Source organism: Rickettsiales bacterium (genome assembly GCA_029252805.1).
GTDB lineage: Bacteria > Pseudomonadota > Alphaproteobacteria > Rickettsiales > JALZUV01 > JALZUV01.
On sequence record JAQXAR010000024.1, the window covers coordinates 1 to 56,123 of the forward strand.

Below are 56,123 nucleotides of genomic sequence, written 5' to 3' on the forward strand. Positions count from 1 at the left end.
GCATTTTAATCTGTTCTTGAAAGAATGTGAGTGGAGGTTTAATATGGGCACACCAAGTGACTTACTGGCAGACCTGAAAAAGTTGCTCAAAGAATATTATTAGGTGTCAGCCCCTATTTTTTTAGTGATCTCACACAAATCCGTGTCGGGACACTCTATAATTTTTTAAAAAAAATACCAAAAAATGAAACGATTTATTGCGTTTTTCATCATGGTGCTATGCGCCAACACCATTTTTTCTCAAATTGATATTATCGAAAACAAATTCGATAAAACCCGTCTTGTAGGGTTCTCATGCCAAGAAAATGGCAAGGAAGTTTTTACGGTAAATTTTGATTTTCTTCAACTTGTGAAAGGCGACAACTATGTTGGATTTTCGGGTGAAGAGAAGTTTAAAGTAGTATTTTCGAGTGATAAAAAAAGGACTGTTGCTACTATTAGTAGAGATACAGGGGTTCTTTTTTCCAACTTCTTAAACATTCCAGTTAAATTCTCTTTACCAAAAGAAGGCTCAAAAAAGGCAGATACTCTAATAGGTAACTGGATGCCCAACACGTTTGGTGCAGATACTGTCTTTATTACTGTTCTTCAAGATTCTTCTGCCACTACCAAAAGCAAAAAACTTGCTAATGCAGCAGGAAATAAAGCGAAGAATTTAGGAAATGAGGCGAAAGACAAATTCAATAAAGGCAAAAAAGCTTTCGGTGATGGTCTAAAATCCATCGGAATTACAGGAGTTATCTCCTACAAATCTATGCTCAAAATTGATTCTGTCGAAATTGGAGGTGAGATGGCTCACAACGTTTCCATCATGGAGAAGTCCAAGAAAAAGCGAAATTACGTTTTTATGGGACCTTCAAATGAAGGCGGACCTAATGTCTTTTACACCATTCACATGCCAAAAAGTGGCGTGGCGACGGTATCTTTTAAGGAGGGCACAGATGAATACTTATACAAAGCAACATTCTCAGGATTTAATGAGAATGGAGTGGCAGTAGGTAACATCAGCGCAGCATCCCATAAAGATGGCAATGGGAAGGTTACAAACCTTCCTGTGGGTAAAAAGATTAGGCTTGTGAAATAATTGGTTTTTTAATTAGCAAAGCCGTCGGACCGTTTGTTCGTCGTGCTTTGCATTAAGTTAGGTGAAGGTCAGGCAACATATTATGTTGGCTGACCTTTGCTATGTTTGGGGTATGCATTTTCTCTGTTTAAACTTACAATTTGCGGCGCGCGGCGGAATTTGCTAAAAGGGCTGCTGATAAAACAACGTGATGAGATCCATGCCTCAAGAAGCGATTATTACCGAATTGGAAAAACGCCGCGAATCTGCCCGTAATGGTGGTGGTGAAGTGCGTATTGATAAACAACATGAAAAAGGCAAGCTAACCGCGCGTGAGCGGATAGAAGTGCTGCTGGACCCAGACTCGTTTGAAGAGTTCGATATGTTCGTCGAGCATCGCTGCGAGCATTTCGGCATGGAAGATAATCGCATTGCCGGTGACGGCTGTGTGACGGGGCAGGGAACCATTAATGGCCGCCTCGTGTTTATTTACAGCCAAGATTTTACGGTTTTAGGCGGCTCGCTGTCTGAAACGAATGGTCAGAAGATCTGCAAATTGATGGATATGGCGATGAAAGTCGGCGCTCCGGTGATTGGAATGAATGATTCCGGCGGTGCGCGTATTCAGGAGGGAGTGGATTCACTCTCGGGCTATGCCGAAATTTTCCAACGTAATGTGTTGGCCTCCGGCGTCGTGCCGCAAATCTCATTGATTATGGGCCCTTGTGCGGGGGGCGCGGTGTATTCGCCGGCGCTGACCGATTTTACCTTTATGGTCAGTGGTAGCTCATATATGTTTGTGACTGGCCCTGATGTGGTCAAAACGGTAACGCATGAGGTGGTCAGCCAAGAGACTCTCGGCGGCGCGGAAGTGCACACTAAGAAGAGTGGTGTGGCCGATCGCGCGTTTAACCATGATATTGACGCGCTGTTACAGACGCGTCGCCTCTATAACTTTTTGCCGCTTTCTAATGTAAGTGGTGTGCCGAGCCGCCCAACCTCTGATCCGGTGGATCGGATTGAGATGTCGCTTAATACCCTCGTGCCGGAAAATCCGAATAAAGCTTATGATATGAAAGAGCTTATCTTCCGCGTGGTGGATGAGGGCGATTTCTTTGAGATTCAACCGGAATGGGCGAAGAATATCGTCGTTGGTTTTGGCCGCATGGATGGTTATACGGTCGGCTTTGTGGCGAATAATCCGATGCATTTAGCCGGGTGTTTAGATATTGATGCCAGCCGTAAAGCGGCGCGTTTTGTGCGTTTTTGTGATGCGTTCAGTATTCCATTGGTCAATTTTGTCGATGTTCCAGGCTTCTTGCCGGGCACGGCGCAGGAGCATAATGGGATTATTAAACATGGTGCGAAGCTGCTTTACGCTTATGCGGAAGCGACGGTGCCGAAAGTGACGATCATTACGCGTAAGGCCTATGGTGGCGCTTATATTGTGATGAGCTCGAAGCATTTGCGCGGTGATGTGAATTACGCATGGCCAACGGCTGAGGTCGCCGTGATGGGGCCTAAAGGCGCGGTGGAGATTATTTTCCGTGGCAGCTTAAAGAACAGTGCCGAAGCCGATAAGAAGGTGGAAGAGTATCGTGAGAAATTTGCCAGCCCGTTTGTGGCAGCGTCTCGTGGTTACATTGATGATATTATTCGCCCGCAAAATACGCGTGCGCGTATTTGCCGTAGTTTGGGAATCTTGAGACATAAAAAACTCGAGAATCCGTGGAAAAAACACGATAACCTACCACTCTAGGAGAGAATCATGGCTAAAATTGAAGTATATTCGACGAATTATTGCCCTTACTGCGTGCGCGCAAAGGATTTGCTGAAGCGTAAAGGGCAGGAGTTTGACGAAATCGATGTGACCGATGACATGGCTTTGCGTGAGAAGTTGGTCGAAAAAGCGGGGGGCCGACGTACTGTTCCGCAGATTTTTATCGATGATCAGCTTATTGGAGGGTTTGATGACCTTGATAAACTCAATAAATCCGGTCGATTAGACGACTTATTGTAGTCACCTAAACACCACAGAATTTGCGGCTTTTATAGCACAGGGTTGTGGATAACAGTCGCAAGTGACTGATAAATTCAGTCTTAGTGAGTGTTTCTATTTGACAGCGAACCCAAAATACCTAATTTGTGGTTCAAATACGCCCAGTACAAATTACTTAAAACATACAGGAGTTTTCTATGTTTAACCGTATCAAAGCAACTGCACTTGTGGCAACGACTGCTGCTATGCTTGCTACCCCTTTTGCCGCTAGCGCATTCTGCGACAGTGAGCATAACGTTCTTGTTGACGAACGTGGCAACATTGTTCGCGATGCTCGCGGCAATTGTGTCTCTGTTGACTGGATGAATAATGGCTATAATTGCGATGGTGTTTACTTCACCACTGATGAACGTAACATCTATTTCCCATTCGATAGCGCGCGTTTGACAACAAAAGCGAAAGCTAAATTGGATTACATCGCTAACAACATCCTTTCTAAAGGCAACGTAACTAAAGCAACTTTGGTTGGTTATGCTGATCCAATTGGTAACCCAGCATACAACAAAGCGCTTTCTAAGCGTCGTGCGATTGCTACGAAGCGTTACCTTGCAGCTAAAGGTTATTTGAACACAACGGCAACGACTCTGACCGGTAAAGGTGAGACGTCTAAATTTGCTGAAGGCTGTGGCGGAGATATTTCTTGCCAACAACCTAACCGTCGCGTTGAAATTAAGTTCCAAAAAAAGAACTAAATCAATCGACTAGTTGAAAATTAAAGGGGTCCGAAAGGGCCCCTTTTTTTGATTGTTCTCGGCGCGCCCTATTGGCGTTTCGATGAAACGCCGCGTGAGCTAAGTTGATGATTCTGCTCGCCTACTATATTGCTCCTTTTTGAGTGTCTTCGCGTTAGGCCTACTGGTCTGCGCGATAGGTGATATTTTGCTTGCGGGAGCTTGCTCCGTATTCATTACGGGTGCCGATTCGATTTTTAGGGTTTTTGAGGCAAGATGTGAATCTTGTCTATCTATATGAATAATAGGTGTTTTATTAAGTTTAGGTTAAGCAAAAGACTAAGGAATCTTCATGCAACTGTAACACTCCTTCGGTCGTGATTTCTCTATACTAAACAGTGGAGAAATATGAATTAATGAACCAAACGACCGAACATAACGCTTACGATCCACACGATGTGGACCACGGAAGCCCCTACTACAAAATGGGGTGGAGTGCCTATAAGGGGCACACTCGTGGTATCATTCGTGGACTCGTCGTGGGCTGTGTTATCGGTGCGGTGATCGGTGCTGGTCTCTTTGGATTGGGTGCGATTGGTTTAGTGGGCGTAACGGCGAGTTTAAGCGTTTTGATGGCTGGGTTCTCGGCTTTCGCAGGATTAATGGCTGCTGGCCTTATGGGGCGCTTAGGTAATGCGGCCGGTAATGCGGCATCGCAATTAGCGGAATTAGAGCTACGGGAGCGTTATCCTGAGCTTCCAGAGATTACGCCAGATTCGCCGGCGCCGGGGTATGGGCACCATTACGAGGTTCCAGCGGACCGCGATAAGGGAAAGCTCTTTCATGGACGTGTAGGGCTTACCGGTGGCCTATTAGGTGCCACTTTAGGTGGCCTAGCAGGGCATGCAGGGCTTGCGGGCTTAATGACATTGCATATTGGAGGGCTGGCTGCTGCTGCGCCCATTGCCGCGCCCATCATCTTAGGGGTGATCATGGGGAGCTCCTTTGGTATTAATCGTAGTTATTTTAAGAGCGTCTTTAACGTGACAGACCGTTTGTTGCAGGGGAAGCTATCCTCTCCATCAGAGGCAGAATTAGCGAAAGACAGAGAGCGCTACCGTGTGGCAGGTGAAGATGGACCTGCGCCGGTGATTACAAGCTTACAGCGCCAGGAAGAGTTTTACCGCCTAGAGAATGGCTATTATCAAAAAGCATTTGAAGCGGGTTTTGCAGGCAATGCACGCGGACTGGTTGGCGGTATTGTTTCAGGTGGCTTATTAGGGGCAGTGCTGGGGGGTGTCGCTGTATTTGCCTTATCGGCAACCGGCATTGGTGCAGTGGCAATTTTCGCCGGCGTTATGGCATTCTCAATGCATCATTCCAGTGATTTCTTTAGTGAAGCGTTCTCAGAAGCGGGCGGCCACGGCCATGTGCATGAGCTTTTCCACGAGCGGATGCGCGGGATGCGTAAAGGCGTTGAATTGAGCTTTGATGAAGCAGAACATAATATTGTGACACGCCGTCAGGCCGATCCTGAGTTAACTCCACCAGATGCGCAAGAGAGGGCTGTATTTAAGCCACGTGTTGCGCTGATTATGGGAGCCTTAGGCGCGGTGGCAGGGCTTGCATTGGCACCGCTTGCAGGCGGAGTGGCAGGCTTGTTATCACTCGGTGCGGCGCATCACCTCACGCTTGGTTTGGGTGCCGCGACTTTTGGTCTCGTGGGAGCAAGCTTTGGTATTGGCCCTAAATCTACAGAGGTATTACATCAATTTGGTGATGGAATTTATCACGGTGCTTTCTCACCAGGAAGCAACCATCCTGAGATTAAAACACAAGGCAATATCCCACTCATGTCACCTCGTTCAGACTTGGCGAAGCATTACTTAGAGCATGCAGGGGCGGAGCCATCGCAAGACGGCCCAGTGCATGATGAGCATTTTGCACAAGAGCAGTCCCAATCAACGTATGAATATTTGCCAAACCATACCCACCTTCCAGATAGCGAGTTGACGGCGCGTGAGCGACCTGTGCAGGAGTTGCCACCTCAGGGGCAACAGGCGCCACAAGAGCAAGGTACACGTCCAGAAGAAGCCGCGCATTGCGAAATAGTACCGCAGGAACAAGCGCAGCAAGAGCGGGTGGAGCAGCAGCCTATAGCGGCACGCGAGTCTACGGAATGTGAAGTGCCAAAAGAAGAAACTGCTTGTTCTGTTGATCATATTTTGGGTCGCGGTTCCCGTAGTCTAAAACAACAAATTACTGACCAAGAAGAAGTGACGGCAGCGCAAGGGAATCATAGGCAGTAATGTATGGCTAATCCCCCCACCTCATTTTTATCGGGAGCCTTCCGCGGCGCTTGGAAAGGTGCGTTGATAGGGGGAACAATTCTAGGAACGCTAGGCCTGATTGCGGCGACAGGCGGTTTTGGTTTAGCGGCAGCCCCGGCTTTTGCCGGAGCAACCAATGTCATTACGGTAGGACTTATCAGTCTTGTAAATTTCTTTGCTCCAATTTTCACAGGGGTTGGGGCATTAGTGGTTGGTGGTTCTGCCTTGATCGGAGGAGTCCATCAGGGCGTGAGGGGTTCGGTTGAGCAAACCCATATACAAAATGAGAAAGCTGACATGATCGAGTTGGCACAAACGGCTCGCCAACTTGAGAAGCAAAAAACTCCTCAGAGATCACAGGATCGCGCAGATTATGTGCCACAAAAAGTCCCGAATGTAGCCAAAGGGGAGATGCCTAAGAGTTGGGAAAAAACGGTCACCGAGGGTCGAGAAAGATCGAAACAACAAGCCCCTGTGAAATCGCAGGATCACGCAGATTATGTGCCACAGAAAGCTCCGAATGCAGCCAAAGGGGAGATGTCTGAAAGCTGGGGAGAGGCAGTCACTGAGGGTCGAGAAAGATCGAAACAACAAGCTCCTGCAGGCCATTCACACTAATTACCGCTTACAATGTTTTCAGCGAATATTTGATAGCGCGTTGCAAAGAGTGCTGTCTCTAGTGGTTTAAGGTAACCGCCTTAGTTCAGGAGTTTTTATTCTGTCAAAGGTGAGTTTTTTGGTCGAGTTGCAAGATGTCAATGATAGCAAATAGCTCTTCCATTTCTGTGAGGATCGTTTGCGATTCTTCGTGGAAGGTCATCGGAGTGAAGATAGAGGAAACCTCGAAGCGGTTTTTATTGGCAAAAATCATTAGCAGAAGTTTATTTTCATAAAATGCAGCCTGTACTCTGCCTGCCGCCAGTAGCGTGAATCGCCGTAAACCTCCCGTCGCTTTATCTTTGCGTTATCATGCGCTTTTGCCGCGCCACTGCTTCCGCTGGCAAATGTCGAGAGCGGCGGGTTTAATTTTCGTGGCAGTAGCAGTATGGGTAAATCTACGGCCTTAGAGCTTGCCGCTAGTGTTTGGGGAAGTCGTGACTATGTGCAACAATGGCGCGCTACTGGCAACGCGTTAGAGGCGGTATGTGAAGGGCACAACCATGCACTCTTATGTTTAGACGAACTAGGGCAAGCCGATAGTCGAGAGGCGGGCGAAACGGCCTATATGATTGCTAATGGTGCCGGTAAGAACCGATCCAAAGCAAGAGGTGGTTTGCGTCGCAAATATCAATGGCAGCTACTCTTTCTCTCTACGGGTGAAATCTCACTGGCCGATAAGCTGAGTGAGTCAGGTAAGAAGCCCCGCGCCGGTATGCTCACCCGTTTAGCAGATATTCCAGCCGATGCAGGTAAAGGCTATCGTATGTTTGATGCGCTTGGCAGCTTTGATGATGGTCACAAAATGGCGCAACATTTAAAGCAAGCTACTGCAAACTATTATGGCGTCGCAATTAGAAGTTTCCTACATGGCGTTGCCTCGAATTACGAAGCATTGCCAGCGATATTGCAGACGATTCAGAATGACTTTATCGCAAAGTATGTGCCGGTTGATGCTGACGGACAGGTCAAACGTGTAGCTTCTCGTTTTGCGTTGGTAGCCGCTGGTGGAGAGCTAGCTATTAGCAGCAAGATACTGCCTTACAATTCAGGCGAAGCGATGGAGGCCGTTGCAACCTGCTTTCAGGCATGGATTGAAGAAAGAGGCGGTTCACAGGCGCTTGAGACAGAACAAGCCATTTCACAGGTGCGTGGCTTTATTGAAGCACATCATGCGAGCCGCTTTATCACGATAACGGATAGCGGTGGTCAGGTTGACAGAGTGCAAAATGTTGCCGGTTATAAGCGTGAATCTGTCACCGGTGGTTATGAGTTCTTTGTGTTAGGCGATCCCTTCCGTAAAGAGATGTGCAAAGGATTAGATCATAAGCAAGTGTGCGAAGCGCTGATAGGTGAAGGGCATTTACTCCAAACCGAAGCGACTAAGTTTGTTTCAAAACACACCCTCCCTATCGGACGAAAACGAGTCTATCATCTCGCCCCGTCTATTTTGTTAGGGGGTGAATAATGCAGGATTACTTTACCAACCTATCATTTTCGACAGGGGCAGCAGGGGCACGGTGGGCACTACCGTCAAAACCCACAGTGACAGCCGATGATAACAAAGCACTACGGTGCCCACCCACTAAAAAACCGCAGGGGCAGCGGTGGGCAGCAACCAAGAGTGCCCACCAGTGCCCACCATCAAAAACGCAAGGTGGGCAACGGCATGATAAGTCAAAACCCTTGCTCACAAAGGATTTCAGCGCCAGTGCCCCTGCTGCCCACCCTGCCCACCGTGTTTTGGAGGGTAATGCAACGCATTGGCATGAGCAGTACGAAGAGCGCATTGCTATTAGGCAACATGATGGTGAGTTGCCAATAGAGGAAGCGATCTATTTATCTCGCTGGGCGACCCTGCATCAGTTCGTGGTACTTCATCATCCCAGCGTCATGGCTGAATTTGAAACCGCAATCAATCAACCGGTGAGGCACTAATGACTGATAATACAGAATCAGAACAGTCTGAGGAAAAACCTTGGCAATTTAGCGCCGGTCAATCTGGCAATCCATCTGGCCGCCCTAAAGGGTCACGCAATCGCGCCACATTAGCCGTACAGGCATTGCTAGAGGGTGAAGGTGAGGCAATCACTCGCAAAGCCATTGAGAGCGCTAAAGAAGGCGATATGACAGCCATTCGTTTGGTATTGGAGCGACTGCTTCCACCTCGTAAAGATGCGCCGGTATCGTTTGAACTTCCGCCGCTTAAAACGGCTGAGGATTTGCCAGTCGCTATTGCTGCACTTATCGAGGCGGTATCTATTGGCGAGTTAACACCGATAGAAGCACAAAGCGTGGCGAACCTATTAGAGCTCCACCACCGTTCATTAGAAGCCTGTGAGTTGGAGCAACGTATTACCGCACTAGAGGGGAAGCAGATATGAGCAAGTTACTATCGAAGCGATTAGAGCAGTTGGAGCGAGATACCCACTCTGATGATGAGATGCGATAGGTGCTGGCTTATCTAGGTGATACCACCGCTGATAATATTACCGTCACAGCGGCTTCATACCGCACGCATGAGCAATGGCTAGATGAATTACAATAGGAGTAAGTAGGATGAGTAAACCACTAGAGAAACGTATTGGTAAGTTGGAGAAATCCATCACGCCGGATGAGAGGCCATTTCGGTTTTTATTTTGTGAGGTTGGTGAAACCAGTGAAGAGGCACGCGTACGCTATAACGCTGACAAGCCCGATGATCTGCTATGTGATGATGATAATATTATGATTATCAGGTGGTGCAAGCCATGAATCGATTGAACAACCGATTAGATAAGCTGGAGAACCTTAATAGGGCTGCGAGCTTACAATCCATTCCTGCAGATGAAACAGCTGCGCAGCGTTATTTACGTTTACTTGATATGGTGCCTAGGCAAAGAGCATCTAACCACAGTAATCAATATACCCCAGAGGAAGCCCATCGAGTGCTGAAAGGGGAACTCTAACAGCACAAATAGGTAGGGTGGGTCAAATGTTCAGCGCTTGCCTTTTAGGGGCGGTGCGGGAGTCACATTTTTACCGCCACAATAAATACATCATGAAAGGTTAATGCGAATCTTAGTGGCTTCCTATTATGAAGATTGTGTGAAGTTATTTACTTCGTCACGAAGCTGTAACGATTTTCTATTACCTTCCGTGGGCGTTTTTATCTCTTTTAGATTTCAGGTTTCTTACCCTCACCATCATTTGCTCCATTCTCTTCTACAAGAAGAATCTGAGCATACGGAAAATTCAAAGTATTTTACTTATGAAATTCCCAAAACAGACAAACTCGCACGGCAATATTGCCAATTGCATGATAAAAAATAAAACATCATGACAAAATTCTTATTAGTGGCAATGCTGACGCTTTGCGCAGTAACCACAACTAATGCTCAGGACACTTGGAGCTTGGGCAGCTCTGCGAACTTCACTACGTTGAATGTGGATGGAAACACTACCGATATTTTTGCGGTAGGTATTTCTATTCAAACTCCAACTTACACCGGGGTTACAGTTCGAATTGGTGGGTCCGACCTTGTTAACCCTTTCAATGGTAATGAGGAGAAAGTTTTAGTATTAGCTGTCTCACAAGGGGTGGCATTATTAAAATTAACTGAATGGCTGAATGTTCCTGTCGCTGTATTGATAGAGCACATTTCAGCACAAGGTGGTTTTAGTAAAACCTTCGCCTTTTCCTTAGGTGCAGGTACAGGACTTTGGTTCAAAGTTAATGATAAATTGACCTTAAAAGCTAATGCTACTTATAGTCACAGATGGTCTAAATTGTTCGGATTCGAACAACCACCTTTGTGGACTATCGGAGGCGGGCCAGGCTTTGCTTTGAAGGTGGTAGATCAATTAACCTTCAGTGCGGATTACAATTTTCGTGACACTGGCTCAACAACGCTGGTGGTAAGGGGGATCTACTCCTTCTAATTTTTTAACAAGAGTCAGGCAGTTTCTCAACCGCTTGTTTCTATTTTTTTCTGTCTCTATGAGACACCCATGAAGGGGAGATTGCCGCATTGCGCCGCATCTCCCCTTAATTTTTGTCTAAATTTAGCCCCACTGCATCACGCTATTCACATGACACGGCGGGGTTTGAGTGGTTAGGCTGCCTGTCTCTTCTCAATAGCTGGTTGCTGTGCTATAGCATTTAGCAAACCTACAATCTCTGGGTATCTATCATGTAGTGGTGACTCACTTTGATGACAAAAAAGCATATAAGCGGCGGCGGCTTGGGCATCATCTAATGATTCAATCGAACTGATAGCACCTAACTTCTCATCCATCTCTTTTTCTAATGTTATCAACCCCTGTTCTATTGTCTCTACGTTTTCAGCGGCTTTGTCGCTTTCATCTTGAGCCGCTCTCCACTTGTGGTACTGCGCTTTATGAACACTATAAGCCTGTGCGAAGGTTCTCTTGTTATTCATCTTACGCTCCCTAGTTTGATTCAGCTAAAAGCGTAGCGCTTTGCTTGAGCGCATATTCGATTGCACAGCTAAAAGGCTGTTTCCCTAAATGGGTATCAACATACTCGTCATGTAATAGTTCAGGCGTCTAGTTTGGAGCGGATAGAAAGAGCCCTGCTAGATGGCGGCACGGTTAGCTTTATCAATGAAGGTAAAAACTACGGCGTTATGCTTAATGGTGAGGTTGTTAGGGAGTAATTCTTGCTGTTCGCTTTTATCGCTTGAGCGACCTATTTGCGACCTAGAAGAAAATGGTGATTTTTCAAAAACCACCCAACCTATTGAAAAACATGGTGCCGCCTACAAGATTCGAACTTGTGGCCTCGTCATTACCAATTATTCCTTTGCGTCTACGCCGTAGCCCTATCCATTACCCTGCATTGCGCTGTGACATTGCCTTTTGAGGATCGATATTGCGAATCGATTACTCTGTTTTACCCTGTAGTTTGCTGAAACCGCCTTCTTAAATCCTTCTTAATCACAAAATCATCACCTAAAACGAATGAAGAGGTTCTCAATTTCTTGAAAACCTCTTACCATTCTGAGGAGAGCATTAATCTTTCTCCTCATCTTTGCTGCGACTGCCCAGTATTACTGAAGGCGCAAATCCGATGCCTGAGATATAAGATTTTCTCATGTTCTCCAGATTTTGCTTATCAGCCTTCGACTGTAAGTCTGCCATTCGTTGAAACTCTCGTAAACCTTGTTCAGATCTCCTTTTACGTTCCTCTGCATCCTTCTTGTTTTCTCGTTCCTCCCATTCCGCATTTTCTCTACGAATACGATCTCGATTTTTTTCGAGTTCATTTTCCCAGAACTTGCGGTCAGAACGATTTAAGATTGAAGAGAGTCCCCAAAAGAAAACCAACACTCCTGCTACCATTAAAGCAATGTGATACCATTCCATGATAAAGATTTTTGATTAAAAAATGATCGAGCCATCGCGGTTTTTGCGTCGTTAAGAATCGCTCGTTCAAATACTGTAACGAGTGGTAACAACCACCAAAGTATGAATTGAATAAATCAAAATACTCACACAAAAACCAGCCTCTATATTACCAAAAATTAAGACTCATAACAACCTATGTCATCAAATCTTAATAAATCGCTGCATGACTCTTTCACAACCCAAGTATTTCCACGTTAATCTTCGATCTGTTCCAACATATCACTGATCCTCACGTCCAGAGCAGAAGCTAGCCTCAGCATCGTTGCCAGTGTAGGATTACTATTACCTGCTTCGATTTTCGAGATCGCCTGACGCGTCACACCCGATCTATCTGCCAATTTATCATGACTATAACCTAACGACTTCCTGCGTTTCTTAATGTCCGCAGCGTAGTTATTGATAAACTGTTCAACTTCTTTTCTTTTCACCTCATCAAACTAGCAGATTGACGCGAGAGCGTTACGCAACTACAGTTGCGTAACTATAATTACGTGAGGTTAAAATGAATCATTCCCTAAAAACACTAACAGCGGCAGCAATCATCGCTGCTTCACTCTTCCCTGTCACAGTAACTGCCGATCCTGCCATTGATAATTACTGTTTCAGTACCACTACCAAACTATCCTATCGTATCCATCTTCAACGTAACAGTGGTTATCCTTACTGATCGCAAGTTGTGGTTCACAGAGGAATCTAGAACCTCATTGTTGAAAGAGGATCAGATTTATCCGTGGATGCAACATCTTCAATCTTACCCTAACGATGTCATGTACGATTCTATCCTGCTCATGCTCCTCAGTGGAGTCCGTAAAAACGAAGCATTCAAACTGAAGTGGTCTGATGTTGATTTTGAGGATCGTTCATTCATCCTACGTAACACAAAAAATCGAACCGATCATGAATTACCCATTACGACTCAAATTGAAACAGTCCTTAAACGCCGTTTAACCTCCCGTATGAACGATTATGTCTTTCCAAGCAATCGAAGCAACAGCGGACACTTAATCAACATCAGTAAAGCAGTGAATCATACGAATGAGCAATCCAACCTATCCATCACTGTTCATGATCTCCGTAGAACATTTTCCATGATCGCCTCAAGACTTGACTTCAACGATTACACTATCAAACGCCTCATCAATCACAGTACTAAATCAGATGTTACTTCCATCTACCTACCTATTGATACTGATGATCTTCGTAAACCTCTTCAAACCATCAATGATAAACTCAATAAGATACTCATAAACATTTAACCTAATTACAATTATCCCAATCATCATATCCACCCATAGCAGTACCAATGCATCGCTACTAAACGTCACAGAGTTTGAGGATGTAGATGATCGTCAGAAGCGCTGAGTGGTGCACACAGTTACTGATCAATCACGAATGTTAACGAGTGAAGATGAACTCGTTTGAAATCAAGAAGTTTTCGTAATTTTTCTCACGAGCGGTTTGCTTCGTAATGTACTCAGCAATTCGTCCTAAATCTCCGTTATTCAGAGGCTGTAATGTTGATTTGATTGCAGACTCATTATCAACCGCAACATAAACCTCACCCGAAGGAACAATCTCCTCCCATGCCTTTTCAGCATGATGCAAAAAGTTGCAGTCATTTACCCGAAGCAGTGAATGATAGTGGATGTTCGTCTCACAATTTTCGAGAACCCTACAGTAACACTTGGGCATTACACTCAGGCTGTCCGTGGCGGCGAAGAAGCGATGGAAATGCTTTCAGGGTATTAGCGTTGGCTGCTTAATCAACTTAACCTTAAGGCCTGCAAGTTTTAGTAGTTCTGGGTCTTCTTATCTCTTTCTCGTATAATAGATTTCAACTCTTCACCTGCCGCTACACCCGTGGCGGCGATTGCATCTGCAACATTAAGCCATTGATCTAGATTCGAATCGTTAAGTGACTTTTTGGCAAGGACGCAAACGCGGAAACCAATTCCTAGTTCGTTCCAAAATTGATGATCACCTAAAGTTTCCCAGCTTGTAGCTGCCGCTAAAATAGAAGGTTCGGAAAGCTCAGCTTTTACCAGTTCGATTGTATCAAGAAATAAACGCGCAATGGTTGGGCATGCATTCGATATTACAGTTATCTCTGTTAGAATTGGAAAAAAGGGCAATAGCTGATCATCTGTCAGTCCCTTCGTATATGCAGTAGCACTACCAAAGCCCTCACTTGTTTTTAAAAAGAAGGCTAATATGAGCTCTTTAAGATGTATCTCCATACCTTTTTGTGGAGATTGTATACGCATCTGATTATTACTGCGCCCCGCCGTAGTAAGTAGCTCTAAAAAAGATTCGGCAGTTGTGGTGTGTCTTGCAAGTTCTAAGGATTCTTGAACGCCGTTTTCGATAGCTCCTGTAGTGCGTTCTATGGCTGCTGCGTAGTATCGTGAAGGAGCTATAGTCCTGCTTTTAACAATATTAGCAACGATAGTGGCAAAGTTTTGATTATTCTCTGTAAAGGCTATGGATCGTTTCGCTTGTATCTCTAGGCACTTTTCCTCGCCAGACTTCGTTATTCCTTTTACAATAACGTCATCAAGTGGATACCCTTGTTGATGCCGCTGGAACTCAATTCTTTTAACTTCCACATTCGGCATCCCAAATGCTTCAGTTCCAACAAGCATGGCCAACGCATAGTGCGTTCCTACTTTTACTTCAAACTGTGCTCCTGCTGGTCCAGTCGCTCTTGGGCTAGAATCTTTCATTTGAGAAATGTATACATTCGGTCCATTTTTCGCAAACTTTCAGAAAGTATTTTACGGTTCTCTAATTTGAATTTCTTGACTGAGGTCTATACTCGCCTAACATATTGAGAAGCATGGTGCCGCCTACAAGATTCGAACTTGTGGCCTCGTCATTACCAATGACGCGCTCTACCCCTGAGCTAAGGCGGCATTTGCCTTGATGCATTCACGAAATCTAGCGGCAAACACAACGCAAACACGCTGCTTTAGAATCCCATTTGCCGCTGTCCTCATGACAGCTAAAACTACTTCGTTCACTTTTCCAGCTTCAAGCCTATCGCGGCTTTTCGCTGGTTTGACACTTTTGCCGTCTCATCTTTAGTGTGCAGTGTGAACTACTGCTTACCAATGAGGTACTCTACCACTGAGTTACAACGGCACATAATGAAGAGGCGTTCTTACAACAAAGCAAAATTTCCCGCAAGTACTGCCTCAAATGTTTTTGAATTTTCTATCATGTAACTAACCACAAAAATTCACAATGTGCCTTCTTATAGCCTTCTTAATTGAAAAACGTCGATTTCAATGAAAACCGAAAAATCCTATAATATTTTGTTATTAAATGATAATCTACCCATCACTCTTATCCAAAATCACTGAGGACATATCATTACCAATGACGCGCTCTACCCCTGAGCTAAGGCGGCTACTGATGAGTAAGCGTTAATACAACAATGCGTTTATCCTAGCAAGTGCCTTGATAGGAGCTTTTTACATTTGTTTTCTGTGGAGAGGCGGCTTGCTCAAATTACAGCCCTATAACCGACAAATTCCAGTCAAGTTCGTACTAATACCGTACCTTTGTATTTTTGATGAAATGAGTAAGAACTTCAAACCTGCTATTCATGCGCCTTACAACGAATCAACAGCAAGTTGTGTGAAGCATTGGTAGTGGCGAGGCTGCAAGTTTGGATCTTGTAGACGGCACCTTTTTTAATTAATTTATTTGTCCATTTGTAAAATGCACGTATTTAGGGTATAGTGCCGCTCGATGGAAAAGCCCGCTAAATCACAGTCACAGCCAAAAAATAATAAGCCAAAGCCGCAATTGGCCGCGGCTTTACGTGCAAATTTGAAGCGTCGTAAGGTGGTGGATAAGGCGAAGAAAGACGGGCAAGCTTGAGTAAAAAGCCGCCTAAACCCCATACCGCAAAAGAAAAAAAAGAAGCGCTTCGCAAGAAGAATAGATGGTTGTTTGAGACCTTCACCGTTGCCAATCGTGCGGCGGATAATGTGGATATTGGAGCGCCTGAAGTGGTGGCTTCGCCCGAGCCCGAAAAGACAGTCGTGCAGCTTAAAGAAGAAGATGCGCTAGAGCGTGCGCAGCAGATTCGTAATCGTATTAGTGGTCGTAAACGGGCGTCCAAAGATAAATGGAATCGCTTTGCTGGCACCTCCGGCGGTGGTGGTCGCGGAAGGTAACTTCTTTAAAAAGGCTGTAGTGATATGGGATTCTTATCGAGTAAAAACATTAATCTGCTGAATATTCATTCCAGCATGATGCGTTTGATTGATATCGTCGCATGGACTTTTGGCCCGATCTTTATGTATCAACTTGGGCTCTCGGTTGGTTGGATTCTGATCATTACGGCGGGAATAAATTTTTGCCGTATTCCTTTTCGCTTCCTCATGATTCCTGCCATTAAGAAATTGGGTCTGAAAAACACCGCTATTTTATCTTCTCTTGTGAAGTGTACGGCGCCGATGCTTCTTATTGGTGCAGGGAATGGGGTGGAGTGGATCGCGGCTTATGTCGTTTTTGCTGGATTTTCCGGTTCCATGTATTGGACGAGTTTCCATTGTTTCTACACGCTTAGCGGCGATAAAGAGAATAGGGGGCGGCAATTTGCGGTAGGTGAGGCGGTTAAGCTCATGCTGGTCGCGCTTGCACCTTATATGAGCGGGCTGTTTATTGAGGTGCAGGGGTTTGAGGCTTATTTTTATCTCGTGATTCCGGTGATGATTTTTGCGGTGATGCCTTTGCTCTTATGCCAGCCTATCAAAATGCATCATGAGCCTCGCGCATGGCGGGAGGAGTTTCTTACCTTTGGAGGAAAGAGTCACTTTTGGTACGCGTTTGTTGTAGATGGAAAGAATATCATCTGGCCGTTAATGTTGATCGTTGCACTGGGCGATATTTCGAATTTCGGTGCTGTTTTTACGGTGGGCATGATTGCTCAGGCATTTATTCAGTTATTTTTGGGGAGTTTGATCGATAAAGGGCATGTGTGGCGCGTCTTTGTGCTGGGCAATGGGATGATGTTTTTGGTTCTGATTGCGATGGGATTCACGCCTTTATCTTTAACCATTGCCGCCGTGTTGGAGACGCTCTTTGCCTTTGCTTTGATTAATCAAGTCTCCGGTTTTATTACGTCGCTTTATAATGATGCGCATGAGACGAAACACACTTTGTGGTACTGGATATTCTCGGAAGCTTGGGTGGATGTGGGCGCTGTTTTAGTGAAAATACTGGCGGCGGGCCTCTTCTTTTTGGAGGTTCCGACTCCTCTCTTGTTGCTTGTCTGTACGCCGGGGTTACTGGGTTTACATCTGGTGATGAATAAGCATATTAAACAGCAGAACGCGGAAAATATTACCTAATATCACATCCCGATTTTTGTTGAAGAAAGAGAAATGTAAGGCCGTTAATGGAAGTTGAGATTACCGCATTTATTCATTCCGAAATGGGATATATCACGGCGCTGGTGCTTATCATGTTAGGGCTGTGCGATCTGGTGAGCGGCTATTATATTACTCGCTATCGGCCTGATTTGCTGCCCATTCCGGCGGAGAAGCTCAAACCGATTATGATGGCAGTCTATTTTGTCTCATCATTCTTGGTGCTTATCGGAATCTATATGCTATATATCCGTGCATGAAAATGAAGGCATTGGTTAAGAAAGATTCCTGCGAGGGGATTTGGTTGCAAGAGGTGGAGAAACCCACTCCTGCTGCGCATGAAGTTTTAATCCGCACCCATTATACGGGGATTTGCGGTACAGATATTCATATTTATAATTGGGATGAATGGGCGCAAAAGACCATTCCTGTGCCCATGACGATCGGCCATGAATTTGTCGGCGAGATTGTCGAAATGGGCAGTCAGGTTAAGGGCTTTGAGATGGGTCAAATCGTTAGCGCTGAAGGGCACATTGTCTGCGGACGTTGCCGGATGTGCTATGCGGGCAAGCGCCATCTGTGCCGTAATACGGTGGGGATCGGGGTGCACCGCGATGGTGCAATGGCGGAATTTGTGACCGTGCCGCAGGAGAATTTATGGAAAACACTGCCAGAAATTCCTGCCGAACATTATGCGATTTTTGATCCTTACGGAAATGCGGTGCATACGGCCGCAAGCTTCGACCTGCTGGGCGAGGATGTGTTGATTACCGGCGCAGGGCCGATTGGCTGCATGGCGGTGGCGATTGCGAAACATTCAGGCGCACGCAAAGTGATTATTACCGATGTGAATGAGTACCGCCTTGATCTCGCGCGTAAGATGGGCGCAACGCAGGCCGTGAATGTGACGAAGAAAACCCTCGATGAAGTGATGGCAGAGGAAGGCATGACGGAAGGCTTTGATGTTGGCTTGGAAATGTCCGGTAATCCTTCTGCCTTTGCCGATATGATCCGCACCGTGCGTAACGGTGCTAAGATTGCGCTGCTGGGTATCCTACCGCCAGATACTTCAATCGCGTGGGATGAGGTGGCCTTTAAAGGGCTGGAAATTAAAGGCATCTACGGTCGTGAGATGTTTGAGACCTGGTATAAGATGCAAGCAATGTTGCAAACCGGGCTGGATATCGCGCCCGTGCTGACGCATCGTTTCCACTATAATGACTTCCAAGAGGCATTTGATATCATGCGTAGTGGTCAGAGCGGTAAGATTGTACTTGATTGGCGCGGTTAAATACGGCAAAACTACGTTAATTAAATAATTATACATAAGATTAGTGTTTAATATGACCCAAGCTGCTTTAGTTGAAACTCCCGAGCTCGCCACACAGCGCGAGCAAATGAAGATTGTTATCGTGGGGCATGTCGATCACGGTAAGAGCTCGCTGATTGGGCGTTTGTTTTATGAAACGGGCAGTCTTGAAGAGGGCAAATATGAGGCAATTCTTGCGAGCAGTGAGAAGCGCGGTATGCCGTTTGAATGGTCGTTTCTGCTGGATGCTCTGCAAGCTGAGCGTGATCAGGGTATCACGATTGATACGACGCAAATCTGGTTTAAAACGCAGGCGCGTGACTATGTGATCATCGATGCGCCGGGGCATAAAGAGTTTCTGAAAAACATGATCTCCGGTGCGGCTTCGGCGGATGCAGCGATTTTGTTGATTGATGCCAAAGAAGGCGTGCAGGAACAATCGAAACGCCATGGTTATTTATTGCATCTTTTGGGGATTCGCCAAATTGCGGTGGCCGTTAATAAAATGGATCTAGTCGATTATTCTCAAGCCCGCTTTGAGGAGATTAAAACTGAATATACCGCCTATCTAAGATCGGTGGGGGTTGAGCCGACCGTATTTATTCCGATCTCCGCACGCGAAGGCGATAATATCGCTGACACGAGCAGCGCCATGGCATGGGATGAGAAGACGACCATCTTGCACGCATTGGATAACTTTACGCCCACCAAACCGCTAACGGGCTTGCCGTTACGCTTCCCGATTCAGGATGTTTATAAATTCGATGAGCGCCGTATTCTTGCAGGACGTATTGAATCAGGCAGTTTGAAAGTGGGCGATGAAGTGCTCTTCTCGCCATCGAATAAAACCAGCACCATTACTTCGCTCGAGCAATGGCCGGACGATGTAGAAAATAAACCTACCACGGCACAGGCCGGGCAGTCGGTCGGTGTCACTTTGCAGCACCCGCTCTTTTTGGAGCGTGGTGAGATTATCAGCCATGTGAATGATGCGCCACTGCTGTCCAATTTCTTTTCGGCGAATATTGTCTGGCTGGGCGATAACCCGCTGCAAAAAGGCAAACGCTATAAAATTAAACTCGGCACCGCAGAATTTGATGCAGAATTGCGCACTATTGACCGCGTATTAAGCACGGATGATTTATCGTTTGGTGCCGCTGAAGAAATACCTCGCCACGGGGTAGGGGAAGTGACCTTCCGTCTACGCGGAATGGCGGCGTTGGATGACCATACGAATAACGCGCGTGCGGGGCGTTTTGTGATTGTGGAAGGTTATGATGTGGTCGGCGGGGGTATCATCACGCTGGACGGAATCAATGACCAACGCGTGGCGCAAACCGAACGAAAATCGCAAAATATCACCAAGGTGGAGCATCAAGTCACGCTCGATCAGCGTAGTATGATGAACGGCCACCTGCCAGGTATTCTATGGTTTACGGGCCTATCGGGTTCAGGTAAATCCACCCTCGCGCAAACGCTGCAAGAAGAGCTATTCGCTAAAGGCTATCAGGTGATGGTGTTAGATGGCGATAATATCCGCCACGGCCTCAACCGTGATTTGGGCTTTAGTGCGGATGATCGCTCGGAAAATATTCGCCGTGTGGGCGAGGTAGCTGCATTGTTTGCTAAAGCTGGCTTTATCGTGATTACCGCCTTTATTTCACCTTATATTGAAGATCGCCGCCGCGCACGTAATGCCGCGCCCGAGCATTTCCATACGGTTTATATCGAAGCGGATATTGAGACTTGCGAAGGTCGTGATGTCAAAGGCCTCTACGCTAAAGCGCGCGCAGGTGAGATCAAAAACTTCACCGGCATCGATGACCCATTCGAGCCGCCCGAGCATTTCGATATCGCGCTTAAAACGGCGGATCTATCCGTTGAAGAATCGACCGAGAAGCTTATGCATTATGTAGAAGAGAATTTCGTATCACCGCTTAATAAACCACGCCACGGCGACGGTGGTGGGATTTAATAACTAGGTAGCTCGCCGCCGGCTAGAGGCTTGTTGGTGCCGAATTGTTCTTCTGCATTTTCTAAATCTTGAGTGGCGCGTTTGATGATGGCGGTGGTGAATTCGATTGCTTCGGCACTTTCATCTTCTGCAATGGCGATGAGTAGGTGGTTTTGTAGTAGGCGAGGATGCAGGGATTTAAGTGTCGTATCCGTCAGCAATAAGCGGATGAGTTCGACAAAAATATTCGTGTAAATAATCGGCATCTTACTGGCTTTATAGAGTGCGGCAATTCCGCGTCCGCCTTTATCGCGCAAGAGGATACGGGCATTGCTAACCGGTACTCCCGCCATTTGTGCGAGTGCATGTTCGACTAAGGCTAACTCGCCAATACACAGGGATCGTAGTAGCAGGGAGATGCTTAAGCGTCCCTCTTGGCCGAGTTGATGGACCAGCTGCGCCATGCCCTCGCCTTTGACTTGCTCTATCGTCATACCGAGCAGCGAATAAAGGCGCGCGGCTTCGACCAAGTCTTCAGGTTCTAATTCTTCTTCCGTCAGGGATTGGGAGAAGCGTGTGAAGCCCGCTTTGACCGCCAACACTTTCAATTTCTGCTGGCTAATGCTGCCAATTTCGCGGCGTTGTGCCACCAGTGCCATTAGGTCTTCGGAAGGAGGTACGGCTTCGAGCGTTTTAATGACGACTTCTTCGTCTAATTGTACGCCATTATTTTGAAACAACATCGCCATTACCTGAGGTAACTTTTTATAGAGCAAGGCGGAAGAAACTTTTGCTGAGAGTGCTTCACGTCGGGCAATCGCCTCCAGTCGCGGGGAACTTACCGTATCATTAATGAGCGCGGTGAGGTCATCTTCTGACAGGAGGTAGGAGTTTTCTAGTATGGGCGTGGCGACTGCATCTGAAATATCGGTCGCGAGGGCCATCACAATATCATGCGGAAGCAGTAAGTTATTTTTTAGGATATCGGAAAGTTGTTGGCGAATGTTCTCGTCAGAATCTTTGACCAGTGCGCGGAATATTTCATCGGCCAACTGCTGTTCTTGACGGTTGAAGAAGTTATTTTGGTAGGCTTGAGCGAGTTTATCCACGACAGCCTGCTTGGCCGATTTATCGCTGCTGCGTAAATCTTTCAGAGTTTGTTTGCCAAAGAAGGGAGTATAGCCGCTATTATCCATGAAGGGTTTTATAGCGTGATGATTGAATTAGTCATTTTCTTTCTCGTTTATTGACAAAAATAGTCATGAGAGGAGTTGAGTGATATCTTCGCTGCGTCCTTTTCATTTAGTCATTTATTTTTCGCCGGTAATAGTAATAATGACGACATGGTTCATATTTACGAAAATGCGCAAGACGCACTCGCTGGTTTACTAAGAGACGGAATTACGATGATGTCAGGCGGATTTGGCCTGTGCGGCATCGCGGAAAACTCGATTCTGGCGATTGAAGCCAGTGGGGTGAAAAATCTTACCATCATTAGTAATAATTGTGGGGTCGATGATTTTGGTCTTGGGTTTTTGCTACGTAAAAAACAGATTCGCAAGATGATCTCCTCCTATGTAGGCGAGAATAAAGAATTTGAGCGTCAATATTTGAGCGGTGAATTAGAGTTGGAATTTAATCCGCAAGGCACCTTGGCTGAACGTATTCGTGCAGGCGGCGCAGGGATTCCTGCTTTTTATACCAAAACGGGTGTGGGTACGATCGTGGCTGAAGGTAAGGAAACTCGAAAATTTGACGGCGATACTTATGTGATGGAGCGTGCGTTGAAGGCCGATTTAGCGATCGTCAAAGCATGGAAAGCGGATACGGCGGGTAACCTAGTATTCCGCAAAACTGCACGTAACTTTAATCCTTTGATGGCGCAAGCCGCAATGGTCACCGTGGTTGAAGTCGAGGAGATTGTCGAAGTCGGTATGTTAGGCGCAGATGAGATCCACACACCAAGCATCTATGTCGATAGAGTGTTCAAAGGCACAAAGTTTGAGAAACGAATCGAATTTAGAACGGTCACCCCGCCGCAGCCTGTGCCAGCGGCTTAACAGGTGATCGTTATTGCCCGACTTGTTCGGGTAATCCATGAGAAATAGAAGGCGGTAAACGGATTACCTGCATAAAGCGGGTAATGACGGATGCGCTTACTTCCAGATCTTTTTGCCTTCGCCGGGTAGGCCGTATATCTTCCAGTTTTTATCCACTTTTTGGATCACGTCTTCGTCCATGAAGATTTCTTCGCCCCATTCGCGGGTGGTTTCGCCTTCCCACTTGTTGGTGGCGTCCAGGCCCATTTTCCCGCCGAGGCCGGAGACGGGGGAGGCAAAATCTAGGTAGTCGATCGGGGTGTTTTCAACGAGCATCGTATCGCGGACCGGGTCCATGCGGGTAGACATCGCCCAGATCACTTCTTTCCAATCGCGGCAATTGATATCGGCGTCCACTACGATGACGAATTTCGTATAGATAAATTGGCGCAAGTAGCTCCATACGGCCATCATGATGCGGCGGCCATGGCCGGCATAAGCTTTCTTGATGCTAACGACGGCGACGCGGTAGCTGCAGCCTTCCGGCGGTAACCAGAAATCGACAATCTCAGGGAATTGTTGTTGGATCAGCGGAATGAAAAGCTCGTTCAGTGCCTCGCCAAGGATGGCAGGTTCATCCGGCGGTTTGCCAGTATAGGTGCTGTGATAGATCGCATCTTTGCGCATGGTAATGGCGGAGACGGTGAAGACGGGGAAGGATTCGACGCTGTTATAATAGCCGGTATGGTCGCCATAAGGGCCTTCATCGCCATAGTCCTCGAGGCTGACATGGCCTTCAATGACGATTTCGGCATTGGCCGGGACTTTTAGCGGGATGGTTTTGCAATCGACCAGCTCAACGGGTTTGCCGCGAAGTAAGCCGGCAAATTGATATTCCGATAGGTTATCCGGTACGGGGCAGACAGCGGCGAGTGTGGTGCCGGGATCCGCGCCAATGACGGCTGCTGCGGGCAGAGGTTCGCGCTTTTGATCTTTCCAGCGTTTGTGATGTTGCGCGCCGCCACGATGTTTCAGCCAGCGCATAAGGGTGGTATCTTTACCGGTCACCTGCATGCGGTAAATGCCGAGATTAAAGGCATCTTCCCCCTTTTTAGACGGACCTTGCGTGACGATCAGCGGCCAGGTGATAAGGGGGGCAGGTTCGTTGGGCCAACAACCTTGGATGGGCAGTTGGCTTAAGTCAATATCATCGCCTTTAAGCACCACTTGTTGGCAGGCAGCTTTTTTGACCACCTTCGGTTTCATGTTTAGCGCTTTTTTAGCGATGGGGAAAAGATCAACTGCGCCACGCAAACTATCGGGCGGGGTAGGCTGGCGTAGATAAGCCAGTTCTTCGCCGAATTTACGCATCGTTTCGGGCGTTTGGTTCATGCCCATAGCGACGCGTTTGACGGTGCCGAACAGGTTGATGAGGACTTGATGATTGCGCCCGCTATTGCGACTACTGTCGCTCACATGGCGTGCCGTTTCGCGGACTGATGGCTCGCTCGGACTACTTTCCTCGCTAAAGTGAGGTTCGTGAATGACATTCTCGAATAATACCGCCGGACCGCCTTCTGCGATAAGGCGAGTGCCGATTTCGGTCATCTCTAAATGGGTGGAAACAGGCTCGGTCACGCGCACTAATTCACCCTGTTTTTCGAGGGTTTTGAGAAAGTCGCGTAAACTATCGTAAGCCATGCCCTCGTTGTTAAGGTGCAAAAACCTAGCGTGCAAGGCTTACTTACCTCTTGAGCGAAGCTGCGTAGCCGTTATACCTGCCATTATGTCTGATATTGTTTATAGTATAGTTACCGATAAAGCCTTACCGGAACGCCGAATTATTGCCGTACTCGTTGAAAATGAGTTTGGGGTGCTTGCGCGCGTGGTCGGATTGTTCTCGGGCCGTGGTTATAATATTGATTCACTCACCGTGGCTGAGGTGGATGAGGCGCGTAATATCTCGCGTATTACCGTGGTCGTGACAGGTTCGGAAAAGAAAATTACACAGATTAAGTCATTGCTTGATCGTATGGTGCCGGTGTTGGCCGTGCATGATCTTTCGATCGAAGGGCCGCATGTAGAGCGTGAACTCGCCTTGATGAAAATCACCGGTGAGGGGCAAAACCGCGTTGAAGCGCTGCGTTTGGCCGATATTTTCCGCGCGAGTGTGGTGGATTCTACGACGGAATCTTTTGTATTTGAAATGACCGGCGCTTCGGCCAAGATTGATGCATTTCTTGATCTAATGCGTCCCTTAGGCTTGGTCGAAACCTCGCGCACGGGGGTGGTGGCAATCGCCCGGGGTAAAGAGGGTATCATCGAAGGTCGCCGTCTCGTGACTGAACTGCGCCAGTAGCTCCCCCATGCCTATCATTTATCAATCGACGCGTGGGCAATCGCCTGAACTTTCATTTAAAGAAGTCGTACTTGCGGGGCTTGCGCCGGATGGCGGGCTTTATGTGCCGAAAACGTTGCCGCATTTCTCGAAAGAGAAAATTGCGAGTTGGAAAGGCTTGGATTATCCAAGCCTAGCCGCAGAGATTCTCGCGCCCTTCTGCGATGATATTGATATTAAGCGTCTGACCCAAGCGGCTTACAGCACGTTCCGCCACGAAGAGACGGCGCCTTTGACAAAGCTGGCGGAGGGGCATTATCTGTTGGAGCTGTTCCATGGCCCGACCCTGGCGTTTAAAGATTTTGCGCTACAGCTTTTGGGGCATTTATTTGACGAATTACTCGCGGAAAAAGGTGAGCATGCGACGATTTTGGGTGCCACTTCGGGCGATACGGGATCGGCGGCGATTGCCGGTTGTCGGGGGCGTAAGAATATGGATATTTATATCCTGCACCCTAAAGGCCGCGTGTCAGATGTGCAGCGCCGCCAGATGACGACGGTATTGGATAGCAATGTGCATAATATCGCAGTGGAAGGCAGTTTCGATGATTGCCAGCGGATCGTCAAAGAGTTGTTTACCGATGCAGAATTTCGTCAAAAGCAGCGCTTAACGGCGGTGAATTCGATCAATTGGGCGCGAATTATGGCGCAGATCGTATATTACTTTTACGCCTCGCTAAAATTAGGCGGGCCTGAGCAAGCGGTGAGTTTCTCTGTTCCGACCGGGAATTTTGGTGATATTTATGCGGGCTATCTCGCCAAGCGTATGGGGCTGCCGGTGGATACGCTGATGATTGCCTCAAACCGCAATGATATTCTCACACGCTGCTTTGAGACCGGCGAATATAAGGTCGATGGAGCCACTCCAAGCCTGAGCCCAAGTATGGATATTCAAATTTCCAGCAATTTTGAACGTTTATTGTTCGAATATGTGGATGCCGATGCGGAGGCGCTTCGCCAAATGATGGCTGATTTAAAGGAAACGGGCAGCTTTACGTTACCGCAAGCGGCGCATCAGCGCTTACAGGCTAATTTTAAGGCCGCCCGCGTGGATGACGCGCAAACCTTGGCTGAAATTCAAGAGATTTATGAGAAAACTGGCGAAATTCTCGATCCGCATAGTGCGGTGGGCACCAAATCAGCCGTAAAAGTACAGAAACCGGGCATTCCCATGGTGACTCTGGCAACGGCACACCCGGCTAAGTTCCCCGATGCGGTTAAGGAAGCCATCGCACTAACGCCTGATTTACCGCCTCATATGGCTGATCTCTACGAAAAAGAGGAGCGAATGGTGATTCTGAGCGCTAAATCACACGAAATAAAGCATTTTATTGAAAATTCTGCCTAACGTTCATCAAATTGAAACATTTCTTCCGTACACTGATTGTAGAAAGGTTTTAGGACGATATGAGCATGTTTGAAGATATAATGGGTTTTTTACCCGGCGGCGACAGTTTAATGGATATAGGAGGTTTCCTATCAGGTGACAAAACTGGCATCCAAACAATGGCCGGTATGGTCGGCAACGGTGCGTGGTATGGGCAATTACTTTTCCCGTCCGCTGCCAATAAAGCAAAAAACGTTGCAAAGTTAGTCGATCTCTTCGGTGATGGATTCCAACGCGAAGATCTTGACGATTTAGGCGGTATTGTTGCCGATGGTTTTGTCGCGCATTTTGGTACTGCAATCTTTGGTGATAGCCATATGGGTAAATTAATGGCCGTAGGTGCTGGTGCTCTTGTAAGTATGCTCGTTGAGAACCTATTGCATGAATTCGCACATATAAGCCCCGAAGCGTCTGAAGAAGCAATGAGAACGGCTGGAGATAAGGCCATTGCGAAAACAATGAAAGATACAGCCGATCTAACCCGTACGCCTGAACAGATGGCGACGTGGGAAAAACACAATTTAACAATTGATATGAGCGCAGAAGATCATAAAAAAGAATGGGTTGCGGATTATGTGCGCGATCATAAGCAAGAATATCAAGTGGATACGACGGGTGGTGGTTTTAAACTTATTGATTCGCAATTAAAGCTTGCTGCTGAACAAGACGCGGCTGCAAAATATGCTGAAACCTTTGCGACGCAAAGCAGCTTCCAGCGTGTGATGACCAAAGATGAATATACTAAAGCAGGTCTTGAGCGATTAGGTGTCTATGAAGAACTGGATGCGGAGGGCAACGTCACTAACAAAGCGGAAATCGCCAAAGATACAAAATTCTTACAGGAAGAATATGCTCAGAAACTGACTCTGGCGCGCGCGGAAGTGCTAGCAAACGGCGTGGTGGCTGATCCCGCCAAGGCTAAAGCGAAACCAGTTGCGAACCCGAAGGTAACAACAAGTGGAGTAGATCCGAAGGGCGTTGCAGGTGCTGCGGTGGTTGCGGGGGCTGCAGGCGCGAATGCGAACACGAATGCGAACACGAATGGGAACACGACTGTCACTGTAACGAATACCCCAAAAACAAAAGCACAAGAAGCTGCCGATGAGGTGATCAGGAACGTTAAGAAAAACTCAGAGGCGATTCTTCTAGAAAAGAAGGCAGACGTAAAAGCAAAAGAAGCGGATATCCCGGAGGTTACGCCAGCACCAACTGAAAAGCAGCGCACCGAAGACGCCTTTGATGGTTGGGTTATGGATGATGGAAGTAAGGGCGGTCCAAGTAAGGATAATAATCAATTGCCAGTTGAAAGTGAATATAATTTCTTGCTGTCTCCAGATGAAGCAGTGGAAACTAATTCAGATGTCGTAGCGAATTTTGGAAATAAGCTGAAAAAAGTCACTGAGGAAGCTCAGAATATTAATTTTGTGCTTGAGCGTCGTCCTAAGGGCCAGATTGCGTTGACATAAGCATGGTTGATTCACAAACAGCAGAGCAAGGTAAAAAGACGTCGGAAGCGGCGGGAAGCTTTTTTACTACGGTTTTTACCACTTGGGGAAAAGCTTCAAAAGGTGTTTTGAGAAACAAGAAAACGCGTGATAACGTTTATAAAGTCTTAGAGGATTCAGAATTATTAACCGCTTTTCTTGGCCCTAAAATTGCCGGTGCCGCTGATACTGTAAAGATGTTTTTGGGAACAGATACAGATGCGATCCTCGCAGAGGGCGGAATCACAGGTAAAACAGGTGCGAAGCTACTAAATGATGGTGCTACCGCGGGAAGTAAACAGTTCGGTTACTATGTCGCTAGAAATTATTTAGGTCTGAAAGATCCAGCAATGGCAGAGCGTGTTGGCGGTATGATTGGCACCATGGTCGGCGGGCATATCTCTAAGATGATTTTCAACAAATTAGGGATTCCTGATTCGAAAAAAGATGAAATAATTGCTGATACAGCTGTAGAAACGGCTCCAACAGCAGAAACGACTCCAACAGCAGAAGAGATTGGTAAAGCGGCAGTTGCAAAACATATAGCGGATGAAGAAGCAAAAGAAGCAGAAGCAAAAGCAAAAGAAGAAGTGGTAGCAAAAGAAGAAGCACATGAAAAATTGAAGAAAACGCTGACTGCTAGAGAGAAAACCATTTCGGAGCTTCGGGTGCAGGTGGCCTCATTAAATGAAGAAGCTGTAGCGCAACAAAAAAAACCAGTGGGAGAGGTTGCTGATCCCCTGCAAGCCTTTGGTGGCTATACTACGAATAGTAGTGGTGACAATCCTGATGTGAATATAGTGTTTGAGGAGAACGAGACGAAGACCCTCGATGCCGATGGTGATACAAAGGCGTATCAGGCGAAAAACACAAATAGTACAGACAACGTAATGGGGAAGCTGTTTGAAAGTAGTGGTTTAACAAACTCAATGGGTAATTTAGCATTTAATTACGAAACAACAACAACCGATGCCCTTTTTACGCATGCTGGTTCGGAAGGAAAGACATCTGATAGGGTGGAAGTCATCATCGATGGAAGTGCCGTTGGTAAACAGTCGGGCATCCGCAGAGATTAACTTCCGTTCAGTAGGGCGGATATTGAAAAGAGAGAGAAGAGAAAATGACTGATGGATTCGTAGCGGGTATGTTGAAGGAATCATTTCCAGTGGTGGGTAACATCATGGAACTGAAAGACACGGTTGCTGATTTTAGAGAAAAAGGGGTGGTGAATTCTGGTATTCGTGCGGGTTTAAATTGTGTCCCTAATGGACCGTTGACTCTGTGGGCTGAAGGGCTGACTCGTGCGACAAATGGCAAAGGGTGGGAAGAAACTATTGCAGATGCGATTGCCGGTGACGGCTCGAAAAAGCAGTCGGACGCAAAAGAAGTCGAACTGTCGATAGACGAACGTGAAAATGTACTTGAAATGGCCACGGAAACGGCCAGATATATGGAAGTTCCAAGCGAAATGGCTGATGCAATTAATACGAGCCTCAAAAAGATCGATAAAATCAAAAATCCTGAAAAGCAGGCGGCAACGAGAGATGCTTATTTCACCTTAATTGAACTGCAGGTGAAGATGGAAATTGGTGAAGATGGTAAGGTCACAAGCAAGGAAGCTCAAATGGCTGCCGCTGTTGGAGAAGAATTAAAGAAGGCGGGCTATGCTCCTGTACCAGAAAATACCGAAGCCGGTTTACAAAGGAATGGCGGAGGCGTTAAAGGCAAGGGTGCCTAAAACTCCACGCTTGCCCAAAACACCCTAACCGATTATACCCCGCCACATGGGATTTAATTGTGGAATTGTTGGCCTACCGAATGTAGGCAAATCAACTTTATTTAACGCGTTATTGCAGACGGCTCAGGCCGAGGCTGCGAATTATCCATTCTGTACGATCGAGCCGAATGTTGGCCGTGTGGCCGTGCCGGACCCGCGTCTTGATGCGCTGGCCGAAATCGTGAAGCCGCAAGCCGTGCTGCCGACCCACCTTGAATTTGTCGATATTGCTGGCCTCGTCAAAGGCGCGAGTCAAGGCGAGGGCTTGGGCAATCAGTTCCTCGGGCATATTCGTGGTGTCGATGCGATTGGCTTTGTGCTGCGCTGCTTCGAAGATGATGATATCACGCATGTCGAAGGCTCGGTTGATCCGATCCGCGATGCTGAGATCATCGAAACAGAGCTGGTGCTCGCCGATTTAGAGTCGATTGAGAAACGCACTTATGCGTTGGAAAAACGTGCGCGAGGCCAAGATAAAGAGGCTAAAGCGCTGCTGCCGATCGTGCAGAAAATGCATGAACATCTAGCTGAGGGTAACCCGGCGCGCTTGCTTATTCCCACGGATGCGGATGATCTAAAACTCTTCCATAGTTTGCAGCTTCTCACCGCTAAGCCGATTCTTTATATCGCCAATGTGGAAGAAGAGGCCGCCGCGAACGGTAATGCGCATTCTGCCAAGGTCGAAGAATATGCCAAGCAGCATAACGCGCCGTGTATCCTCATTTCTGCCGCGATTGAGGCGGAGCTCTCCAGTCTTGATTCGGAAGAGGAAAAACTAGAATTTCTGGCCGATTTAGGGCTAGCGGAATCCGGCCTTGCGAAAATTATTCGTTCAGGTTACGCGCTGCTGGCACAGCAAACCTTCTTTACGGCAGGCGTGAAAGAAGTGCGTGCTTGGACGGTGAGAACCGGTGCGACGGCGCCTAACGCTGCCGGCGTTATCCATACCGATTTTGAGCGCGGATTTATCCGCGCCGAAGTCACTGCTTATGACGATTATATCGCCTGTAAGGGCGAACAAGGTGCCAAAGAAGCGGGTAAGCTCCGCCTAGAGGGCAAAGAGTATGTCTTAGCCGATGGCGACGTCGTGCATTTCAGGTTCAACGTTTAGTTTAGTCTTTAATTGTTTCTCCTCTGCGTGCCTGCTATCGCGGGCTGATAGCTCACTCGGTCTACTGATCTCGCTTTTTTATGATTGCTCCCTAAGGGCTAACCGTTTAAACATTTTTGCATGATAAAACATGAAACAGATATTTGTATTATTGGTGCGGGGCCGGTTGGGCTTTTTGCCATTTTTGAAGCGGGCATGTTGAAGATGCGTACCCATGTGGTCGATACGCTGGATATGATTGGCGGGCAATGTGCCGCGCTCTATCCAGAAAAACCGATTTACGATATTGCGGCGCACGCCTCCATCACCGGCCAAGGTCTGACGGATGAGTTGGCGAAACAAGCCGAGCCGTTTGATCCGGTTTATCATCTGGGCCAGCAAGTGGTGAAGGTGGATAAACAAGGCGAGGGCTTTGTGGTTGAAACCTCCAAAGGCACGCAAATTAGCTGTAAGGGCATTATTATTGCGGCAGGCGCAGGCGCCTTTGGCCCGAACCGTCCGCCCCTCGAAGGGCTGGAAGCTTACGAGGGTAGTAGCGTGTTTTACATGGTCGCCAAGCGCGAAGAGTTTCGTGATAAGCGTATTGTAATTGCGGGTGGGGGAGACTCTGCGGTGGATTGGGCCTTGTCGCTGGCGGATTTGGCCGAGCATATTTATTTTGTACATCGCCGTCCAAAATTCCGTGCTGCGCCGGATTCGGTTGAAAAACTGCATGCGTTGGCAGAGGCTGGTAAGATCGAATTGGTGGTGCCGTATCAGTTAGATTCTCTGCAAGGTGATAATGGGCAACTTACCGGAGTTGGCGTGAAGACACTGGCCGGTGAAACACGGATGTTGGAGGCGGATACGATGCTGCCATTCTTTGGCCTATCGATGAATTTAGGGCCGATTGCTGAATGGGGTTTGAACCTGAATATGAGCCATATTGAAGTGCAGGATCCAACGACTCTGGCGACCAATGTCGAGGGTATCCACGCGATTGGTGATATTGTGACTTATCCGAATAAATTAAAATTGATTGCCTGCGGCTTCTCTGAAGCGGCGATGGCCTGCCATGCGCTCTATAAGCGGGTGCATCCCGATGTGGCCCTGCATTTCGAATATTCGACCAGCAAGGGCGTGCCTGCATAAAAAACTCCATAGTTTCTCAGTATTTTACTACTGAAAACGCTATGGAGCCAATGTGTTATGTATCTCATGGTTTTTTCTACTCTTCAGTCTTTCGACGCGAATCGGAAAAAGGGATACTCTTCATGTGACTTTTAGCTTGTTTTGCTAAGTCGCCAGGGGTATCTTTATTTCTCTGAATTTCGTCAAAAGAGTTTTTGATGCTCATTTTCTGAATGACTTCGCGGAAGCCATATTTGGAACTGAGTTCAAAAAATCTGAAGATTGCTTTTCTTTTAAAAAATAGAAAAAGTACAAAGAGGATTGCTGCAAATGCAATCACGTGGTTTGAAGAAAAATCCATAATGATAGGTGTATAATGCTTTGGTCTGGAGTTGTAGCCAAAGAAAATTTATTTTTAGTTTAAACAAAATATTAAAAAAGACTCCAGAGTCAAAGCGTGGTTTTTGAAAAAAATAATTAAAAAAACGGCTACAAAATACCCTCTTAGTATACGTATTTTGTCTCATTATGGGATGACAGTTGTGTGACAATTCTTGCAATTTCCGTGGGGAATGGGTAAGCCCGCATTCATGACAGCAAAATTGATAGATGGTAAGGCGCTCGCCGCCCGTATTCGTGAAGATCTCGCAGTGGAGGTGGCTGCGATGGATGTGCAACCCAACCTCGCGGTAATTATTGTTGGCGATGATCCTGCCAGCCACGTCTATGTGCGCAATAAAGGCAAAGCGGCCGATGGCTGCGGCATTAAGTCAACGACCGATCAACTGCCGACGGAGACGACTCAGGCAGCGTTGCTTGCCCGTGTGCATGAGCTCAATGCCGATGATTCGGTACATGGCATTTTGGTGCAATTACCGGTGCCGAAACATATTGATGCCGATGCGGTTATTAACGCGATCGCGCCGCAAAAAGATGTGGATGGGTTCCATGTGGTAAATGCCGGTAAGCTGGCCACAGGGCAGGATTCACTGGTCGCCTGTACACCGCAAGGGTGTCAGCTGATGCTGAAAACCGTGCATGAATCGCTATTGGGAATGCATGCAGTGGTGATTGGGAAATCTAACATTGTTGGGCGTCCGATGGCGCAGCTTCTATTGAATGAAGGCTGTACGGTGACGGTGTGTCACTCTCGCACGAAAGACGTCGCGCAAGAATGCCGTCGCGCTGATATTATCGTGGTAGCGGTAGGCCGTCCGAAAATGGTCAAAGGTGATTGGGTGAAACCGGGGGCAACGGTGATTGATGTTGGCATCAACCGTGGCGACGATGGAAAACTTGTCGGCGATGTTGACTTCGCTGAAGCGCAGAAGGTCGCCGGTGCTATTACGCCTGTCCCGGGCGGCGTTGGCCCGATGACGATTGCGTGCTTGCTAAAGAATACGGTGAAGGCGGCGAAGAACCTTTAAGCGTCTGACCAAGATTTTGCTTCAATAAAGATACGTTTAACACTGGGCACATGAAGCTGCAGTTTTTGGGTTAGCTTTGCCGTAATCTTTTCGACCATCGCCGCTGATAATTTATCTTCAAAATCCAAGCTGGCATTGACCAATATTTCATCGGGGCCTAGATGCAAGGTGATGATACCATTCACATTAGTGATGCCTTTGGCCTCTGAAATGATCTCTTCAATGATCGCGCGGTTTTCAGGCGTAGCCGCTTCGCCTATCAGGAGGCCTTTTGTCTCGTAAGCAAGGAAGATAGCGGTGATGGCGAGCACCACGCCAATGGCGATAGAGGCGATCCCGTCAAAGATAGGCATATTTAGCGTTTGCGCGAGGAACAGGCCGATAAAAGCGATTACAAGGCCGAGCATGGCGGCTGAATCTTCGAAGAGTACCGTGAAGATGGCGGGGTTTTTGCTGCGTTTAAGAGCTTGGATGTAAGAATAATCGCCCTTAGTTTTGACAAATTCGCGGAAGGCGACAAAGGTAGCGGCGCCCTCAAAGAGCATGGCGACAGCGAGCACAACGTAATTCACCCACGCATTGGTGACGATCTCAGGATGCTGTACTTTGTGAATTCCTTCATAGATGGAGATTCCAGCGCCGATTGAGAAAATCAGAATGGCGACGACAAAGGCCCAGAAATAAAGTTCGGCACCATAGCCGAATGGGTGGCGGTCATCGGCAGGTTTTGCCGCACGTTTTAGTCCGAACAGGAGTAAGCCCTGATTGCCTGTATCAACAAGCGAGTGCACTCCCTCGGATAGCATGGCGGAAGAACCCGTCATCGCTGCCGCAGCAAATTTCGTGATTGCAATGAATCCGTTTCCGAACAATGCAGCGTAAATTACTTTTTTTGAATCACCAGCCATGAGAATGCTTTAACCTATCCCAGCACTTCTTTCAACGAAACCTTGCCGCTACCACGACGTAAAGGTTGTTGTTGCGATTCATGGGGGGTCCAAGCGGTGATGAATACGATCTCGACTGTGACAGGGTAGAGGCCGTCTTGCTTGACATAGGCTTTTTCAACCGCCTGCCAATAACGCGCGGTGGTCATACCTTTAAATTGCTCGGTCAGCGCGTTGGTTTCACCCATCATTTTTAGCTCGCGTAGGAGGGTGGGAAAATTGCGGTAGGTAAGGTGAAGGAACTCGGTATCGACCACCGGTAGGGCGAATCCGGCGCGCTGTAAGAGTGCGCCGGCATCTCGCACTTCGACGAAGGGAGCGATGCGCGGGGCTGCTTTGCCGGTTTCGGTGGCCACTTGCATCATGGCCTCGCGTAATTCCTGCAAGGTGCGCGGGCCGGGCATGGCGACCATGAGTAAGCCATCTTCTTTCAACGCGCGGCGGCATTGGATAAGGGTGCCAGGTAAATCATTCACCCAGTGCAGTGATAGGTTGCTTAAGATAACATCGAGCGACTGATCGGCGAAGGGGATGAATTCTTCATCAATCACGGCGTCTTGTGCCATAGAGTGTGCGAAATCACTTTGAATTAATTGCCCAATTTTGCCTTTAGGGAGAGCTTGTGCGGTCTGTCCTGTATGGCAGCCTAGCTCTAGTCCAAGTGGGAATGAACGGTCAATATCGAGCAATCTATCGGCCAATTGCTCGGCAATTTCAGCCTTTAAAAAGGCGACATCATCGAAGGTTTCGGCGATGCGTTCGCGGCGTTTTCGATGCAGTGTTCGGTTAAATAATGTCATGTAGCGGTTTTCTAATGGAATTATTGTAAAATATCACTGGATTTTTTTAACTTATCTGCGTATAACCCGCCTCTGAAATTTAGAAATAGAGGATGTTATGGCAGTTCCTAAGAGTAAAATTAGTAATTCCCGTCGTGGAATGCGTCGTTCGCACAAGAATGTGAAAGCCGTTTCGCACATTACAGAAGCACAGCCTACCGGTGAGCAAACTCGCCGTCACCACGTATCTCCTGATGGATATTACCGTGGTCGTCAGGTGACTGAATCCAAAATTAATACTTAATCGTATTTATGCCGGATAGCTTCACCATTGCTCTAGACGCAATGGGCGGCGACCATGCGCCTGCCTGTGTGGTAGAAGGTGCAGAGCTCGCGTTACGGAAATCTCCAAAGCTTCGCTTTGCTTTTGTGGGCGATGAAGCAAAAATTACACCCCTTTTAAAGCGTCATTCTGATGTAGCGGCGCGTTCGACGGTTATCCATACCGATGAGTTTGTGGCCGATGAAGTGAAGCCGTCTATTGCGGTTCGCCAAGGTCGTAAAAGCTCTATGCAGCTTGCAATTAACGAAGTGAAGGCCGGCAATGCACATGCGGTTATTTCGGGCGGTAATACCGGCGCGCTGATGGCGATGTCTAAATTGGCTTTACGCATGCTACCTGGCATTAAGCGCCCTGCGGCGGCGGGTTTGTTTCCTACTGAAACGGGCGAAGTGGTGATGCTCGATCTGGGCGCGAATCTTGAAGCGAATGCCGAAGAGCTGGTTCAGTTTGCTATCATGGGTAATGCTTACGCGCGCGCCGTATTGGGCCGTGAAAATCCATCTATTGGCCTGCTTAATGTGGGCGAAGAAGATACGAAAGGTCATCCGGAAATTCGGGAAGCGGCGGAAATGATGCGCAGCAATGCAAATTCGCACCTGAATTTTGTCGGTTTTGTTGAAGGCAACCAAGTGCCGATGGGCAAAGTTGATGTTGTCGTAACCGATGGCTTCTCCGGCAATGTGATGTTAAAAACCGCTGAAGGTACAGCCAAGCTGATGGGTCGGCGTATGAAAGAGGCGTTTAACAATAATTGGGCGACCAAGCTTAGTTATATTATCGCTTCTAAAACAATGGGTAATTTACGTAAATCGCTTGATCCGCGCCGTTATAATGGTGCGATGTTCTTAGGGCTTAATGGTGTGGCCGTGAAGAGCCATGGCGGTTCGGATGCGTATGGCTTCAGCCACGCGATTCGCACGGCAGCGGCATTGGTCGCGCATGATGCGAATCAGTTGATCATTACAGAACTCAAAGCGTCTGGCATGTTGAAAGACTCAGATGCAAAGGAGTCAGTCGATGTTGCGTAGTGTGATTAATGGGATCGGCCATTATCTGCCGGAGAAAATCGTTACGAATAAAGATCTGGAAGCAACGCTTGAGACCTCTGATGAGTGGATTCGCGAACGTACCGGAATTGAGCAGCGTCATATCGCGGCGGAAGGTGAGTTAACGTCGCATCTCGCGACGAAAGCCGCGCAAGCTGCTTTGGATGATGCGGGTGTTACAGTAGAAGAAATCGGTGCGATTATTGTTGCGACAACGACGCCGGATGAGACATTTCCAGCCACCGCGGTTCGTGTGCAAGCAGCACTTGGTGCGCCTGCGATCATGGCGTTTGATATGCAAGCGGCATGTTCAGGCTTCATCTATGGCCTTACAGTTGCGGATGGTTTGATTAAGGCCGGGCAAATAAAACATGCCTTGGTGATTGGCGCGGAAACCTATTCACGCATCGTGGATTGGGAAGATCGCGGAACCTGTATCCTGTTTGGTGATGGCGCCGGCGCAGTTGTTCTTTCCGGCGAAGAAAATTCGGAGCGCGGATTGTTGCACTCAACGGTTTCAGCCGATGGTAATTTAGCGGATATTTTGAAAACTACGGGCGGCGTCTCATCGACGAAAACGGCTGGTGTGGTGCATATGCAGGGCCGTGAAGTCTTCCGCCATGCAGTTTCGAAAATGACGGGGGCGGTGAAAGAATCCCTCGAAGCGACCGGCTACTCGCTGGATGATGTCGATTGGCTGATTCCGCATCAGGCCAATGCGCGAATTTTGACGACCATTGCGGATAAGCTTGGTTATCCGCGCGAGAAAGTCGTGATGACGACGGCGCAGCATGCCAATACCTCAGCGGCGACCATTCCGCTCGCTATGGCTGTTGCAAAAGCTGATGGACGGTTAAAACCCGGAAATTTAATTGCATTACCCGCATTAGGGGCTGGACTAACCTGGGGTAATTGTTTAGTTTTACTCTAGTTTAATTTGAAGGATTTACTGATGTCACAAGAAAAAAATCTCACCCGCGCCGATCTCGCAGCCTCTATCTATCGCGATGTTGGTCTGTCGCTTTCCGAATCTGGTACGATGGTGGATGCTGTGATTGAAGAAGTGAGCGATGCACTAAAATCAGGCGAGCAAGTTAAGCTTTCATCTTTTGGTACCTTCAACCTTCGTCGTAAGAAAAGCCGTGTTGGCCGTAACCCTAAAACAGGTCAAGAAGTGCCGATTACACCGCGTACGGTTCTTACGTTTAATGCTTCAAATATTTTGAAGAAAAAAGTAAATGACGGCCTCTCCGACTAAATCACCTGACGCGCTTAGGACCATCCGTGAAGTGGCGGATGAGTTATCATTAGAGCCGCATGTGCTGCGCTTTTGGGAGAAAGAATTTCCGAAACAGATTTCACCGATGCAGCGTGGCTCAGGCCGCCGCTATTATCGCCGTGAAGATGTAGAGCAAATCCGCCGTATTCAGGTGTTGCTGCATGAGCAAGGTTATACGATCAAAGGTGCGCGTGCGGTTTTATCCGGCAAGGTTGAGGCTCCAGTGATGGTGGTTTCTGAATCTAAGGATGCGAATGCATTGCAGGGTGAACTCGAACAGCTCCACCAACAAATTCTCCAACTTCGCCAGAAAATTTCAACGGCTTTGTAGTTAAGTTAGGCCGCTGGTTTAAGTTCAGTCCTCTGACCAGTGCTTATTAAACTTCGGTTAAAATTTCTGAATAGGGAAGGCGGGATTTTGGAAGCTTGGCGTTATAGTCATTTTCTGCATCGTGATAACCAAGGCACACTGCCACAAGGCTGGTATAGCCTTTCTCGCGTAGGCCAAATTCTTCATCCAACACTTTAACCTCAATGCCTTCCATCGGTGTGGCATCTATCCCAAGCGTTGATACGCCAAGCAAGAACTGACCGATATTTAGGTAGACTTGCTTGTCCATCCAATGCTGCACGTCTTTATAGTCGTGCTTATGGATATTAATGAAAAAATTACGACCTCCATGCATGCTGTCTTTTGAGGTGTCCCGAACGAAACGACCCTCTTTATCTTCTTGCTCGAGTACGCGGTGGAGGAAGTCTTGCTCAATGTCTAGCTTGCTACAAAACACCACCACGTGCGATGCATTAAGAATAGCGTCTGTGTTGAAAGGGTATATCTCAGTCGATTTGGCAATTCTCTTTTTACCTTCATCCGTTGAAGCCAGAATAAAATGCCAAGGTTGCGCGTTGGTGCTAGAGGGGCTGAATCTTAGGAGCTCTTTTATCTTTTCAACATGCTCTACAGGTATCTTTTTGCTCGAGTCATAGGCTTTGGTGGTATGACGAGTTTTTGCGTAATGGGTGATGTCAGGGTTCATGGCAGAGAGTTCCTTATTTGCAGTAGTTATAGGAGATGTACTGCCATAAAGGCAAAGAAAAATCCGGTCGCATAAATGGCGATGGAGAGCCCTAATATCCACCTGCTGATTTTGCGCAGGTGTGTGCAGGCTTTGGCTTGGGCTGGGTCGACTGGGCAAGGGGCGTTTCTTGCACGCCATTGCATTAAGGTGGCGGCGATTAATAAGACTCCTGCAGCGCAGAAGGTCCAAACTTTGTATTTTGAAAATGTGATTAACCAGGGGGCTGTGCTGACGAGTCCGGCGAGAGTTGCACCGGCCCCCAGTGTGACGAATAAAGCGGGGAGGGCGCAGCAAATCAGAGTGCCTGCGGAAGTGAAGAGGCTGAGTGCGGGGAGCAGGGTTTGCTTGTTCATTGTTTCTCTTTCGTCATAGCCTGACTGGTTCGGGCTATCCATAGGTTACTCGCATGAAGCGGGTAATGAGGGAGTGTGGGTTAGCACTCTTTATTAATGGCGGTGAGGTTATAGCCGCTATCGGTGATGAGCTTGGTGAGGGTGGCGTCATCTAATGCGCTTTGGCCGGCTTTCATTGTTACGGCAACGATGCCTTTATCTAAATCGACATTGATGCTGTCGACTGTTTCCTGTGTACTGAAGACTTTCTCTAAGGCGCGGGCACAGAAATCGCATACGAGTCCGTTTACTTGTGCGTTGATGATGCATTGCGGTGCCGCTTGCACAGGCGTGCTGGCGAGTAGGAATAATGCGATAAGGTATTTCATGGTCTCTCCTAGAATCTTAAAATGCCGTTGAGGGTCACTTCGCCTTGATTGCTCATGCCAGCCTCTATCATGGTTTCGCCTTTGAACAAGCGAATGAGAGGGGTGACGGTATAGTGATGTGCGGCCTCTGGTTGATGCTCTAATTCTAGCATAAGCCATGTGTGCAAGTCGCCATAATTCCCAATATAAGGCGCGATGCCGAGGCGTGCTTTTTGTGTGAAGAAGGAATCAATATCGCCGGCATAGGTGCCACGGTTTTCGTAAGCGGCGAAGTAGCGGCGGGTTTCCCAATCAAGGGCGAGGCCGGTAAAACCAGCGGCTTGGATCTTGCTGTCGAAGGAGTCAAAGTCGCTATAGGCAATGCCTGCGCCAGATTTGATGTAGAAGTTAGCTTGTTCTTGTGGCGCGTTCCAGCGTTTGACGAGGTAGTTGAGCTGCGCGCCGTGAAATTGCCACTGGGTATCGCGCCAATATTCTGCTTTATAGCCAATCGAATATTTAGCGGTGGGGGAATAATGCAGGTGTAGACTGTTACGATCGCCGTTATTCATTTGCATGACCGTAACGCCGCCAGGATACGAAACGGGGCGAGCGTAGGCGGCGTTAAAATGAGCTATGAAAAGCAAACTAAGGAGTGTCATTCTAAGAAGCATGGGTGGCAATGTATCATCTTTGAAAATAATTGTTGATATCTTTTGTTTTTCTGCTCGCTAGCCATTGCAATCACGTGCGGGGCTGATATACCCAAATACGATGTTAGAAGTCTCAACAGCTTACTTTCCCATACTCGTATTCCTTGTGATTGCGGTAGGGTTAGCTACCGTAATGGTTGTATTGCCGCGTATCGTGGCGAAGCAGCGTCCTGATAAAGAAAAACTTTCGCAATATGAGTGTGGGTTTGAGGCCTTCGATGGGGCTCGCTCTAAGTTCGATATTCGTTTCTATCTCGTAGCGATTCTGTTTATTATTTTCGATCTTGAAATTGCCTTCTTATTCCCTTGGGCTGTGGCTTTGGGTGATATCGGGGTGTTCGGATTCTGGTCGATGATGATGTTCCTTGGTCTGCTGACGGTCGGCTTTATTTATGAGTGGAAAAAAGGAGCGCTGGAATGGGAGTAAACGAACCATTGGTGACCCCACAAGAATACCAAGATTTGGTGTTAAAGGGTGTTCAAGAAGAGTTTAACGATAAAGGTTTTGTCGTAGCGAACTTGGATAGTCTTGTAAATTGGGCGCGTACAGGCTCGCTTTGGCCGATGACGTTCGGTTTGGCATGTTGCGCAGTAGAAATGATGCAGGCGGCGGCCTCTCGTTACGATATGGATCGTATGGGGTTGGTGTTCCGCCCGAGTCCGCGTCAATCAGATGTGATGATTGTGGCGGGCACGCTTTGTAATAAAATGGCGCCGGCGCTGCGTAAAGTTTACGATCAAATGGCTGAGCCTCGCTGGGTGATCTCGATGGGGTCGTGTGCGAATGGCGGTGGGTATTATCACTATAGTTATAGTGTGGTGCGTGGTTGTGATCGTATCGTGCCGGTGGATGTTTATGTACCAGGGTGTCCTCCAACGGCTGAAGCGCTGATGTACGGTATCTTGCAGCTGCAAAAGAAGATTAAACGTGAGAAGGTATTTGCGCGATGAGTGATGTGCTGACGCTTTCTGAACTAGCTGAATTGATTGCGACCAAGCAAGGTAAAGCCGTTCGTGATTGGTCGGTTAAATTAAACGAACTAACCTTGGTGACGGATGGGAAAAACCTCATCTCACTGATGACCTATTTGCACGATAATTCGAAATGCTTATTCCATCAGCTAACAGATTTGTGTGGGGTAGATTATCCGGCGCGTACGCAGCGTTTTGAGGTGGTTTACCATCTACTTTCGACGGCGAATAATCAGCGTATCCGTGTGAAGGTTTCGACCGATGAAAATACGCCGGTGCCAAGTTTAGTGTCGCTCTATCCGGCGGCGGGTTGGTATGAGCGTGAAGTGTGGGATATGTATGGCGTTTATTTCTCCGGCAACCCTGATTTGCGCCGTCTGCTAACTGATTATGGTTTCGATGGGCACCCCTTGCGCAAGGATTTTCCGATGACCGGCTATGTTGAAATGCGGTATGATGCTGAGCAAGCGCGCGTGATTTACGAGCCAGTGAAGCTGCAACAAGAATTTCGTAACTTCGATTATCCAAGCCCGTGGGAGGGTGGTAAATACGTGCTCCCGGGTGACGAAAAGGCGGAGGATGTGGCATGAAGATAGTGGTATTTTTAATGATGATCCTTGTGAGTGGATCTGTTTGTGCACAAGATTCGGTTCATGCCAAAACGCCTGCGGAGACGCAAGTGTGGGTTGCTGAAGTGGATCCCGAATTTGACAAAGATATGGCGAAAATTCAAAAGGACCTCGATGCGGCAAAAGCGATGTTTGGCGAGTCGGGTCCGATCGATGAAAATTCTGGTCCTGTGGAGTATCAAGCTTATATGAAGAGCTGTCTGGAAGAGAAGTTTGTGGGAGTGGATAAGGGTGCCATTAGTGAACAATTATATAACTCCTCCCGCAAGGCGCTTTTATCGGTTTGTGATATTCAATGGACGGGGGCAAGATAACTATGCCTGAAACAGTAAAAAAAGCTCCAGTTGAGCTAAAGAATATGACGCTGAATTTCGGCCCGCAGCATCCGGCGGCGCACGGTGTCTTGCGTATGGTCATGGAGATGGATGGCGAAGTGGTCGAGCGTGTTGATCCGCATATCGGTCTATTGCATCGTGGTACGGAAAAGCTGATTGAGTATAAAACTTATTTGCAGGCACTGCCTTATTTTGACCGCCTCGATTATGTCTCGCCGATGTGCATGGAGCACAGTTATTGTATGGCGATTGAGAAATTGACGGGGCTTGAAGTGCCGTTACGTGCGCAATATTTGCGGGTGATTTTCGCGGAATTGACGCGTATTTTGAATCATATTCTCAATATCACGACGCAAGCGCTCGATGTGGGTGCGATGACGCCTTTACTTTGGTTGTTTGAAGAGCGTGAAAAGATTCTCGCTTTTTATGAGCGTGTTTCAGGCGCGCGTTTTCACTCTGCGTGGCTGCGTCCGGGGGGAGTGCACCAAGATATGCCGGCAGGCATGGATCAAGAAATTCTTGAATTCTGCGATGGGTTTCTGCCTGTCTTGAATGATGTTGATAACCTGCTTACGGAGAACCGTATCTGGAAGCAGCGTACGGTCGATATTGGTGTGGTGAGTGCGGCTGAAGCGCAAGCTTGGGGCTTTACGGGTGCGATGCTTCGTGGTTCGGGTGTGGCGTGGGATTTACGCCGTGCAGAGCCGTATGAATGCTACAGCCATTTCGATTTTGATATTCCGGTGGGCACTAAGGGTGATTGCTGGGATCGTTATCTCGTTCGGGTGGAGGAGATGCGTCAGTCGGTTCGTATCATTCGCCAAGCGATTGATAAATTGCCGGGTGGTGATGTGATGGCGGATAATCCAGCACTCGTGCCGCCAAAACGTGGTTTGATGAAGCATTCGATGGAAGCGATCATCAATCACTTTAAGCTTTATTCTGAAGGTATGGAAGTGCCTGAGGGTGAGGTTTATGCGGCTTGCGAAGCGCCAAAAGGTGAGTTCGGAGTGTACTTGATTTCAGATGGCACAAACCGTCCGTATCGTTGTAAGATTCGTGCGCCGGGTTTTGCGCATTTGCAGGCAATGGAATTTATGAGTAAGGGTCACATGTTGGCCGATGCGGTGACGATTATCGGCACCATGGATGTTGTATTTGGGGAGATTGATAGATAATGGGTATCGGTCTAAAACCTGTTGAATTTACGCAGCCGGATAGCTTTAGCTTTACCGGTCGTAATAAGACAAAAGCGAAAGAGTTAATCTCGCGTTATCCTGCGGGGCGTGAGCAATCGGCGGTTATGCCGTTACTTATGTTGGCGCAACAACAGCATGATGGCTGGCTGCCACAGGCGGCGATTGATTATATATCATCCGTTCTCGGTATGGCGCCGATCAAAGTGAAGGAAGTCGCGACTTTCTATAGCATGTATAATCTGCAACCTGTCGGGCAATTCCATATTCAAGTGTGCGGCACAACGCCATGCGGTTTGCGTGGTGCGGAAGATATTATCGAAGTTTGTAAGGTGCATCTGGGTATTGGTTTGGGTGAAACCACGGCGGATGGTAAGTTCACTCTTTCGGAAGTGGAGTGCTTGGGAGCGTGTGTGAATGCGCCGGTCATGGAAGTGACGACGGCCAAAGATGATGGCTATTACGAAAATTTAACGCCGCATATGGCACAAACGCTTATTCAAGAAATGGCAGCGGGTAAATTGCCGAAATTTGGATCGTTAACGGGACGTGTCAGTTCGGAACCTGAAACGGGTGCGACAACGTTGATCCTCAAAGCGGAAAAACCGAAAAAGACTCCGGTTAAAAAAGCACCTGCGAAAGCCACGGCAGTGAAAAAGCCTGTAGCCAAAAACCCAGCGGCGAAAAAAGCAGCCCCTAAAAAGACAGTGACTAAAAAAGCGCCAGCCAAAAAGGCTCCAGCGAAGAAGGGTAAGAAATAATGCTGCAAGATCAGGATCGTATTTTTACCAATCTCTACGGCTTCCTAGACTGGAAACTTGAGGGCGCTAAAGTGCGTGGCGACTGGAATGGAACGAAGCGTCTATTGGCTAAAGGCCAAGAGAAAATTATCGACGAGGTGAAGGCTTCTGGCTTGCGTGGTCGTGGCGGCGCGGGATTCTCGACGGGCATGAAATGGTCATTCATGCCGAAAGAAAACAAAGATGGTCGCCCCTCTTATCTGGTGGTGAATGCTGATGAAGGCGAGCCAGGTACCTGTAAAGACCGCGATATTTTACGCCACGACCCGCATAAATTGGTTGAAGGTTGCTTGGTGGCGGGTTTTGCAATTCGTGCTGTCGCGGCTTATATTTATGTGCGAGGTGAGTTTGTGCGCGAGATTAAACATCTGCAACAGGCCATTAACGAAGCCTATGCGGCGGGCATGCTCGGTAAAGATGCATGTGGTAGTGGCTATGACTTTGATGTGTATGTGCATGCAGGTTCGGGTGCTTATATTTGCGGTGAAGAAACGGCATTGATTGAATCACTGGAAGGTAAAAAAGGCCAGCCTCGCTTGAAGCCGCCTTTCCCAGCAATGTCTGGCCTCTATGGTTGCCCGACAACCGTGAATAATGTGGAATCAATTGCCGTTGTGCCGACAATTCTACGTCGTGGACCCGCATGGTTTGCGAATTTAGGGCGCGAAAATAATACGGGTACGAAAATCTTTTGTATCTCCGGTCATGTTAATACGCCTTGTAATGTTGAAGAAGAAATGGGCATTCCGCTCAAAGAACTCATCGAGAAACATGCCGGCGGCGTTCGCGGCGGATGGGATAATCTGCTCGCAGTGATTCCGGGTGGTTCATCGACTCCTCTGCTTCCTAAAGACGTATGCGATACGGTGCTGATGGATTTTGATTCTCTGCGTGCAGAAGGCACGGGCCTCGGCACCGCAGGTATTATTGTCATGGATAAATCGACCGATATTGTTGCTGCGATCGCGCGACTATCGACCTTCTATATGCATGAATCGTGCGGTCAATGTACGCCATGTCGTGAGGGTACGGGTTGGCTTGCACGTGTGATGATGCGTATGGTTGAGGGGCGCGCGATGCCAGAAGAAATTGACGGCTTGTTAGATGTAACAGGCCGGATCGAAGGTCACACGATTTGCGCACTTGGCGATGCTGCGGCATGGCCGGTGCAAGGACTCATCCGCCACTTCCGTCCTGAGCTGGAAGAGCGCATTGAGCAATATCACAAGAACAGGGCTGCGTAAGGAACACGGATATGCCTAAATTAACGATTGATGGAAATGAAATTGAAGTTGCTGACGGTTCTACCGTTATTCAGGCGTGTGAGCAGGCGGGTGTTGAGATCCCGCGTTTTTGCTACCATGACCGTCTGAAAATTGCCGGTAACTGTCGTATGTGTTTGGTGGAAGTATCCCCCGGCCCGCCAAAGCCTGCTGCCTCTTGTGCGTTGCCTGTTTCTGAGGGTATGACGGTGAAAACCGATACGCCGATGGTGAAAAAAGCACGCGAAGGCGTGATGGAATTCCTTCTCATTAACCACCCGCTCGATTGCCCAATTTGTGATCAGGGCGGTGAGTGTGATCTGCAAGATCAAGCGCGCAATTACGGTACCGGCTTTAGCCGCTATGCTGAACATAAGCGCGCGGTTGAAACGAAGGATATGGGCCCGCTCATTAAAACTCATATGACGCGCTGCATTCACTGTACGCGCTGTGTTCGTTTTGCTGACGATGTGGCGGGCGTGCCGGAACTTGGTGCCGTTGGTCGTGGCGAACATATGGAAATTACGACGGAAGGTAAGGCGTTTGCGTCAGAACTTTCTGGCAATGTGATTGATCTTTGCCCCGTGGGTGCTTTGACCTCGCGTCCGTATGCGTTTGTCGCGCGTCCGTGGGAATTGAAGAAAACCGAAAGTATCGATGTGCATGATGCGATGGGCTCGAATGTGCGTATTGATGTGCGCGGTAATAATGTGATGCGTGTACTTCCTCGCCTCAATGAAGAAGTGAACGAAGAATGGCTCGGCGATAAATCTCGCTATGCCTGTGATGGCTTGCGCCGTCAGCGTTTGGATACGCCTTATTTGCGTGTTCAGGGTAAGCTCCAGCCCGTAAGTTGGGATGAAGCTTTTGCTGCGATTTCTGAGAAATTTGAACAATCAGGCGCGAAAAAACTAGGCGCTATTACCGGCGATATGATTCCGGTTGAACCGATTTATGCGCTCAAAACACTGATGGATGAGCTGGGCTCTGCCAACCGTGATTGCCGTCAGGATGGAACTTATGTTTCGCGAGATGAACGTGGTGAATATCTGTTTAATTCAGGTTTTGCAGGCGTCGAAGAAGCGGATGCAATTGTGCTCATTGGCACAAATCCACGTGCAGAAGCACCGGTGCTTAATGCACGTATTCGCAAAGCGTGGCTGAATAACGGAACGCCAATCGCGGTGATTGGGCAAGAAACTGCACTGACTTACCCTGTGGAGTGGCTGGGTGAATCGCCTGCTGTTTTGGGCGAATTAATTTCTGGAAACGGCGAGTTTGCGAAAATATTGAAAAAAGCAAAACGTCCGCTTATCATTGTTGGCCAAGCGGCGATGCAGCGCGATGATGGACAGGAAATTTATGCGGCAGCGCGTACGCTAGCGCAAGAATCAACCGATCTTAAAACGTGGAATGGCTTTAATGTTTTGCAAACTTCAGCCTCGCGAACCGGTGCGCTGGATGTTGGTTTTATGCCAGCCAAAGGCGGGTTTGATAGCGCTGAGATGCTTGAAGCGAGTCGCTCAGGTGAAATCGAGATGCTTTATTTGCTTGGCGCAGATGAGCTGGATATGTCGCAAATTGGCGGCAATTGTTTCGTGATTTATCAAGGTCACCACGGCGATAATGGTGCGCATCGTGCCGATGTGATTTTGCCGTCTGCAGCTTATACGGAGCAGGATGGGACTTACGTGAATATGGAAGGCCGTGTGCAACGTAGTTTCGCGGCGTCATTTGCACCGGGTGAAGCGCGCCCTGATTGGAAAATTATCCGTGCGCTATCTGAGTTGTTGGGGCGAAAACTACCGTTCGATGAACTTAGCACATTGCGCGCGCAGATGATTAAGGCTCATCCGCATTTAGGCGAGTTAGATGTGAAGCCGGTGGCGGCTCTTTCTAATACCCGCCCACGTAAGACGTTTAAATTTGGTGGAAATAAGCTTTCAACCTATTTCACGAACTATTATATGACGGACGCGATTTCGCGTGCATCAGCGACGATGGCAGAATGTACGGCAGTTTTCATTGACGGTAAATCCTCACAGAAAAGCAAAGGGGAGGCTGCGTAATGCTGCAAGAGTTCCTTAACCTGATTGAACCTTTTTTACCGTTGCTAATTATCATCGGAAAAATTCTGCTCGTAGCGGTACCATTGATGATTTTAATGGCGTATCTGACTTATGCAGAGCGTAAGGTGATTGCGGCGATGCAGTTGCGTAAAGGGCCAAATGTGGTGGGGCCGTTTGGCTTGTTGCAACCGTTTGCTGATGGCTTGAAGCTCTTTATGAAAGAGACGATCATTCCGACGCATGCTAGCCCGATTGTCTTTATTCTCGCGCCGATGTTGACCTTTGTTTTGGCGTTGGTTGGCTGGGCCGTGATACCATTTTCAGCGGAATTTGTGATTGCCGATATCAATGTAGGCATCTTGTATTTGCTCGCCATCTCGAGTCTTGGTGTTTACGGCGTGATCATGGCAGGTTGGGCGAGTAACTCAAAATACGCCTTCCTCGGCGCCATTCGTTCTGCGGCGCAAATGGTCTCGTACGAAGTCTCTATCGGCTTTGTGATTGTGTGCGTGCTACTGCTGGTTGGCTCACTGAATTTGACCGAAATTATTGAAGCGCAGCGTGATGGATGGTTCGTATTCACGGGTTTATTCCCGATGTTCATTTTGTTCTTTATCTCAATCCTAGCGGAAACGAATCGCCACCCCTTTGACTTACCGGAAGCGGAAGCAGAGCTGGTAGCGGGTTATAATGTTGAATATTCTTCGATGACCTTCGCTCTCTTTTTCCTCGGCGAATATATGAATATGATTTTGATGTCGGCGATTGCGACGGTTCTGTTCTTAGGCGGCTATCTTGCGCCGCATGAGTCGCTTGAATTTATTTCAGGCCCGATCTGGTTTGCGTTAAAGATTTCGTTCATCCTGTTTGCCTTTATTTGGATGCGTGCCTCACTGCCGCGCTACCGTTATGATCAATTGATGCGTTTGGGTTGGAAGGTATTCTTGCCGCTCTCATTACTATGGGTGGCTTTGACTGGCGCCTATGTCGTTTACGGCGATGAAGCGCAAAATGTTGCAGAGCCAGCGCCTGTTCAGATTGAAACTCAAATCCAAGAGGTGACCCAGTAATGAGCTTAGCCCGTTTCTTAAATGCGTTTTTATTGCTCGAAATTTTTTCCGGCTTGTTTATGACGTTGAAGTATTTCTTCAAGCCAAAAGTGACGATCAATTACCCTTACGAAAAAGGTCCGCTAAGCCCGCGTTTTCGAGGTGAGCATGCGTTGCGCCGTTATGAAAATGGTGAAGAGCGCTGTATCGCTTGTAAATTATGCGAGGCGATTTGTCCGGCGCAAGCGATCACGATTGAAGCGGAAGAACGTGAAGATGGTAGTCGTCGTACTACGCGTTACGATATTGATATGGTCAAATGTATCTATTGCGGTTTCTGTCAGGAAGCCTGCCCGGTGGATGCTATTGTGCAGGGTCCGAACTTTGAATTTGCGACGGAAACACGCGAAGAGCTTTGGTATAATAAAGATAAATTACTCGATAACGGAGAACGCTGGGAAGATGCGATTGCAGCTAATTTAGTCGCAGACGCACCTTACAGGTAATAGATGATGGAAATTGCAACACTTACATTTTACGTTTTATCGACGGTGATGGTGCTCTCCGCTTTCGCGGTGATTTCATCACGTAATCCCGTGCATTCGGTATTATTTCTGATCTTCTGCTTCTTTAATGCAGCCGGTTTGTTCGTGCTGCTGGGTGCAGAATATATCGCCATGACCTTGGTGATTGTTTATGTGGGTGCAGTCGCAGTATTGTTCCTGTTTGTGGTTATGATGCTCGATGTTGATTTGGCAGCAGCGCGACAAGGCTTCTTAAAATATTTACCGATTGGTGGCGGAGTTGCTGTGCTTTTATTTGCCGAACTCTATCTCGTTTTTGGCGCATTACAGCAAACAGAATTAGTCAAAGCGGTGGCCACCCATCCGACGCCGGATGCGTCTGAAGTGAGCAATACGTTGGCGATTGGCCGGATTCTCTACACGGATTATATCTACGCATTCCAAGTGTCGGGCATTATCCTTTTGGTAGCGATGATTGGTGCTATTGTGCTTACGCTGCGCGGTAAAAAACGTTCGCGTAAACAAAATATCAATCAGCAACTGGCGCGCAAACGTAGCGATGCGCTAAAGCTGGTCAATGTGAAACCAGGTGAGGGAGCGGCATAATGAATACGTCTTTGTTTGAGTCGATTGATGTGACTCACTACCTTATCGTGGCGGCATTACTTTTTGTCATCGGCATTTGTGGAATTTTCCTCAACCGTAAAAATATCATTACGCTGCTTATGTCGATTGAGCTGATGCTATTGGCTGTTAACATTAATATGGTGGTGTTCTCGGTTGCTTTGCAAGATTTAGTGGGGCAAGTATTTACCGTCTTTATTCTAACCGTAGCGGCGGCGGAAGCGGCTATCGGCCTTGCAATTCTCGTGGTATTCTTCCGTAATGCAGGCTCAATTGCGGTAGAAGAAATTGGTCAGTTGACACAAGAGGAGGCTGCCAAATGAATGAGCTAGCTCAATTGGTTGTATTCCTTCCGCTCATTGCGGCGGTCGTTGTAGGTTTTACATGGAACCGTATCGCGCATAATACGTCGCAAATTTTCACCAGTACTTGTGTGGCAGGGGCGGCGCTTTTTGCGTGGATTTTGTTCATTAAATTATCGATGGGTGCAGAGACTTTCACCCTCGATATTGGTAGCTGGATTACATCAGGTAGCTTCGATGTGCGCTGGGCATTGCGCGTGGATATGCTTTCATCAGCGATGATGCTGTTGGTGACGAGCGTATCGGCTCTCGTGCATGTTTACTCGATTGGTTATATGAGCGAAGAACCTTGTAAGCCGCGCTTTATGGCGTATTTGTCGCTCTTTACCTTCTTCATGTTAATGCTGGTGACGGCGGATAACTTGGTTCAACTCTTCCTTGGTTGGGAAGGGGTAGGGCTGTGCTCTTACTTGCTGATTGGTTTTTGGTATCACAAAGAGTCGGCCAATGCGGCAGCGATGAAAGCCTTTATCGTCAACCGTGTGGGGGATTTCGGCTTTGCGCTCGGGATTTTCGCGATTTACATGATGTTCGATACGGTACGTTTTGATGAAATTTTCGCTCTTGCTTCGAGCCAAGCGGATGCGACGATCATGTTCTTGGGCAGTGAATATCACGCGATGACGGTGATTTGTATTCTGCTCTTTATCGGCGCGATGGGTAAGTCTGCGCAGCTTGGTTTGCACACATGGTTGCCCGATGCGATGGAAGGTCCGACTCCGGTTTCGGCCCTCATTCATGCGGCGACGATGGTAACGGCAGGTATATTTTTAGTCGCGCGTATGTCGCCTCTCTTTGAACTTTCGCCCGTAGCGTTGCAGTTGGTGACTTATGTGGGTGCGGCGACGGCGATTTTCGCGGCAACGGTTGGCTTGGTGCAAAATGATATTAAGCGGGTGATCGCTTATTCGACCTGTTCACAATTGGGCTATATGTTCTTTGCCTGTGGGGTGTCCGCTTATGCAGCGGGGATGTTCCACTTGCTGACTCACGGTTTCTTTAAGGCGCTATTATTCCTTGGTGCAGGCTCGGTGATTCACGCGCTTCACCATGAGCAAGATATGCGCAAAATGGGAGGGCTCGCGAAAAAAGTTCCTATCACCTGTGCGCTGATGTGGATTGGTTCATTGGCGCTTGCAGGGATTCCTCCCTTCTCAGGCTATTACTCTAAAGATATGATTATCGAGGCAGCTTATGCGGCGCATAGCACGCATGGTGCTTTTGCCTTCTATATGGGTGTCGCTGCGGCTTTCCTTACGGCGTTCTATAGTTGGCGTTTATTGTTTATGACCTTCCACGGGCAGCCGCGTATGGAAAAGAAAGCGCTAAAAGCGGCACATGAATCTCCGAAAGTTATGCTGGTGCCATTGGCGCTATTGGCGCTTGGTGCGGTGTTTGCGGGTGCGATTGGGTACCACACGCTTGGTATGGTCGATGGCGATGGCGCCTTCTGGCGTGGAGCGATCTTTGTAGCCGAAGAAAATAACGTATTGCATCACATTCATGATATTCCTAAATGGGTGCCAATGGTTCCACTGATTGTGGCGTTGTCGGGTATTTTCCTGGCTTGGGTGTTCTATATTAAATGTCCGAAACTACCGGCTGCTTTTGCGAAACGTTTCCAACCGATTTATACGTTCTTGCTTAATAAATGGTATTTTGACGAGCTTTACCGTGCGATTTTCATTCGTGGAGCGATTGCGATGGGGCGCCATTTCAGCAAGTTCTGGGATACTAAAGTGATTGATGGTTTAGGGCCAAATGGCTTCGCTGCGGTCTCGCACTATTTCGCCGTTAAAGTCGGTAAAACGCAGACAGGCTATCTCTATCATTATGCCTTTATGATGTTGGCTGGATTGGTGCTGCTTGTAACGTGGTATTTAGTGCGAGGAGGTGCATCATGAGTACATTACCTGTGTTATCTCTACTTCTAGCATTGCCCCTCATTGGTGCTGCTGCGATCTTCCTATTCGTGCGCGAATCCGAAGGTGAGCAAGCGGCGCGTAATGCCAAATTAACGGCACTATTCGTCACCGTGATTACCTTTATCGCCTCAGTCGTTCTGGTGCTTCCGGGCTTTGATGTTTCGCAAGCAGGTTTCCAATATGTTGAGAAACATGAGTGGGTGGCTGAGGGTATTAGCTATCATTTAGGGGTGGATGGTATTTCACTGTCACTGCTTCTATTGACGACTTTCTTGATGCCGATTTGTATCCTTTCTAGCTGGAAAGGGGTGAAGACGCGTGTACGTGAATTTATGCTCTCGTTCCTTGTTCTGGAGAGCTTCATCATTGGTGTATTTTGTTCGCTAGATGCGTTGTTATTCTACGTATTTTTTGAGGGTATGCTCATTCCGATGTTCCTAATTATCGGTGTTTGGGGCGGCAATAACCGGGTTTATGCGGCTTACAAATTCTTCCTCTATACGTTGCTTGGCTCGGTACTATTCTTGCTCGCTATTCTTTGGCTGTATTATACACATGGCACGACCAGCATTCCGGAGCTGATGGAGCTCTCGCCGAGTTCGGCCAGTCATGTGCAGAATATTTTATGGCTCGCCATGTTTGCAAGTTTTGCGGTGAAGGTGCCGATGTTCCCTTTCCATACGTGGCTACCCGATGCGCATGTACAAGCGCCTACGGCGGGTTCGGTTATTCTGGCGGGTATCTTGCTGAAAATGGGCGGCTATGGCTTTATTCGTTTTAGCCTGCCAATGCTGCCAGAGGCCTCGCATTACTTTACGCCATTCATATGGAGTTTGAGTATTATCGCCGTAATTTATACCTCGCTTGTGGCACTCGTGCAGGAAGATATGAAAAAGCTAATTGCTTATTCTTCGGTCGCGCATATGGGCTTTGTGACGGCAGGTTTATTTGCTTTCAACCAGCAAGGGATTGAAGGTGCGATGGTGCAGATGATCTCGCATGGTCTGATCTCAGGCGCGCTCTTTATCTGCGTGGGTGTGGTGTATGATCGTGTGCATACGCGTGAGATTGCGCGTTATGGTGGAGTGGCGAAGGTTATGCCGTGGTATGCGTTCTTTTTCCTCTTCTTCACGATGGCTTCAGTTGGCTTGCCCGCGACCTCTGGCTTTACGGGTGAGTTCCTCGTGCTGATTGGTGCCTATCAGGCGAGTAGCTGGTTAGCGTTCGGTTTGGCGACGGGCTTGGTGCTGGGTGCGGCTTATGCGCTCATGCTTTACCGCCGTGTTGCATTTGGTGACTTGGTTCGTAATGAATTGAAGAAACTGAAAGATCTAGAAGCACGCGAAACTGTTATGTTTAGCGTGTTAGGTGTGGCGGTTATCTGGTTAGGGGTTTATCCTGACCCCTTATTGGAATTGCTACATGCGCCGGTTAATAATCTTTTGACTCAAATCACCATTGAAGGGGGAGTTCAGTAATGTTTTCATGGATTGATTTACTCTTCCTGATGCCCGAATTAACACTCTTTGCGGCGACGATTCTTTTGATGCTTGCTGGCCTTTATGGTGGTGCGAGTGGTCGTCAATTTGTGCAGGCAGCAGCGCCTATCGGTGTCGTGTGCGCGCTTTATTTTGCGATTAATTTGCCGTCTGGTGCGCCCGAGTTTTTGATGAATGGGTTGGTGCAGGTGGATGGCTTTACGCAATTTGCTAAAGTTCTGATCCTGCTATCGACCTTGCTGGCGATGGTTCTTGCTTCTTATTGGAAGCGTGGCATTGACCAAGGCGATCGCTTTGAGTTTCCGCTGCTCATGATGCTGGCAAGTCTCGGCATGTGCCTGATGGTGTCGTCGGCAGATATGCTCTCGCTCTATCTTGGGCTAGAGCTCATGAGCCTCTCGCTTTATGTGCTAACGGCCTATCATCGTGATGATCGCATGGCGACGGAAGCGGGGATGAAATATTTCGTGCTGGGCTCACTCGCATCCGGTTTGATTTTGTTTGGTATCTCTTACCTTTATGGCTTTACGGGAACGACCAACTTTATGGCGATGGGAGAGTTTCTAGGTAGTTCGGGAAGTTTCGCACAGCTCTCTGTGCAGCAATTTGGAATCTTACTGGGCATGATTTTCTTGCTGGTAGGTTTCTGCTTTAAGATTTCGGCAGTGCCCTTCCATATGTGGGCGCCGGATGTGTATCAAGGTGCGCCGACTCCGGTGACGGCCTTCCTCTCAACCGTGCCGAAAGTAGCAGCGGTTTTAGTGCTGGTTCGTTTGTTACTGGAGCCGCTGGGTGATTGGATCATGCAATGGCAGCAGATTATTATTTTCGTCTCCGTCGCTTCGATGATTATCGGTGCTTTAGGGGCGATGGTGCAAACCAATATTAAGCGTATGCTTGCCTTTAGTTCGATTGGCCATGTCGGCTATGTATTGGTGGCGATTGCTGCTGGCACGCAAGAAGGTTTGCAAGCCGTGTTAATTTATCTCGCGCTTTATATCTTTATGAGTATTGGTGCCTTTGGTTGCGTTTTGTTGATGCAGCGCGATGGCAAAGCGGTTGAGTCGATTGATGAGCTCGGTGGCATTGCACAGAAGCATCCCTACTTTGCGCTTCTGATGGCGGCGTTTATGTTCTCGCTCGCGGGGATTCCGCCGCTTGCGGGTTTCTTCGGTAAGTTTTATGTGTTCCTCGCCGCACTTAATGCAGGCTTGATAGGTCTCGCTATCATCGGTGTGTTGACGAGCGTGATTGGTGCTTACTATTACCTACGTGTGGTGAAGGTGATGTATTTTGATGCGGAACGTGATGGTTTCGATGCGGAGATGACAGGGAGTTTGAAGCTCGTGTTATGTGCCTGTGCTGCGGTAACGCTGCTTTACATTGTGATACCTGCACCTTTGATTGAAGCGGCTCACGCAGCGGCAGGTGCATTGTGGCTCTAGAAGGCTCAGCTGAAAGCAAACGCCGCGCGCCCTTAATCGACGATTATCATCTATTGACCTATCAGCAGTTGGATAGCACTAATGAAGAAGCACGTCGATTGGCTGAAGGTGGCGGCGCACATGGTGCCTTCATTTGGACCCATGCACAAAGTGGCGGACGCGGGCGTAGGGGCCGCGATTGGATCTCGCAAAAAGGCAATCTTTTTGTCTCCGCCTTGCTTTCGCCGGATTGCGAATTTGGACAATTTCCGCAGCTTTCATTTGTCGCCGCGGCTGCGGCACATGCGAGTGTCGCGCCGCTCTTGCCAGACTCTGATTTGAAGCTGAAATGGCCGAATGACTTACTTCTGGAGGGTGAAAAGCTGGCCGGCCTATTGTTGGAATCTTTTGAGACGATTGATGAAGAAACGGGTGAGCTTAAGCGTTGGGCCGTGGTGGGCTTGGGCATGAATATTGAGAATGCTCCAGCAGGGATGGACCTGCCGGCAACCTGCTTAAAGCATGCGGGTGTTGACCTGATTTCCGCCAAAATTGTACTGTCACGTTTTATCCATCACTTTATCGAATGGTATCAGCTATGGCAGGATCATGGATTTGAGCCGATACGCAAATATTGGATGAACCATTCTCTGCATAAAGGCCAGCAAGTGGAAGTGCTGGTTGGAGAGCAATTCTATAGCGGCAAGTTTGTCGGTTTAGATGAAACGGGAAATCTGCTATTAAAACCCAAAGGCGCTAAGGAAATCAGCTTAAGCGCTGGAGAGGTTTTGTTGAGTTAGAGATGATACTCGCGGTTGATATTGGAAATACGAATACGGGCTTCGCGCTTTATAAGGGCGATGAGTGCGTGGGCCAATGGCGTTTATCGACGAACCGCTTGCGCACTTCGGATGAGTTTACGCTTTGGTTGGAGAACTTTCTGAAACGTTTAGGTGTTGAGGTTTCGACGGTTAAAAGCTCGATCGTCGCGTGTGTGGTGC

Annotated in this window: 65 protein-coding genes, 1 tRNA gene and 1 pseudogene (1 of these 67 running past the window's edge); 51 read left to right on the forward strand and 16 right to left on the reverse strand. The window is 47.9% G+C overall.

Annotation, left to right across the window (positions count from 1 at the left end; translation table 11 throughout):
- The 7 genes from P8P30_04345 to P8P30_04375 all read left to right on the forward strand — a co-directional run.
- On the forward strand, positions 1-103 hold a 103-nt coding region (locus tag P8P30_04345), incomplete at its 5' end, for an IS1595 family transposase (protein MDG1286777.1).
- An 81-nt stretch (positions 104-184) separates the two neighbouring features.
- Positions 185-1,084 carry a hypothetical protein gene (locus P8P30_04350; GenBank protein MDG1286778.1) on the forward strand — a complete coding sequence of 300 codons (900 nt, stop codon included), beginning with the start codon at positions 185-187 and terminating at the stop codon, positions 1,082-1,084.
- Between the two features lie 199 nt (positions 1,085-1,283).
- Positions 1,284-2,822, forward strand: coding sequence for an acyl-CoA carboxylase subunit beta (locus tag P8P30_04355; protein MDG1286779.1), 1,539 nt, complete (start codon positions 1,284-1,286; stop codon positions 2,820-2,822).
- Between the two features lie 9 nt (positions 2,823-2,831).
- Positions 2,832-3,083, forward strand: a complete 252-nt coding sequence (gene grxC / locus P8P30_04360; GenBank protein MDG1286780.1) for a glutaredoxin 3 — start codon at positions 2,832-2,834, stop codon at positions 3,081-3,083.
- 176 nt (positions 3,084-3,259) lie between these two features.
- Complete coding sequence (locus P8P30_04365; GenBank protein ID MDG1286781.1) at positions 3,260-3,814, forward strand: OmpA family protein; 555 nt, start codon at positions 3,260-3,262, stop codon at positions 3,812-3,814.
- Positions 3,815-4,209: 395 nt separating this feature from the next.
- A complete protein-coding gene (locus P8P30_04370; protein MDG1286782.1) occupies positions 4,210-6,102 on the forward strand; it encodes a hypothetical protein in 1,893 nt (630 codons plus the stop codon).
- Between the two features lie 3 nt (positions 6,103-6,105).
- Positions 6,106-6,741: a hypothetical protein gene (locus P8P30_04375; GenBank protein MDG1286783.1), complete on the forward strand. Its 636-nt coding sequence runs from the start codon at positions 6,106-6,108 to the stop codon at positions 6,739-6,741.
- Between the two features lie 103 nt (positions 6,742-6,844).
- Here the strand turns inward: P8P30_04375 and P8P30_04380 are convergent, their stop codons facing one another.
- Entirely contained in the window at positions 6,845-7,045 is a 201-nt protein-coding gene (locus P8P30_04380) for a DUF3137 domain-containing protein (protein ID MDG1286784.1), read from the reverse strand.
- Positions 7,046-7,078: 33 nt separating this feature from the next.
- Here P8P30_04380 and P8P30_04385 point away from each other — a divergent pair, with 33 nt between their 5' ends.
- The 5 genes from P8P30_04385 (at position 7,079) to P8P30_04405 (ending at position 10,701) form a co-directional block, all read left to right on the forward strand.
- Positions 7,079-8,248 (forward strand): DUF927 domain-containing protein, encoded by a 1,170-nt coding sequence (locus tag P8P30_04385; protein ID MDG1286785.1) that lies wholly within the window; start codon positions 7,079-7,081, stop codon positions 8,246-8,248.
- A 218-nt stretch (positions 8,249-8,466) separates the two neighbouring features.
- Positions 8,467-8,718 (forward strand): hypothetical protein, encoded by a 252-nt coding sequence (locus tag P8P30_04390; GenBank protein MDG1286786.1) that lies wholly within the window; start codon positions 8,467-8,469, stop codon positions 8,716-8,718.
- A complete protein-coding gene (locus P8P30_04395; protein MDG1286787.1) occupies positions 8,718-9,164 on the forward strand; it encodes a DUF5681 domain-containing protein in 447 nt (148 codons plus the stop codon). Before P8P30_04390 ends, P8P30_04395 begins: the two co-directional genes overlap by 1 nt.
- Before the next feature lie 175 nt (positions 9,165-9,339).
- Positions 9,340-9,534, forward strand: a complete 195-nt coding sequence (locus tag P8P30_04400; protein ID MDG1286788.1) for a hypothetical protein — start codon at positions 9,340-9,342, stop codon at positions 9,532-9,534.
- Positions 9,535-10,098: 564 nt separating this feature from the next.
- Positions 10,099-10,701 (forward strand): hypothetical protein, encoded by a 603-nt coding sequence (locus tag P8P30_04405; GenBank protein MDG1286789.1) that lies wholly within the window; start codon positions 10,099-10,101, stop codon positions 10,699-10,701.
- A gap of 173 nt (positions 10,702-10,874) precedes the next feature.
- Here P8P30_04405 and P8P30_04410 read toward each other — a convergent pair whose 3' ends face one another.
- The 3 genes from P8P30_04410 to P8P30_04420 all read right to left on the reverse strand — a co-directional run bounded on the left by P8P30_04410 (position 10,875) and on the right by P8P30_04420 (position 12,617).
- Positions 10,875-11,201, reverse strand: coding sequence for a hypothetical protein (locus P8P30_04410; GenBank protein ID MDG1286790.1), 327 nt, complete (start codon positions 11,199-11,201; stop codon positions 10,875-10,877).
- A gap of 592 nt (positions 11,202-11,793) precedes the next feature.
- A complete protein-coding gene (locus P8P30_04415; GenBank protein MDG1286791.1) occupies positions 11,794-12,147 on the reverse strand; it encodes a hypothetical protein in 354 nt (117 codons plus the stop codon).
- A 236-nt stretch (positions 12,148-12,383) separates the two neighbouring features.
- Complete coding sequence (locus P8P30_04420) at positions 12,384-12,617, reverse strand: helix-turn-helix transcriptional regulator (protein ID MDG1286792.1); 234 nt, start codon at positions 12,615-12,617, stop codon at positions 12,384-12,386.
- Positions 12,618-12,691: 74 nt separating this feature from the next.
- Here P8P30_04420 and P8P30_04425 point away from each other — a divergent pair, with 74 nt between their 5' ends.
- Together P8P30_04425 and P8P30_04430 are read left to right on the forward strand one after the other, a co-directional pair.
- The gene (locus P8P30_04425; GenBank protein ID MDG1286793.1) at positions 12,692-12,856 is read left to right on the forward strand and encodes a hypothetical protein; all 165 of its coding nucleotides are present in this window, start codon (positions 12,692-12,694) and stop codon (positions 12,854-12,856) included.
- 40 nt (positions 12,857-12,896) lie between these two features.
- The gene (locus P8P30_04430; protein ID MDG1286794.1) at positions 12,897-13,445 is read left to right on the forward strand and encodes a tyrosine-type recombinase/integrase; all 549 of its coding nucleotides are present in this window, start codon (positions 12,897-12,899) and stop codon (positions 13,443-13,445) included.
- Between the two features lie 139 nt (positions 13,446-13,584).
- On the opposite strand, the gene P8P30_04435 is transcribed toward P8P30_04430, so the two are convergent.
- From P8P30_04435 to P8P30_04445, 3 genes are all read right to left on the reverse strand, one after another.
- Positions 13,585-13,794, reverse strand: a complete 210-nt coding sequence (locus P8P30_04435; protein MDG1286795.1) for a hypothetical protein — start codon at positions 13,792-13,794, stop codon at positions 13,585-13,587.
- Positions 13,795-13,979: 185 nt separating this feature from the next.
- Positions 13,980-14,912, reverse strand: coding sequence for a hypothetical protein (locus P8P30_04440; GenBank protein ID MDG1286796.1), 933 nt, complete (start codon positions 14,910-14,912; stop codon positions 13,980-13,982).
- 114 nt (positions 14,913-15,026) lie between these two features.
- Positions 15,027-15,101: transfer RNA gene (locus P8P30_04445), tRNA-Thr, on the reverse strand.
- A gap of 841 nt (positions 15,102-15,942) precedes the next feature.
- Here P8P30_04445 and P8P30_04450 point away from each other — a divergent pair.
- The 6 genes from P8P30_04450 to cysC are packed head-to-tail and all read left to right on the forward strand — an operon-like array spanning position 15,943 to position 20,854.
- A complete protein-coding gene (locus P8P30_04450; protein MDG1286797.1) occupies positions 15,943-16,074 on the forward strand; it encodes a hypothetical protein in 132 nt (43 codons plus the stop codon).
- The gene (locus tag P8P30_04455) at positions 16,071-16,373 is read left to right on the forward strand and encodes a hypothetical protein (GenBank protein ID MDG1286798.1); all 303 of its coding nucleotides are present in this window, start codon (positions 16,071-16,073) and stop codon (positions 16,371-16,373) included. The genes P8P30_04450 and P8P30_04455 overlap by 4 nt, the downstream gene beginning before the upstream one ends.
- 24 nt (positions 16,374-16,397) lie before the next feature.
- On the forward strand, positions 16,398-17,552 hold the full coding sequence (locus P8P30_04460; protein MDG1286799.1) for a hypothetical protein: 1,155 nt from the start codon (positions 16,398-16,400) through the stop codon (positions 17,550-17,552).
- A gap of 47 nt (positions 17,553-17,599) precedes the next feature.
- A complete protein-coding gene (locus tag P8P30_04465; protein MDG1286800.1) occupies positions 17,600-17,830 on the forward strand; it encodes a hypothetical protein in 231 nt (76 codons plus the stop codon).
- Positions 17,827-18,861, forward strand: coding sequence for an L-threonine 3-dehydrogenase (gene tdh, locus P8P30_04470; protein ID MDG1286801.1), 1,035 nt, complete (start codon positions 17,827-17,829; stop codon positions 18,859-18,861). Before P8P30_04465 ends, tdh begins: the two co-directional genes overlap by 4 nt.
- Positions 18,862-18,913: 52 nt before the next feature.
- Positions 18,914-20,854 (forward strand): adenylyl-sulfate kinase, encoded by a 1,941-nt coding sequence (cysC, locus tag P8P30_04475; GenBank protein MDG1286802.1) that lies wholly within the window; start codon positions 18,914-18,916, stop codon positions 20,852-20,854.
- Here cysC and P8P30_04480 read toward each other — a convergent pair.
- Entirely contained in the window at positions 20,851-22,029 is a 1,179-nt protein-coding gene (locus tag P8P30_04480; GenBank protein ID MDG1286803.1) for a DUF2336 domain-containing protein, read from the reverse strand. The genes cysC and P8P30_04480 overlap by 4 nt on opposite strands.
- Positions 22,030-22,176: 147 nt before the next feature.
- On the opposite strand from P8P30_04480, the gene P8P30_04485 reads away from it, so the two are divergent.
- Positions 22,177-22,893, forward strand: a complete 717-nt coding sequence (locus tag P8P30_04485; protein MDG1286804.1) for a CoA transferase subunit A — start codon at positions 22,177-22,179, stop codon at positions 22,891-22,893.
- Positions 22,894-22,989: 96 nt separating this feature from the next.
- On the opposite strand, the gene P8P30_04490 is transcribed toward P8P30_04485, so the two are convergent.
- Positions 22,990-24,573 carry a UbiD family decarboxylase gene (locus tag P8P30_04490; protein ID MDG1286805.1) on the reverse strand — a complete coding sequence of 528 codons (1,584 nt, stop codon included), beginning with the start codon at positions 24,571-24,573 and terminating at the stop codon, positions 22,990-22,992.
- A gap of 85 nt (positions 24,574-24,658) precedes the next feature.
- Between P8P30_04490 and ilvN the strand changes: the two genes are divergently transcribed.
- The 7 genes from ilvN (at position 24,659) to P8P30_04525 (ending at position 32,160) form a co-directional block, all read left to right on the forward strand.
- The gene (gene ilvN, locus P8P30_04495; protein MDG1286806.1) at positions 24,659-25,231 is read left to right on the forward strand and encodes an acetolactate synthase small subunit; all 573 of its coding nucleotides are present in this window, start codon (positions 24,659-24,661) and stop codon (positions 25,229-25,231) included.
- 7 nt (positions 25,232-25,238) lie between these two features.
- Positions 25,239-26,618, forward strand: a complete 1,380-nt coding sequence (gene thrC, locus P8P30_04500; GenBank protein MDG1286807.1) for a threonine synthase — start codon at positions 25,239-25,241, stop codon at positions 26,616-26,618.
- Between the two features lie 65 nt (positions 26,619-26,683).
- Positions 26,684-28,123: a hypothetical protein gene (locus tag P8P30_04505; protein MDG1286808.1), complete on the forward strand. Its 1,440-nt coding sequence runs from the start codon at positions 26,684-26,686 to the stop codon at positions 28,121-28,123.
- Positions 28,124-28,125: 2 nt separating this feature from the next.
- Positions 28,126-29,217 (forward strand): hypothetical protein, encoded by a 1,092-nt coding sequence (locus P8P30_04510; GenBank protein ID MDG1286809.1) that lies wholly within the window; start codon positions 28,126-28,128, stop codon positions 29,215-29,217.
- Positions 29,218-29,261: 44 nt separating this feature from the next.
- Positions 29,262-29,879: a hypothetical protein gene (locus P8P30_04515; GenBank protein ID MDG1286810.1), complete on the forward strand. Its 618-nt coding sequence runs from the start codon at positions 29,262-29,264 to the stop codon at positions 29,877-29,879.
- A gap of 46 nt (positions 29,880-29,925) precedes the next feature.
- Entirely contained in the window at positions 29,926-31,029 is a 1,104-nt protein-coding gene (gene ychF, locus P8P30_04520) for a redox-regulated ATPase YchF (GenBank protein ID MDG1286811.1), read from the forward strand.
- Between the two features lie 120 nt (positions 31,030-31,149).
- Positions 31,150-32,160, forward strand: a complete 1,011-nt coding sequence (locus P8P30_04525; GenBank protein MDG1286812.1) for an NAD(P)/FAD-dependent oxidoreductase — start codon at positions 31,150-31,152, stop codon at positions 32,158-32,160.
- Positions 32,161-32,236: 76 nt separating this feature from the next.
- Here P8P30_04525 and P8P30_04530 read toward each other — a convergent pair whose 3' ends face one another.
- Positions 32,237-32,500, reverse strand: a complete 264-nt coding sequence (locus P8P30_04530; protein ID MDG1286813.1) for a hypothetical protein — start codon at positions 32,498-32,500, stop codon at positions 32,237-32,239.
- Between the two features lie 229 nt (positions 32,501-32,729).
- Between P8P30_04530 and folD the strand changes: the two genes are divergently transcribed.
- Complete coding sequence (gene folD, locus P8P30_04535; GenBank protein MDG1286814.1) at positions 32,730-33,566, forward strand: bifunctional methylenetetrahydrofolate dehydrogenase/methenyltetrahydrofolate cyclohydrolase FolD; 837 nt, start codon at positions 32,730-32,732, stop codon at positions 33,564-33,566.
- On the opposite strand, the gene P8P30_04540 is transcribed toward folD, so the two are convergent.
- Entirely contained in the window at positions 33,563-34,474 is a 912-nt protein-coding gene (locus P8P30_04540) for a cation diffusion facilitator family transporter (GenBank protein ID MDG1286815.1), read from the reverse strand. The two genes, folD and P8P30_04540, sit on opposite strands and share 4 nt — an antisense overlap.
- Positions 34,475-34,488: 14 nt before the next feature.
- A complete protein-coding gene (locus tag P8P30_04545) occupies positions 34,489-35,313 on the reverse strand; it encodes a methyltransferase domain-containing protein (GenBank protein ID MDG1286816.1) in 825 nt (274 codons plus the stop codon).
- Between the two features lie 97 nt (positions 35,314-35,410).
- Between P8P30_04545 and rpmF the strand changes: the two genes are divergently transcribed.
- The 5 genes from rpmF to P8P30_04570 are packed head-to-tail and all read left to right on the forward strand — an operon-like array spanning position 35,411 to position 38,291.
- On the forward strand, positions 35,411-35,596 hold the full coding sequence (gene rpmF, locus P8P30_04550; GenBank protein MDG1286817.1) for a 50S ribosomal protein L32: 186 nt from the start codon (positions 35,411-35,413) through the stop codon (positions 35,594-35,596).
- Positions 35,597-35,604: 8 nt separating this feature from the next.
- On the forward strand, positions 35,605-36,663 hold the full coding sequence (gene plsX / locus P8P30_04555) for a phosphate acyltransferase PlsX (protein MDG1286818.1): 1,059 nt from the start codon (positions 35,605-35,607) through the stop codon (positions 36,661-36,663).
- Positions 36,653-37,612, forward strand: coding sequence for a ketoacyl-ACP synthase III (locus P8P30_04560; GenBank protein MDG1286819.1), 960 nt, complete (start codon positions 36,653-36,655; stop codon positions 37,610-37,612). Before plsX ends, P8P30_04560 begins: the two co-directional genes overlap by 11 nt.
- 21 nt (positions 37,613-37,633) lie before the next feature.
- Positions 37,634-37,939 (forward strand): integration host factor subunit alpha, encoded by a 306-nt coding sequence (locus tag P8P30_04565; GenBank protein ID MDG1286820.1) that lies wholly within the window; start codon positions 37,634-37,636, stop codon positions 37,937-37,939.
- Positions 37,920-38,291, forward strand: coding sequence for a MerR family transcriptional regulator (locus P8P30_04570; protein ID MDG1286821.1), 372 nt, complete (start codon positions 37,920-37,922; stop codon positions 38,289-38,291). Before P8P30_04565 ends, P8P30_04570 begins: the two co-directional genes overlap by 20 nt.
- 46 nt (positions 38,292-38,337) lie before the next feature.
- Here the strand turns inward: P8P30_04570 and nfsB are convergent, their stop codons facing one another.
- From nfsB to P8P30_04590, 4 genes are read right to left on the reverse strand one after another with little or no spacing between them, the layout of a single operon-like run.
- Positions 38,338-38,997, reverse strand: a complete 660-nt coding sequence (nfsB, locus tag P8P30_04575; GenBank protein MDG1286822.1) for an oxygen-insensitive NAD(P)H nitroreductase — start codon at positions 38,995-38,997, stop codon at positions 38,338-38,340.
- 26 nt (positions 38,998-39,023) lie between these two features.
- Positions 39,024-39,434, reverse strand: coding sequence for a hypothetical protein (locus tag P8P30_04580; GenBank protein ID MDG1286823.1), 411 nt, complete (start codon positions 39,432-39,434; stop codon positions 39,024-39,026).
- A gap of 38 nt (positions 39,435-39,472) precedes the next feature.
- Positions 39,473-39,760, reverse strand: a complete 288-nt coding sequence (locus P8P30_04585; GenBank protein MDG1286824.1) for a heavy metal-associated domain-containing protein — start codon at positions 39,758-39,760, stop codon at positions 39,473-39,475.
- 8 nt (positions 39,761-39,768) lie between these two features.
- The gene (locus tag P8P30_04590) at positions 39,769-40,413 is read right to left on the reverse strand and encodes a hypothetical protein (protein ID MDG1286825.1); all 645 of its coding nucleotides are present in this window, start codon (positions 40,411-40,413) and stop codon (positions 39,769-39,771) included.
- Between the two features lie 100 nt (positions 40,414-40,513).
- Here P8P30_04590 and P8P30_04595 point away from each other — a divergent pair, with 100 nt between their 5' ends.
- From P8P30_04595 to P8P30_04675, 17 genes and pseudogenes are all read left to right on the forward strand, one after another.
- Positions 40,514-40,879, forward strand: coding sequence for an NADH-quinone oxidoreductase subunit A (locus tag P8P30_04595; GenBank protein MDG1286826.1), 366 nt, complete (start codon positions 40,514-40,516; stop codon positions 40,877-40,879).
- On the forward strand, positions 40,870-41,403 hold the full coding sequence (locus tag P8P30_04600; protein ID MDG1286827.1) for an NADH-quinone oxidoreductase subunit B: 534 nt from the start codon (positions 40,870-40,872) through the stop codon (positions 41,401-41,403). The genes P8P30_04595 and P8P30_04600 overlap by 10 nt, the downstream gene beginning before the upstream one ends.
- Positions 41,400-42,014, forward strand: a complete 615-nt coding sequence (locus tag P8P30_04605) for an NADH-quinone oxidoreductase subunit C (protein ID MDG1286828.1) — start codon at positions 41,400-41,402, stop codon at positions 42,012-42,014. The genes P8P30_04600 and P8P30_04605 overlap by 4 nt, the downstream gene beginning before the upstream one ends.
- A complete protein-coding gene (locus tag P8P30_04610; GenBank protein ID MDG1286829.1) occupies positions 42,011-42,367 on the forward strand; it encodes a hypothetical protein in 357 nt (118 codons plus the stop codon). Before P8P30_04605 ends, P8P30_04610 begins: the two co-directional genes overlap by 4 nt.
- A gap of 2 nt (positions 42,368-42,369) precedes the next feature.
- Entirely contained in the window at positions 42,370-43,566 is a 1,197-nt protein-coding gene (locus tag P8P30_04615) for an NADH-quinone oxidoreductase subunit D (GenBank protein MDG1286830.1), read from the forward strand.
- Positions 43,566-44,093 (forward strand): annotated as a pseudogene (gene nuoE / locus P8P30_04620) (NADH-quinone oxidoreductase subunit NuoE). The gene P8P30_04615 and the pseudogene nuoE overlap by 1 nt, the downstream one beginning before the upstream one ends.
- A 251-nt stretch (positions 44,094-44,344) precedes the next feature.
- Positions 44,345-45,628: an NADH-quinone oxidoreductase subunit NuoF gene (nuoF, locus tag P8P30_04625; protein MDG1286831.1), complete on the forward strand. Its 1,284-nt coding sequence runs from the start codon at positions 44,345-44,347 to the stop codon at positions 45,626-45,628.
- A gap of 11 nt (positions 45,629-45,639) precedes the next feature.
- Positions 45,640-47,715 (forward strand): NADH-quinone oxidoreductase subunit NuoG, encoded by a 2,076-nt coding sequence (gene nuoG, locus P8P30_04630; GenBank protein MDG1286832.1) that lies wholly within the window; start codon positions 45,640-45,642, stop codon positions 47,713-47,715.
- Positions 47,715-48,785, forward strand: coding sequence for an NADH-quinone oxidoreductase subunit NuoH (gene nuoH, locus P8P30_04635; protein ID MDG1286833.1), 1,071 nt, complete (start codon positions 47,715-47,717; stop codon positions 48,783-48,785). Before nuoG ends, nuoH begins: the two co-directional genes overlap by 1 nt.
- The gene (gene nuoI / locus P8P30_04640) at positions 48,785-49,270 is read left to right on the forward strand and encodes an NADH-quinone oxidoreductase subunit NuoI (protein MDG1286834.1); all 486 of its coding nucleotides are present in this window, start codon (positions 48,785-48,787) and stop codon (positions 49,268-49,270) included. The genes nuoH and nuoI overlap by 1 nt, the downstream gene beginning before the upstream one ends.
- Before the next feature lie 3 nt (positions 49,271-49,273).
- Positions 49,274-49,894, forward strand: coding sequence for an NADH-quinone oxidoreductase subunit J (locus P8P30_04645; protein ID MDG1286835.1), 621 nt, complete (start codon positions 49,274-49,276; stop codon positions 49,892-49,894).
- On the forward strand, positions 49,894-50,235 hold the full coding sequence (gene nuoK / locus P8P30_04650) for an NADH-quinone oxidoreductase subunit NuoK (protein ID MDG1286836.1): 342 nt from the start codon (positions 49,894-49,896) through the stop codon (positions 50,233-50,235). The genes P8P30_04645 and nuoK overlap by 1 nt, the downstream gene beginning before the upstream one ends.
- On the forward strand, positions 50,232-52,178 hold the full coding sequence (gene nuoL, locus P8P30_04655; protein ID MDG1286837.1) for an NADH-quinone oxidoreductase subunit L: 1,947 nt from the start codon (positions 50,232-50,234) through the stop codon (positions 52,176-52,178). Before nuoK ends, nuoL begins: the two co-directional genes overlap by 4 nt.
- Positions 52,175-53,677, forward strand: coding sequence for an NADH-quinone oxidoreductase subunit M (locus tag P8P30_04660; GenBank protein MDG1286838.1), 1,503 nt, complete (start codon positions 52,175-52,177; stop codon positions 53,675-53,677). The genes nuoL and P8P30_04660 overlap by 4 nt, the downstream gene beginning before the upstream one ends.
- Positions 53,677-55,143: an NADH-quinone oxidoreductase subunit NuoN gene (gene nuoN, locus P8P30_04665; protein MDG1286839.1), complete on the forward strand. Its 1,467-nt coding sequence runs from the start codon at positions 53,677-53,679 to the stop codon at positions 55,141-55,143. The genes P8P30_04660 and nuoN overlap by 1 nt, the downstream gene beginning before the upstream one ends.
- Positions 55,134-55,922, forward strand: a complete 789-nt coding sequence (locus tag P8P30_04670) for a biotin--[acetyl-CoA-carboxylase] ligase (protein MDG1286840.1) — start codon at positions 55,134-55,136, stop codon at positions 55,920-55,922. Before nuoN ends, P8P30_04670 begins: the two co-directional genes overlap by 10 nt.
- Before the next feature lie 2 nt (positions 55,923-55,924).
- Positions 55,925-56,123: the 5' end (the start) of a type III pantothenate kinase gene (locus P8P30_04675; protein MDG1286841.1), read on the forward strand. Its footprint extends 575 nt past the window's final position; 199 of the gene's 774 nt are visible here — the first part of the coding sequence; its start codon is at positions 55,925-55,927; its stop codon lies beyond the right edge, outside the window.

Bases quoted from the DNA above. Each gene is read 5' to 3' on its own strand.
- P8P30_04440 (MDG1286796.1), bottom strand. From the start codon at position 14,912: ATGAAAGATTCTAGCCCAAGAGCGACTGGACCAGCAGGAGCACAGTTT.
- nuoG (MDG1286832.1), top strand. From the start codon at position 45,640: ATGCCTAAATTAACGATTGATGGAAATGAAATTGAAGTTGCTGACGGT.
- P8P30_04350 (MDG1286778.1), top strand. From the start codon at position 185: ATGAAACGATTTATTGCGTTTTTCATCATGGTGCTATGCGCCAACACC.
- P8P30_04510 (MDG1286809.1), top strand. From the start codon at position 28,126: ATGGTTGATTCACAAACAGCAGAGCAAGGTAAAAAGACGTCGGAAGCG.
- P8P30_04395 (MDG1286787.1), top strand. From the start codon at position 8,718: ATGACTGATAATACAGAATCAGAACAGTCTGAGGAAAAACCTTGGCAA.
- P8P30_04365 (MDG1286781.1), top strand. From the start codon at position 3,260: ATGTTTAACCGTATCAAAGCAACTGCACTTGTGGCAACGACTGCTGCT.
- P8P30_04660 (MDG1286838.1), top strand. From the start codon at position 52,175: ATGAGTACATTACCTGTGTTATCTCTACTTCTAGCATTGCCCCTCATT.
- P8P30_04540 (MDG1286815.1), bottom strand. From the start codon at position 34,474: ATGGCTGGTGATTCAAAAAAAGTAATTTACGCTGCATTGTTCGGAAAC.
- P8P30_04605 (MDG1286828.1), top strand. From the start codon at position 41,400: ATGAGTGATGTGCTGACGCTTTCTGAACTAGCTGAATTGATTGCGACC.
- grxC (MDG1286780.1), top strand. From the start codon at position 2,832: ATGGCTAAAATTGAAGTATATTCGACGAATTATTGCCCTTACTGCGTG.
- P8P30_04645 (MDG1286835.1), top strand. From the start codon at position 49,274: ATGATGGAAATTGCAACACTTACATTTTACGTTTTATCGACGGTGATG.
- P8P30_04410 (MDG1286790.1), bottom strand. From the start codon at position 11,201: ATGAATAACAAGAGAACCTTCGCACAGGCTTATAGTGTTCATAAAGCG.
- rpmF (MDG1286817.1), top strand. From the start codon at position 35,411: ATGGCAGTTCCTAAGAGTAAAATTAGTAATTCCCGTCGTGGAATGCGT.
- ychF (MDG1286811.1), top strand. From the start codon at position 29,926: ATGGGATTTAATTGTGGAATTGTTGGCCTACCGAATGTAGGCAAATCA.
- nuoF (MDG1286831.1), top strand. From the start codon at position 44,345: ATGCTGCAAGATCAGGATCGTATTTTTACCAATCTCTACGGCTTCCTA.
- P8P30_04425 (MDG1286793.1), top strand. From the start codon at position 12,692: ATGAATCATTCCCTAAAAACACTAACAGCGGCAGCAATCATCGCTGCT.
- P8P30_04545 (MDG1286816.1), bottom strand. From the start codon at position 35,313: ATGACATTATTTAACCGAACACTGCATCGAAAACGCCGCGAACGCATC.
- ilvN (MDG1286806.1), top strand. From the start codon at position 24,659: ATGTCTGATATTGTTTATAGTATAGTTACCGATAAAGCCTTACCGGAA.
- P8P30_04490 (MDG1286805.1), bottom strand. From the start codon at position 24,573: ATGGCTTACGATAGTTTACGCGACTTTCTCAAAACCCTCGAAAAACAG.
- P8P30_04415 (MDG1286791.1), bottom strand. From the start codon at position 12,147: ATGGAATGGTATCACATTGCTTTAATGGTAGCAGGAGTGTTGGTTTTC.
- P8P30_04505 (MDG1286808.1), top strand. From the start codon at position 26,684: ATGTTTGAAGATATAATGGGTTTTTTACCCGGCGGCGACAGTTTAATG.
- P8P30_04600 (MDG1286827.1), top strand. From the start codon at position 40,870: ATGGGAGTAAACGAACCATTGGTGACCCCACAAGAATACCAAGATTTG.
- P8P30_04560 (MDG1286819.1), top strand. From the start codon at position 36,653: ATGTTGCGTAGTGTGATTAATGGGATCGGCCATTATCTGCCGGAGAAA.
- P8P30_04375 (MDG1286783.1), top strand. From the start codon at position 6,106: ATGGCTAATCCCCCCACCTCATTTTTATCGGGAGCCTTCCGCGGCGCT.
- folD (MDG1286814.1), top strand. From the start codon at position 32,730: ATGACAGCAAAATTGATAGATGGTAAGGCGCTCGCCGCCCGTATTCGT.
- P8P30_04585 (MDG1286824.1), bottom strand. From the start codon at position 39,760: ATGAAATACCTTATCGCATTATTCCTACTCGCCAGCACGCCTGTGCAA.
- P8P30_04450 (MDG1286797.1), top strand. From the start codon at position 15,943: ATGGAAAAGCCCGCTAAATCACAGTCACAGCCAAAAAATAATAAGCCA.
- nuoH (MDG1286833.1), top strand. From the start codon at position 47,715: ATGCTGCAAGAGTTCCTTAACCTGATTGAACCTTTTTTACCGTTGCTA.
- P8P30_04480 (MDG1286803.1), bottom strand. From the start codon at position 22,029: ATGGATAATAGCGGCTATACTCCCTTCTTTGGCAAACAAACTCTGAAA.
- P8P30_04485 (MDG1286804.1), top strand. From the start codon at position 22,177: ATGGTTCATATTTACGAAAATGCGCAAGACGCACTCGCTGGTTTACTA.
- thrC (MDG1286807.1), top strand. From the start codon at position 25,239: ATGCCTATCATTTATCAATCGACGCGTGGGCAATCGCCTGAACTTTCA.
- tdh (MDG1286801.1), top strand. From the start codon at position 17,827: ATGAAAATGAAGGCATTGGTTAAGAAAGATTCCTGCGAGGGGATTTGG.
- nuoK (MDG1286836.1), top strand. From the start codon at position 49,894: ATGAATACGTCTTTGTTTGAGTCGATTGATGTGACTCACTACCTTATC.
- P8P30_04515 (MDG1286810.1), top strand. From the start codon at position 29,262: ATGACTGATGGATTCGTAGCGGGTATGTTGAAGGAATCATTTCCAGTG.
- P8P30_04610 (MDG1286829.1), top strand. From the start codon at position 42,011: ATGAAGATAGTGGTATTTTTAATGATGATCCTTGTGAGTGGATCTGTT.
- P8P30_04595 (MDG1286826.1), top strand. From the start codon at position 40,514: ATGTTAGAAGTCTCAACAGCTTACTTTCCCATACTCGTATTCCTTGTG.
- P8P30_04590 (MDG1286825.1), bottom strand. From the start codon at position 40,413: ATGCTTCTTAGAATGACACTCCTTAGTTTGCTTTTCATAGCTCATTTT.
- P8P30_04615 (MDG1286830.1), top strand. From the start codon at position 42,370: ATGCCTGAAACAGTAAAAAAAGCTCCAGTTGAGCTAAAGAATATGACG.
- P8P30_04355 (MDG1286779.1), top strand. From the start codon at position 1,284: ATGCCTCAAGAAGCGATTATTACCGAATTGGAAAAACGCCGCGAATCT.
- nuoN (MDG1286839.1), top strand. From the start codon at position 53,677: ATGTTTTCATGGATTGATTTACTCTTCCTGATGCCCGAATTAACACTC.
- P8P30_04405 (MDG1286789.1), top strand. From the start codon at position 10,099: ATGACAAAATTCTTATTAGTGGCAATGCTGACGCTTTGCGCAGTAACC.
- P8P30_04565 (MDG1286820.1), top strand. From the start codon at position 37,634: ATGTCACAAGAAAAAAATCTCACCCGCGCCGATCTCGCAGCCTCTATC.
- nuoL (MDG1286837.1), top strand. From the start codon at position 50,232: ATGAATGAGCTAGCTCAATTGGTTGTATTCCTTCCGCTCATTGCGGCG.
- P8P30_04370 (MDG1286782.1), top strand. From the start codon at position 4,210: ATGAACCAAACGACCGAACATAACGCTTACGATCCACACGATGTGGAC.
- P8P30_04570 (MDG1286821.1), top strand. From the start codon at position 37,920: ATGACGGCCTCTCCGACTAAATCACCTGACGCGCTTAGGACCATCCGT.
- nuoI (MDG1286834.1), top strand. From the start codon at position 48,785: ATGAGCTTAGCCCGTTTCTTAAATGCGTTTTTATTGCTCGAAATTTTT.
- P8P30_04530 (MDG1286813.1), bottom strand. From the start codon at position 32,500: ATGGATTTTTCTTCAAACCACGTGATTGCATTTGCAGCAATCCTCTTT.
- nfsB (MDG1286822.1), bottom strand. From the start codon at position 38,997: ATGAACCCTGACATCACCCATTACGCAAAAACTCGTCATACCACCAAA.
- P8P30_04580 (MDG1286823.1), bottom strand. From the start codon at position 39,434: ATGGATAGCCCGAACCAGTCAGGCTATGACGAAAGAGAAACAATGAAC.
- P8P30_04525 (MDG1286812.1), top strand. From the start codon at position 31,150: ATGATAAAACATGAAACAGATATTTGTATTATTGGTGCGGGGCCGGTT.
- cysC (MDG1286802.1), top strand. From the start codon at position 18,914: ATGACCCAAGCTGCTTTAGTTGAAACTCCCGAGCTCGCCACACAGCGC.
- P8P30_04400 (MDG1286788.1), top strand. From the start codon at position 9,340: ATGAGTAAACCACTAGAGAAACGTATTGGTAAGTTGGAGAAATCCATC.
- P8P30_04465 (MDG1286800.1), top strand. From the start codon at position 17,600: ATGGAAGTTGAGATTACCGCATTTATTCATTCCGAAATGGGATATATC.
- P8P30_04460 (MDG1286799.1), top strand. From the start codon at position 16,398: ATGGGATTCTTATCGAGTAAAAACATTAATCTGCTGAATATTCATTCC.
- plsX (MDG1286818.1), top strand. From the start codon at position 35,605: ATGCCGGATAGCTTCACCATTGCTCTAGACGCAATGGGCGGCGACCAT.